Annotated in this window: 54 protein-coding genes (1 of these 54 running past the window's edge); 37 read left to right on the top strand and 17 right to left on the bottom strand. The window is 71.9% G+C overall.

Annotation, left to right across the window (positions count from 1 at the left end; all coding sequences use genetic code 11):
• From OQ02_RS15285 to OQ02_RS15270, 4 genes are all read right to left on the bottom strand, one after another.
• Nucleotides 1-234 carry the 5' end (the start) of an RICIN domain-containing protein gene (locus OQ02_RS15285; RefSeq protein ID WP_081915662.1) on the bottom strand. 297 nt of this gene lie to the left of the window's left edge, so only the first 234 of its 531 coding nucleotides appear in the window; the start codon lies at nt 232-234; the stop codon falls past the left edge of the window.
• Nucleotides 235-492: 258 nt separating this feature from the next.
• Nucleotides 493-1308, bottom strand: a complete 816-nt coding sequence (locus OQ02_RS15280) for an alpha/beta fold hydrolase (protein WP_231500044.1) — start codon at nt 1306-1308, stop codon at nt 493-495.
• Between the two features lie 118 nt (nt 1309-1426).
• Nucleotides 1427-4117 carry a hypothetical protein gene (locus tag OQ02_RS15275; protein ID WP_033439085.1) on the bottom strand — a complete coding sequence of 897 codons (2691 nt, stop codon included), beginning with the start codon at nt 4115-4117 and terminating at the stop codon, nt 1427-1429.
• A 149-nt stretch (nt 4118-4266) separates the two neighbouring features.
• Nucleotides 4267-5211, bottom strand: coding sequence for a GlxA family transcriptional regulator (locus tag OQ02_RS15270; protein WP_033439084.1), 945 nt, complete (start codon nt 5209-5211; stop codon nt 4267-4269).
• Between the two features lie 71 nt (nt 5212-5282).
• Here OQ02_RS15270 and OQ02_RS15265 point away from each other — a divergent pair, with 71 nt between their 5' ends.
• The 3 genes from OQ02_RS15265 (at nt 5283) to OQ02_RS15255 (ending at nt 7440) form a co-directional block, all read left to right on the top strand.
• Nucleotides 5283-6323: a saccharopine dehydrogenase NADP-binding domain-containing protein gene (locus OQ02_RS15265; RefSeq protein WP_051772341.1), complete on the top strand. Its 1041-nt coding sequence runs from the start codon at nt 5283-5285 to the stop codon at nt 6321-6323.
• Nucleotides 6324-6333: 10 nt separating this feature from the next.
• A complete protein-coding gene (locus tag OQ02_RS15260) occupies nt 6334-6693 on the top strand; it encodes an MmcQ/YjbR family DNA-binding protein (RefSeq protein WP_033439258.1) in 360 nt (119 codons plus the stop codon).
• Nucleotides 6694-6807: 114 nt separating this feature from the next.
• Nucleotides 6808-7440, top strand: coding sequence for a dihydrofolate reductase family protein (locus tag OQ02_RS15255; protein ID WP_033439083.1), 633 nt, complete (start codon nt 6808-6810; stop codon nt 7438-7440).
• Between the two features lie 206 nt (nt 7441-7646).
• Here the strand turns inward: OQ02_RS15255 and OQ02_RS46685 are convergent, their stop codons facing one another.
• From OQ02_RS46685 to OQ02_RS40940, 8 genes are all read right to left on the bottom strand, one after another.
• Nucleotides 7647-7769, bottom strand: a complete 123-nt coding sequence (locus OQ02_RS46685; protein ID WP_269321618.1) for a hypothetical protein — start codon at nt 7767-7769, stop codon at nt 7647-7649.
• A 5-nt stretch (nt 7770-7774) separates the two neighbouring features.
• On the bottom strand, nt 7775-9958 hold the full coding sequence (locus OQ02_RS15250) for a peptidase domain-containing ABC transporter (RefSeq protein ID WP_197043349.1): 2184 nt from the start codon (nt 9956-9958) through the stop codon (nt 7775-7777).
• 41 nt (nt 9959-9999) lie between these two features.
• Nucleotides 10000-10212 carry a hypothetical protein gene (locus OQ02_RS15245; RefSeq protein ID WP_033439082.1) on the bottom strand — a complete coding sequence of 71 codons (213 nt, stop codon included), beginning with the start codon at nt 10210-10212 and terminating at the stop codon, nt 10000-10002.
• A complete protein-coding gene (locus OQ02_RS15240; protein ID WP_197043348.1) occupies nt 10212-10691 on the bottom strand; it encodes an ArsR/SmtB family transcription factor in 480 nt (159 codons plus the stop codon). Before OQ02_RS15240 ends, OQ02_RS15245 begins: the two co-directional genes overlap by 1 nt.
• Before the next feature lie 161 nt (nt 10692-10852).
• Nucleotides 10853-11557: a DUF169 domain-containing protein gene (locus tag OQ02_RS15235; RefSeq protein ID WP_033439081.1), complete on the bottom strand. Its 705-nt coding sequence runs from the start codon at nt 11555-11557 to the stop codon at nt 10853-10855.
• Between the two features lie 326 nt (nt 11558-11883).
• Nucleotides 11884-13053 carry an FAD-dependent oxidoreductase gene (locus tag OQ02_RS15230; RefSeq protein ID WP_197043347.1) on the bottom strand — a complete coding sequence of 390 codons (1170 nt, stop codon included), beginning with the start codon at nt 13051-13053 and terminating at the stop codon, nt 11884-11886.
• A gap of 26 nt (nt 13054-13079) precedes the next feature.
• A complete protein-coding gene (locus OQ02_RS40945; protein WP_051772339.1) occupies nt 13080-13631 on the bottom strand; it encodes an ester cyclase in 552 nt (183 codons plus the stop codon).
• On the bottom strand, nt 13628-14242 hold the full coding sequence (locus tag OQ02_RS40940) for an ester cyclase (RefSeq protein WP_197043346.1): 615 nt from the start codon (nt 14240-14242) through the stop codon (nt 13628-13630). The genes OQ02_RS40945 and OQ02_RS40940 overlap by 4 nt, the downstream gene beginning before the upstream one ends.
• Before the next feature lie 196 nt (nt 14243-14438).
• On the opposite strand from OQ02_RS40940, the gene OQ02_RS15215 reads away from it, so the two are divergent.
• From OQ02_RS15215 to OQ02_RS15090, 25 genes are all read left to right on the top strand, one after another.
• The gene (locus OQ02_RS15215) at nt 14439-15392 is read left to right on the top strand and encodes an alpha/beta fold hydrolase (protein WP_033439079.1); all 954 of its coding nucleotides are present in this window, start codon (nt 14439-14441) and stop codon (nt 15390-15392) included.
• Between the two features lie 260 nt (nt 15393-15652).
• Nucleotides 15653-16132 carry a 3-hydroxylacyl-ACP dehydratase gene (locus tag OQ02_RS15210; RefSeq protein WP_033439078.1) on the top strand — a complete coding sequence of 160 codons (480 nt, stop codon included), beginning with the start codon at nt 15653-15655 and terminating at the stop codon, nt 16130-16132.
• A complete protein-coding gene (locus OQ02_RS15205; RefSeq protein WP_033439077.1) occupies nt 16129-17385 on the top strand; it encodes a beta-ketoacyl-[acyl-carrier-protein] synthase family protein in 1257 nt (418 codons plus the stop codon). Before OQ02_RS15210 ends, OQ02_RS15205 begins: the two co-directional genes overlap by 4 nt.
• The gene (locus OQ02_RS15200) at nt 17382-17759 is read left to right on the top strand and encodes a 3-hydroxyacyl-ACP dehydratase FabZ family protein (protein WP_033439076.1); all 378 of its coding nucleotides are present in this window, start codon (nt 17382-17384) and stop codon (nt 17757-17759) included. Before OQ02_RS15205 ends, OQ02_RS15200 begins: the two co-directional genes overlap by 4 nt.
• Nucleotides 17756-19030 (top strand): beta-ketoacyl-[acyl-carrier-protein] synthase family protein, encoded by a 1275-nt coding sequence (locus OQ02_RS15195; RefSeq protein WP_033439075.1) that lies wholly within the window; start codon nt 17756-17758, stop codon nt 19028-19030. Before OQ02_RS15200 ends, OQ02_RS15195 begins: the two co-directional genes overlap by 4 nt.
• A complete protein-coding gene (locus OQ02_RS15190; protein WP_033439074.1) occupies nt 19030-21342 on the top strand; it encodes a beta-ketoacyl-[acyl-carrier-protein] synthase family protein in 2313 nt (770 codons plus the stop codon). Before OQ02_RS15195 ends, OQ02_RS15190 begins: the two co-directional genes overlap by 1 nt.
• Nucleotides 21339-22112, top strand: coding sequence for an SDR family NAD(P)-dependent oxidoreductase (locus OQ02_RS15185; protein ID WP_033439073.1), 774 nt, complete (start codon nt 21339-21341; stop codon nt 22110-22112). Before OQ02_RS15190 ends, OQ02_RS15185 begins: the two co-directional genes overlap by 4 nt.
• Nucleotides 22106-22693: a hypothetical protein gene (locus tag OQ02_RS15180; protein WP_033439072.1), complete on the top strand. Its 588-nt coding sequence runs from the start codon at nt 22106-22108 to the stop codon at nt 22691-22693. Before OQ02_RS15185 ends, OQ02_RS15180 begins: the two co-directional genes overlap by 7 nt.
• 87 nt (nt 22694-22780) lie before the next feature.
• Nucleotides 22781-23332: an ester cyclase gene (locus OQ02_RS40935; RefSeq protein ID WP_051772337.1), complete on the top strand. Its 552-nt coding sequence runs from the start codon at nt 22781-22783 to the stop codon at nt 23330-23332.
• Entirely contained in the window at nt 23329-23886 is a 558-nt protein-coding gene (locus OQ02_RS15165) for an ester cyclase (protein WP_033439071.1), read from the top strand. Before OQ02_RS40935 ends, OQ02_RS15165 begins: the two co-directional genes overlap by 4 nt.
• A gap of 168 nt (nt 23887-24054) precedes the next feature.
• On the top strand, nt 24055-26334 hold the full coding sequence (locus OQ02_RS15160) for an MMPL family transporter (RefSeq protein ID WP_081915657.1): 2280 nt from the start codon (nt 24055-24057) through the stop codon (nt 26332-26334).
• Between the two features lie 74 nt (nt 26335-26408).
• On the top strand, nt 26409-28010 hold the full coding sequence (locus tag OQ02_RS15155) for an MFS transporter (RefSeq protein ID WP_051772335.1): 1602 nt from the start codon (nt 26409-26411) through the stop codon (nt 28008-28010).
• 5 nt (nt 28011-28015) lie between these two features.
• Nucleotides 28016-28951, top strand: coding sequence for an ester cyclase family protein (locus OQ02_RS15150; RefSeq protein WP_156077061.1), 936 nt, complete (start codon nt 28016-28018; stop codon nt 28949-28951).
• Between the two features lie 30 nt (nt 28952-28981).
• Nucleotides 28982-30082: an FAD-dependent oxidoreductase gene (locus OQ02_RS15145; protein ID WP_269321617.1), complete on the top strand. Its 1101-nt coding sequence runs from the start codon at nt 28982-28984 to the stop codon at nt 30080-30082.
• A 131-nt stretch (nt 30083-30213) separates the two neighbouring features.
• Complete coding sequence (locus tag OQ02_RS15140) at nt 30214-31746, top strand: phytoene desaturase family protein (protein WP_033439069.1); 1533 nt, start codon at nt 30214-30216, stop codon at nt 31744-31746.
• 46 nt (nt 31747-31792) lie between these two features.
• A complete protein-coding gene (locus tag OQ02_RS15135; RefSeq protein WP_033439068.1) occupies nt 31793-33175 on the top strand; it encodes a cytochrome P450 in 1383 nt (460 codons plus the stop codon).
• Nucleotides 33172-34629 (top strand): cytochrome P450, encoded by a 1458-nt coding sequence (locus OQ02_RS15130; protein WP_081915656.1) that lies wholly within the window; start codon nt 33172-33174, stop codon nt 34627-34629. Before OQ02_RS15135 ends, OQ02_RS15130 begins: the two co-directional genes overlap by 4 nt.
• Nucleotides 34592-35122 (top strand): ester cyclase, encoded by a 531-nt coding sequence (locus tag OQ02_RS15125; RefSeq protein WP_197043345.1) that lies wholly within the window; start codon nt 34592-34594, stop codon nt 35120-35122. The genes OQ02_RS15130 and OQ02_RS15125 overlap by 38 nt, the downstream gene beginning before the upstream one ends.
• 76 nt (nt 35123-35198) lie before the next feature.
• Complete coding sequence (locus tag OQ02_RS15120) at nt 35199-35618, top strand: acyl carrier protein (protein WP_033439066.1); 420 nt, start codon at nt 35199-35201, stop codon at nt 35616-35618.
• A gap of 7 nt (nt 35619-35625) precedes the next feature.
• Entirely contained in the window at nt 35626-36711 is a 1086-nt protein-coding gene (locus OQ02_RS15115) for a 3-oxoacyl-ACP synthase III family protein (protein ID WP_051772331.1), read from the top strand.
• A 77-nt stretch (nt 36712-36788) separates the two neighbouring features.
• Nucleotides 36789-37118, top strand: a complete 330-nt coding sequence (locus OQ02_RS15110) for a Rieske (2Fe-2S) protein (RefSeq protein ID WP_033439065.1) — start codon at nt 36789-36791, stop codon at nt 37116-37118.
• A 75-nt stretch (nt 37119-37193) separates the two neighbouring features.
• On the top strand, nt 37194-37799 hold the full coding sequence (locus OQ02_RS15105) for a flavin reductase family protein (protein WP_051772330.1): 606 nt from the start codon (nt 37194-37196) through the stop codon (nt 37797-37799).
• A gap of 24 nt (nt 37800-37823) precedes the next feature.
• Entirely contained in the window at nt 37824-38774 is a 951-nt protein-coding gene (fabD, locus tag OQ02_RS15100; RefSeq protein ID WP_033439064.1) for an ACP S-malonyltransferase, read from the top strand.
• 90 nt (nt 38775-38864) lie between these two features.
• A complete protein-coding gene (locus tag OQ02_RS15095) occupies nt 38865-39044 on the top strand; it encodes a hypothetical protein (protein WP_033439063.1) in 180 nt (59 codons plus the stop codon).
• A gap of 330 nt (nt 39045-39374) precedes the next feature.
• Nucleotides 39375-39941 carry an RNA polymerase sigma factor gene (locus OQ02_RS15090; protein WP_033439062.1) on the top strand — a complete coding sequence of 189 codons (567 nt, stop codon included), beginning with the start codon at nt 39375-39377 and terminating at the stop codon, nt 39939-39941.
• On the opposite strand, the gene OQ02_RS15085 is transcribed toward OQ02_RS15090, so the two are convergent.
• Nucleotides 39885-41216, bottom strand: a complete 1332-nt coding sequence (locus OQ02_RS15085; protein ID WP_063747070.1) for an amidohydrolase family protein — start codon at nt 41214-41216, stop codon at nt 39885-39887. The genes OQ02_RS15090 and OQ02_RS15085 overlap by 57 nt on opposite strands.
• Nucleotides 41217-41235: 19 nt before the next feature.
• Between OQ02_RS15085 and OQ02_RS15080 the strand changes: the two genes are divergently transcribed.
• On the top strand, nt 41236-41847 hold the full coding sequence (locus OQ02_RS15080; protein ID WP_033439061.1) for a TetR/AcrR family transcriptional regulator: 612 nt from the start codon (nt 41236-41238) through the stop codon (nt 41845-41847).
• 64 nt (nt 41848-41911) lie between these two features.
• Here the strand turns inward: OQ02_RS15080 and OQ02_RS15075 are convergent, their stop codons facing one another.
• The gene (locus OQ02_RS15075; protein ID WP_051772329.1) at nt 41912-43354 is read right to left on the bottom strand and encodes an aminotransferase class I/II-fold pyridoxal phosphate-dependent enzyme; all 1443 of its coding nucleotides are present in this window, start codon (nt 43352-43354) and stop codon (nt 41912-41914) included.
• Nucleotides 43355-43812: 458 nt separating this feature from the next.
• Between OQ02_RS15075 and OQ02_RS15070 the strand changes: the two genes are divergently transcribed.
• Nucleotides 43813-44649: a response regulator transcription factor gene (locus tag OQ02_RS15070; protein ID WP_033439060.1), complete on the top strand. Its 837-nt coding sequence runs from the start codon at nt 43813-43815 to the stop codon at nt 44647-44649.
• A 203-nt stretch (nt 44650-44852) separates the two neighbouring features.
• Here OQ02_RS15070 and OQ02_RS44790 read toward each other — a convergent pair whose 3' ends face one another.
• Entirely contained in the window at nt 44853-45506 is a 654-nt protein-coding gene (locus OQ02_RS44790) for a PIG-L deacetylase family protein (protein ID WP_051772328.1), read from the bottom strand.
• 475 nt (nt 45507-45981) lie between these two features.
• Between OQ02_RS44790 and OQ02_RS15060 the strand changes: the two genes are divergently transcribed.
• Together OQ02_RS15060 and OQ02_RS15055 are read left to right on the top strand one after the other, a co-directional pair.
• Nucleotides 45982-46629 carry a response regulator transcription factor gene (locus tag OQ02_RS15060; RefSeq protein WP_033439059.1) on the top strand — a complete coding sequence of 216 codons (648 nt, stop codon included), beginning with the start codon at nt 45982-45984 and terminating at the stop codon, nt 46627-46629.
• Nucleotides 46626-47906 (top strand): sensor histidine kinase, encoded by a 1281-nt coding sequence (locus OQ02_RS15055; protein WP_033439058.1) that lies wholly within the window; start codon nt 46626-46628, stop codon nt 47904-47906. The genes OQ02_RS15060 and OQ02_RS15055 overlap by 4 nt, the downstream gene beginning before the upstream one ends.
• Here the strand turns inward: OQ02_RS15055 and OQ02_RS15050 are convergent.
• Nucleotides 47887-49383 (bottom strand): aromatic amino acid ammonia-lyase, encoded by a 1497-nt coding sequence (locus tag OQ02_RS15050; RefSeq protein WP_231500043.1) that lies wholly within the window; start codon nt 49381-49383, stop codon nt 47887-47889. The genes OQ02_RS15055 and OQ02_RS15050 overlap by 20 nt on opposite strands.
• Before the next feature lie 195 nt (nt 49384-49578).
• On the opposite strand from OQ02_RS15050, the gene OQ02_RS15045 reads away from it, so the two are divergent.
• From OQ02_RS15045 to OQ02_RS15025, 5 genes are read left to right on the top strand one after another with little or no spacing between them, the layout of a single operon-like run.
• A complete protein-coding gene (locus OQ02_RS15045; RefSeq protein ID WP_197043343.1) occupies nt 49579-51057 on the top strand; it encodes a class I adenylate-forming enzyme family protein in 1479 nt (492 codons plus the stop codon).
• 11 nt (nt 51058-51068) lie between these two features.
• The gene (locus OQ02_RS15040; protein ID WP_081915652.1) at nt 51069-52655 is read left to right on the top strand and encodes an NAD(P)-binding domain-containing protein; all 1587 of its coding nucleotides are present in this window, start codon (nt 51069-51071) and stop codon (nt 52653-52655) included.
• Nucleotides 52652-53761, top strand: coding sequence for an alpha-hydroxy acid oxidase (locus OQ02_RS15035; protein WP_231500042.1), 1110 nt, complete (start codon nt 52652-52654; stop codon nt 53759-53761). Before OQ02_RS15040 ends, OQ02_RS15035 begins: the two co-directional genes overlap by 4 nt.
• Nucleotides 53758-55143: a cytochrome P450 gene (locus tag OQ02_RS15030; protein ID WP_197043342.1), complete on the top strand. Its 1386-nt coding sequence runs from the start codon at nt 53758-53760 to the stop codon at nt 55141-55143. Before OQ02_RS15035 ends, OQ02_RS15030 begins: the two co-directional genes overlap by 4 nt.
• The gene (locus OQ02_RS15025) at nt 55140-56426 is read left to right on the top strand and encodes a cation:proton antiporter (protein ID WP_051772327.1); all 1287 of its coding nucleotides are present in this window, start codon (nt 55140-55142) and stop codon (nt 56424-56426) included. Before OQ02_RS15030 ends, OQ02_RS15025 begins: the two co-directional genes overlap by 4 nt.
• Nucleotides 56427-56536: 110 nt before the next feature.
• On the opposite strand, the gene OQ02_RS15020 is transcribed toward OQ02_RS15025, so the two are convergent.
• The coding region (locus OQ02_RS15020) for a non-reducing end alpha-L-arabinofuranosidase family hydrolase (RefSeq protein WP_033439056.1) at nt 56537-57671 on the bottom strand (1135 nt) is incomplete at its 5' end.

The raw sequence follows: 57671 nt of genomic DNA, 5'->3' as shown, positions 1-57671 counted from the left end.
GATGCGTGCGCCGTCGTTCATGGCGAGGTTGTAGACGTCCAACGCCTTGCCGCTGTTGCGGTTGACCAGCGCGTACCACGCGTTGGTGTCGACGGTCGCCGCGGACGCGGGTGCCGCGGCGAACGCCGCCATCAGCCCGCCGAGCAGCACGGCGACGACGGCGGTGACACCGACCAAGCGACGCCGGCGGGCGTGGTGGACGGCGGTGGGCGGGTGGTGGCCTGGTCCGGCCATGGGTGTGCTCCTCTTCGTCGAGGTGGGGGCAGACCGCGGCACGGGCAACGTCCGAACGGCCGCTTGCGACGGACGCGATTACGTCCGCGTGGGCAATCCGGGGAATGCCGGTCGCATTCTTCAAACTGTGGTGGACGGATTTCGCGCGGTCAAGACGCGCCGAAAATGTTTCGCATCGGACGTGCGGGTGGGGCGGGCGGTGTGCTTTGTGGATTGCTAAAAGGATGCGCTGATTCTTTTAGCACGGGATGGCGGTCGTCAGCCGCGTCGACCGCCCAGGAACTCCACGACGGCCGAGGTGAAGTCGGGGTTGCCGAGCGTGGTGCCGTGGTCGCCGGCCACCACCAGCAGCCGGGCGTCGGGGAGGGCGTCGGCGAGGACGTGGGGGCGTCGGGCGAGTGGGTCGTCGTCGCCGGTGATCACCAGCGTGCGGGCGGTGACGGCGGTGAGGTCGATGCCGCCCTGGTGGGCGGAGCGGGCCTGCGCGGCCAGGGAGGGCAGGTCCGCTCCGACCACTTCGGCGAACGCGCGCAGACCGGCGACCTCGGGTGGCACGGGTGTCGGGCCGACGGCCAGGAGCGCTTCGGCCAAGACGTCGTTGGGCAGCACGCGGGTGTCGACGCCGCCGACCTCGACGGTCCCGGCGCCGACGCCGCTGACGACGAGCCTGCGCACGTCGGGCCGGGCCGCGGCGGTGAGCAGGGCGATGATCGCTCCCATCGAGTAGCCGACGAGGTCCACCGAGGGCACGTCGAGGGTGTCGATGATCGCGCACAGGTCGCGGACCATGCGGGGTTCGCCGTAACGCGCCGGGTCGGCCGACTTCCCCGACCGCCCGTGACCGCGCGCGTCGACGCCGACGACGCTCCGCCCGTCGGCGGTGAGGGCCGCCACCACGCCGGGATCGACCCACTCGACCATCGCGTGGGCGGCGAAACCGTGCTGCAGCACCACGGGAACGGGGTGCGGCTCGGTCCCGGCGTCCGGTTCCCAGCGGTAGTGGGCGATCTCGGTGCCGTCGTCCGCCACCAGCATGGAGGCCCGTGGTGCGACGGCGGCAGCGAAATCGGCCATGGGGGTTGTCTCCGAGGGTGTGGTGGTGCGGCGGCGGAAGGTGTCGGCGTTGACCGTGTCGAGGGGATCGTGTGGAGGGAACCTTGGGGCGGCGGGTGCGGATCGGTGGGTCCGCCTGTCACCGCCCGCTTGCTGCGGTGTCGGTGATCGTGCCGAAGATCGGGACAGCGATCTGGCCCGGTGTGCGCGTCGCAAGGTCGAAGCGGATGTGCTCGACGGGTTCGGTTTCCGCGTCGGTGACCGTCAGGACGGAGACGTCCTTGTTCACCTCGCCGCGTTGGAAGTACGCGATCACCTCCAACCCGGTGCTCGACAGCGGCCGTGACGGCAGCGGGTCCTCCTGGAAGACGCGCTGGCGGAACCACACCTCGTCGACGTCGGTGGTGGACAGCTCGGCCTCTCCGGGTGCCATGGGCTTGCCCGCGACGGTGATGTTCGAGTCGGCCGGCGAGGACAGCGTCACCCGCCAGGTCAGGGTGCCGCCCTCGGTGACCGCGTCGGTGACGGGGGTGGCGGTGATGGTCGGGAGCGGGTCGTCGTTCGGCACGGTCAACCTGTCGGTGTAGTGGCCGACGACCGCGCCCCGCACGGCTTTGGCCAGCACGACGCGCTTCGCGCCGAGGCTCCAGCGGGTGTTGCCGGTGACCTGCACCGGGATCTCGACGAGGTGCTGTCCGGGTTCGATCGCCACGAGTTCGTGGGTGTACGCGCGGCCGTCCTCGTCCTGGACGAACACCCGCACCGAACCCGCGCCGTCGCCGGTGACCGAGACGGGGAACCGGATGGTCTGCGTGCCGGAGTCGCCTTCCGCGACGGTGAGCGCCCCGACGTCGACGCGCGGCAGGGCCACCGGGCGGGCGAGGGGCAGTCCGGGCGCGCGGCCGTGGGCGTCGATGAGCCACGCCTGTCCGGAGCCGCCGTGGGGTACGAGTTCGAGTTCGGTGATGTGGCGCAGGTCGAGCCCGCGGGGCGGCAGCGGCACGCGGACTTCCTGCGCCCAGTTGGCGGACAGCCGTTCGGTGGCGGGCAGTCCGTCCAGCGTCACCGTGCCCAGCTGCGCGCGTCGCCCGGCCGCGTCGGTGACGGCCACGGTGAAGCGGTTGGCGGTGGTGTTCGGCGGCACGGCCAGCCTCAGCGCCAGGTGTCGTGCCCCGGCCAGGGACATCGGCGTGCCGGGGCGCACGGTGGCGGCCTGCCCGTCGGCGGTCCACCGCAGCGCCACGGCGAACCGGCCGGGTTCCGCGACCATCCGGTTGAACCGGGTGAAGTGCGGCGACGGGCGGCTGACGGCCGGGTCGACACACGCCGCGGCCGGGTCGGCCGAGACCTGCGCGCACACCCGTGCGGACCCGGTCGCCGAGGTCGTCTCGTCGGGTACGACGAGGGGGGAGCGCGCGCCGCCGACGGCGTTGGCGAGCACCCGTGCGGGGTCGGCGGAGGGTGCGCGGACGCCCGATCCGTCCAGCAGCGGCAGCACCCGCTGGTCGCCCGCGACGAACAGGCGTGCCGCGGCGGCGATGTAGGTGGCGCCGGCGGTCTGCTGCTGCACGGCCGTGAGCCGGGTGGCGGTGCCCGGTGAGCACACCGCGTCGACCAAGGTGTCGCGGAAGTCGTCTTGGGCCGGTGCTTCCGCCTGTCCGGGCGTCCACTCGGTGTTGAAGAAGTTGTGGTTGGCGCCGACGAAGTACAGGGCGCTGTGCAGCGCGGTTCCCCGGCCGACCCCGCGGGTCGCGTCCACGAACAGCTGACCTTGCAGGTCGGACACGTCGCCGTCGCAGCCGGGCAGGATCGTCGCGGACGGCACGTCGGGCGCGGGGTTGTGCCCGAAGATCGTCGGGCCGATGAGCAGGGTGCCCTTGACGGTCCAGCGCGCCGGGCCGTCGCCCGGTGCGGGGGAGAGGCTGTCGATCGCGGCGCGGTTGACGCCCTCGCCTCCCCGGGAGTGCCCGACCAGCAGCACCTTCCCCAGGTCGGCGACGGGCGCGGCGCGGACCACGTCGGGTGCGGAATCGCGGCCGGTACCGGCCCAGTTGGCCCACTTGGCCAGGTGGGCGCGGACGAGCGCCGACCGCGCCCCCGCGCCGGATTCGAAGTCGAGCGTGTCGTGGGCGTTGACCGCGTTGGCCGACACCGACACCGTCACGTAGCCCTGGGAGGCGAGCAGCCGCTGGGCCTGGAGGTAGCCGCGGTGGCTCGGCACCGGCTTGGCGTTCACCGGGCAGGGCCACTCCAGCAGCATCACGGTGCCGTCGTAGCAGGTGATGTGCCTGCCGTGCAGGAAGAGCGCGAGGGGGCGCGTGCCCGGTGCGTCGGTCGGCGCGACGACGACGGCCGTCATCTCCAGCGGCACGGGGTAGCCGGGTACGGCGATCGGGTCGAGGTCGTACTCCCCGGTGCGGGTGGCGAACGGGCCGGGGGTGCCGGGGTCGACGTCACCCGCGGGTAGCGGCGCGGTCGGTGTCACGTTGGCCGTGGTCGACGGGGGTTCGGGTTCGGCGGCGTCCAACCGCCGGCCCGAGACCCGCACCTGCAATCCGTCGGCCTCACCGACCCCTGCCGCGTCGAGGGTGTAGGTGCGCAGGTCGGCGGACGGGCGCGGCACGCCCAGCAGCCGGTCGCCGTCCCAGAACTCGACCGCCGCGCCGCCCGGTGGGACCGGCGCGGGCGCCGTCCACGCCAGCCGCTCGCCGGTGATCGCCCATCCCGGCGGCGGCGAGTCCGGCGCTGGTCGGGCCTGTGCGGTGGCCGTGATCGGTGTGGCGAGAGCAGCCGTCAGCAACACGGGTAACAACAGTCCGATCGAGCGCATGTGCGATCCCCTCCCGAATCGAACGGCGACCGACCAGTTCTAGCGGTGTCGAACACCGCGCCACAAGCATCGCGAAACTGTTGCGGGCGGTCGATCGCCGACGACTGTCCGATGTGGACGGTGTGGCGGGCGGTGGTCGCGCGGCGGTGTCACTCCAGGCGGAACGTCGCCCGGTAGGCCGTCGGGGTGACGCCGAGGACGCGGTGGAAGTGGCGGCGCAGGGTGGTGGCGGTCCCCATGCCGCAGCTGGTCGCGACGTGGTCGATCGAGGCGTCGGTGCGTTCGAGGAGTTCCTGGGCGCGGGCGATCCGCTGGTGGTGCAGCCAGTCGAGCGGCCCGGCCTGGAGCTCCGCCCGCATCCGGCGGGCGAGCTGGCGGGTGCTGAGGTTGGCGTGCGCGGCGAGGTCGCGCACGGTCAGGGGCCGGTCGAGGCGGGCGCGCGCCCACTCCAGGGTGGGCGCCAGGCCGTCCGGGTTGCGCGGCTCGGCGGGCGGGGCGATGAACTGCGCTTGGCCGCCGCTGCGGTGGGCGGGCACGACGAGCCGCCTCGCGATGCCGTTGGCGGCGGCGGCGCCGAGGTCGCGGCGCACCAGGTGGAGGCAGAGGTCGAGGGCAGCGGTCTTGCCGGCGGAGGTGAGCACGTCGCCCTCGTCGACGTAGAGCACGTCGGGCCGGACGTCGACCTGCGGGTAGCGGCGGGCGAGGTCGTCGGCGTGCATCCAGTGCGTGGTCGCGGCCCGGCCGTCGAGCACTCCGGCCGCCGCCAGGACGAACGCGCCGGTGCACAGGGAGGCGATGCGGGCGCCGCGGGCGTGGGCGGCGCGCAGCGCGTCGACGAGGGCGGGGTCGGGGTTGTCGTCGAGGTCGTCGGACGATGGCACGACGACGGTGTCGACGTGGGCGATCCCGGCGTACGACGTGGTCGGCAGGTGCGGCAGCCAGGGGTGCGGTGCGCCGTCGGCGGTGCAGACCACGAGGTCGTACCACTTGCCGGTGGGGGACAGCTCCGAGCGGTCGACGCCGAAGACCTCGGAGGCGATCGCGATCTCGTAGAGCATCGCGGAGCCGTGCACGGCGAGGGCGACCCTGGGCACGTCTCATAGTGTACGACCAGCGTCGTTCCAGACACTCGTGCCGGACCGGTGTCGCGCCCGACGATGGTGTCGTGAACGCAACCGATCGAGTCCTCGTCTACGGCGCCACCGGTCACACAGGGCGCTTCGTCGTCGACGAGCTGCTGCGGCGGGACCTCGTTCCCGTGCTGGCCGGCCGCAGCGCCGAGCGCCTGGCCGCCGTCCCGCCCCGACACGCCGCCCTCGAACGCCGGGTGGTGGGCATCGAGGAGCCCGACGTGCTCCGGCGGGCGGTGGCCGGCACCGGCGCGGTCGTCAACTGCGCCGGGCCGTTCCTCGACACCGCGCTCCCGCTCGCCCACGCCGCGGTCGGGGCCGGTGCCCACTACCTCGACGTCACCGCCGAGCAGCCGGTCGTGGCGGCGCTCTACCGCGAGCTCGACGCACCCGCTCGGGCCGCGGGCGTCGCCGTCGTCCCCGCCATGGCCTTCTACGGCGGTCTCGCCGACCTGCTGGTCACGGCCGCGCTCGGCGGTGGTTCGCGAGCAGACGAGGTCGAGGTCGCGATCGGCCTGGACCGCTGGTGGCCGACCGCGGGCACCCGGGCCACCGGGACGCGCAACACCGCGACCCGCCAGGTGATCCGCGGCGGCGCGCTGACCGCGTTGGAGAGCCCCGCACCGTCCCGCACCTGGTCCTACCCGTCGCCGCTCGGTGACCAGCCGGTCGTGCAGCTGCCGTTCTCCGAGGTGATCACGATCGACCGCCACCTCGACGTGGGCGAGCTGCGGTCGTACCTGAACACCGCCGCGCTGGACGACCTGCGTGACGCCGCCACGCCGGCGCCGGCCTCGACCGACGAGCACGGGCGATCGGCACAGCGGTTCGTGGTGGACGTGGTGGTGCGGCGCGGCGGGGACGCGCTGCGGATGACGGCGACCGGGCGAGACATCTACGCCGTCTCCGCGCCGATCGTCGTGGAAGGCGCCGTCCGGCTCCTGGGGGGACGTCACCGGACCGTGGGTGCCGCGGCGCCCGGCGAGGCGTTCGACGCCGCCGACGTCCTTGCCACACTGGAGCGGGACGCCGGTGCCGTCGCGGTCAGGTCCGGGGCGGCGCGCGTCCTCGGGTGAGGGGTGGGTCATGGCGGTGGTGGAGGACGTTCGCGCACTGGGCTCGGAACTGGAGCGCTCCTACCCGGTCTACGTGCGCGGCCGGTTGAAGTTCCGGGTCAAGCAGATCGTCTACGTCGCGTTCTCCCTCGACGAGGCGGTGATGGGGTTCGCGTTCCCGAAGGAGGAGCGCGCCGCGCTCGTCGCCGGCGAGCCGGGGAAGTTCCGGCTGCCGGCGGAGTCGGACATGCGGTTCAACTGGGTCGGCGCGGAACTCGCGGCGCTGGACCCGGCCGAGGCCCGCGAGTTCGTCGTGGACGCGTGGCGGATGGTGGTGCCCCGGAAGCTGTCCCTCGCCTACGACCTCGCCCATCCCGGTGGTCCGGGGTGACGGTGCCCGCACCGGGTCGACATCCGGGCGGCGGTGTCGGATCGGGGCGGTCGTGTTCGTAGCAGTGGTGAGGCCGCCCGCGAGGGGCCGGCACCGAGCAGGGGACGCGCGAACATGAAGCTGACGACCATGACCCAGGTGACCGTCGACGGGGTGATGCAGGGCAACGGTGCCGCGTCGGACGACCGCCGGGGCGGGTTCGAGCGCGGCGGGTGGGCCAGGGGCAAGGGCGACGACGAGACCCGCGCGTCGATCAACGAGACCTACCGGCGTGCCGACGCGTTCCTGTTCGGCCGGCGCACCTACGAGCTGTTCGCCGGTTCGTGGGGGACCTTGGCGGCCCGGGACGTGCCCGGCTGGGAGCCCGTCCTGCAGGCGTTGAACGCGCGGCCCAAGTACGTGGCGTCGACGACGCTCACCGATCCGGCGTGGTCGGGCACGACCGTCCTGTCCGGTGACCTCGTGTCCGCCGTCCGGGAGCTGAAGGCCGAGCCGGGCGGTGAGGTGCAGGTGCACGGCAGCGGCGCCCTGATCCGGTGGCTGCTGGAGCACGACCTGGTCGACGAGCTGACCCTGGTCGTGATCCCGGTGGTCGTCGGCCAGGGGGCGCGGTTGTTCCCGGCGGCCGGCCCGGACCTCGCGCTCGACCTGGTCGGGTCGCGGGTCGACTCGAAGGGCGTGGCGATCCAGGTCTACCGGCCCGCCGGGCGCCCGCGGTACGCGCCGACCGGAGCACCCGTCCGGTGACTGCGGTGCGTTGACGCCACCGGGGACGGGCTCCCGGTGCGGTACCCGGAAATCCGGAGGTCGAGGTGGGGCCGGGTAGCTGGAAGGATGAGCCGAGGGCCGGCCTCGCCGGTCCCGTCAGGGCCGGGGTGTGAGCGGGCCAGGGTCAAGCTGGCCCGCTCACACCCCGGTTGGTGTCCCGACCACCTGCACGGGGTCGGTCCGGGTCACACGGTGGCGCTGCACACGCAGACGCCGTCCGGGGACGACGCGCAGGTGCTGGGGTCGCTGCCCTGGCCGCCGACGACGGTGTCGAGTTCGGCGTCGGTCAGTTCGAGGATCTGCTCCATGGGGTTCACCTCCTTCCGTTGCCGTGTTCGGCCCCCGCGGTCGCGGGGGAGGTCGGGGTGGGCGCGGGCTGGTCGAGCTGGGCGGTGACCAGCGCGGTGTAGTGCCCGTCGCGGGTGATCAGGTCGTCGTGCGTGCCGGTCTCGACCAGGCGTCCGTCGTGCAGGACGAGGATCTGGTCGGCGTCGCGGACCGTGCTCAGCCGGTGGGCGATCACGATCTGGGTGCACCGCTGGTCGGCGAGGTTGCGGTGGACTTCGGCCTCGGTGACGGCGTCGAGGTGGCTGGTGGCCTCGTCCAGCAGCAGCACGGCGGGGCGGCGGACGAGCGCGCGGGCCAGGGCGAGGCGTTGGCGTTGGCCACCGGACAGGCCGGTGCCGCGTTGGGCCAGGCGGGTGCCGTAGGCCCGGGGCATGGCGGCGATCTCGTCGTGCAGGCCGGCCAGGCGCGCGGCGCGGACGATCTCGTCGTCGGGGATCGTCGGGTCGTGCAGGGTGATGTTGTCGCGGATGGTGCCGCTGAACACGAACGGTTCCTGGAGCACCACGCCGACCTGGCCGCGCAACGCGGCGGGATCGACGGTGTCCGCGGCGTGACCGTCGAAGCGGATCGTGCCGGAGGTCGGCGGGTACAGGCCCAGCAGCAGCATGCCCAGCGTGGTCTTGCCCGATCCGGTGGCGCCGACGACGGCGACGCGCTGGCCGGGTCGGACGTGGGCGGTGACCTCGTGCAGGACCGCGGGGGTGTACGGGTCGTACTCGAAGCAGACCCGGTCCAAGTCGATGGCGCCGCGCAGCCGCAGCGCCACGGGTTCGGCGGGCCGCGGCTCGGCGGGGGTGTCCAGGACGTCGGCGAGGCGCTGGAGCTGGGCGCCGGCCAGTTGCAGTCGTTGGCCGTTGACCGCGACGGACGCCAGCGGGGTGAGGATCGCCGAGGCCAGCCAGGTGACCGCGAGCATGGTGCCGGGCGACATGGTGCCGTCGAGGACGCGGGTCAGGCACAGCCACAGCACCACCAGCGGGGTCAGGAAGCGCAGTGCGGCGGTGGTGGCGTCGACCGCGGCGGCGAGGTAGCCGCGCCGCAGGGTGACCGCGGTCCAGTCGAACAGCAGCGTCGCCAGCCGTCCCATGGCGCGGTCCTCGGCGGCGGCGGCTTTGACCGCGGTCATGCCTTCGAGCATCTCCACCAGGTAGCCCTGCGCCTCGGACTGGGTGGCCAGGTCCAGCGCCATGCGCTCGCGGACGGCGCGGGTCGTGGCCCACAGCAGCCCGATCATCGCGACGGCCACCGCCAGCACCGTCAGCGCGACGGTGAGGTCGACGAAGAACAGCAGGCCGAGGTAGGTCAGCACCAGCACGGCGTCCAGCAGCGAGCCGAGGGTCTGCCCGGTCATCAGCTCGCGCAGCAGGGCGATGCTGCCGAAGCGGGTCACCAGGTCGCCGGTGCTGCGCTGTTCGAAGAACCGCAGCGGCAGGCGCAGCAGGTGCGCGCCGAACCCGAGCAGGGCCTGCGCGTCGAGCCTGCCCTGCAACCCGACCAGCAGTGCCGCCCGCAGCAGGCCGGTGAGCAGTTGCGCCACGGCCGCGACGAGCACGCCCACGCCCAGCAGGGTCATCAGCGAGGAGGCGTGCAGCGCGGCGGTCTCGTCCACGACGATCTTGGTGGCCAGCGGCATCGCGACCACCAGGGCCTGCGCGACCAGGCTGACCAGCAGCACCTGCGCCAGCAGCCCGCGCGTGCCCGGCAGTGCGAGCAGCGAGCGCAGGTAGCGGCGCCAGAACGGCTCCCGGCGCTGCCGCACCGGTGTCGTGCCGTCGGCCGGGCGGACGCCGAGCACCACCCGGCCCAGCCCGGCGGTGAACTCCGACAGCGGCAGCCGGCGTCGTCCCAGGCGGGGGTCGACCAGGTCGACGCCGCGATCGGAAACCCGTTCCACCACGACGAAGTGGTCGTCCTGCCAGTGCGCGATCACCGGCAGCGGCACCTGCGCGAACACGGCCGGTGTGGCGCGGTACCCGGTGGCCTGCAGGCCCAACTGCCTGGCGGCGCGGACCAGCCCGCCCGCGCTGGTGCCGTCACGGCCCACCGGGCACAGCCGGCGCACCTCCTGCGGGGAGATGCCGTGGCCGTGGTAATTGAGCACCATCGTCAGGCACGCCACGCCGCACTCGGCCCGGCTCGCCTGCAGCACCACCGGCACCCTGCTCCGTCGACGCCACCCGAGGCCGGCCATCACAGGACCGCCCCGATGGCCACGGCGACGCCCACCAGCGCCGACAGCACCACTGCGAGGGCCAGCCACGTCCAACGCACCACCGCGGGACGAGCCTGCGGGGGAAGCAACTCGCGCTCCCGACCGCCGAACCGGCGGGTGACCTCGTCGCCGAACAACCGCCGCCCGTCGGCGTCGTCCGGTAACGCGGCCGGGTGCCCGGTCGAGGCCATCACAGGTCCTCGGTCGAGTCGACCGGCGGATCGCACTGCGCCTGCGGCGACAGCGGCTGCGGTGGCACCCCGTCGAGGTCGATCACCGTTCCCAGCCGGCGCATCGCGTCGCGGTCCACCGAGTAGTACGCCCAGCTGCCGCGCTGCTGACGGTGCAGCAGGCCGGCGCCGACGAGCTGCTTGAGGTGGTGGCTGATGGTGGACTGGGGCATGCCCATGGCGACCTGGATGTCGTAGACGCAGGCGGCGAACGGGCTGGACACCAGCAGGTTCATCAGCTGCACCCGGGTGGGGTGCGCCAGCGCCTTGAACACCACCGACAGGTCGTGGGCCTGGTCGTGCGACAACCGCGGCGTGGTCAGCGGAACGCTGCAGTGCGGTGCGCCCAGCCCGGCGCTGTCCGCGCCGACGTCCGCGCCGGTTTCCACGCCGCTGTCCGCGCCGCTGCCCACGCCGATGACCCGGCCAGAGGTTGCCACAGCCCGTGACCTCCACATCACATCGAATATCCTCGATCCAGTACGGATCGAACCTTCTCGATGTGACTCAGCGTAGGACGGGGGTGGGGAGCCGCGCAATCCCCTGTCACCGCCGACTGGTCAAGAGCCAGGTGGCAGGGGACCGCGTGGTGCGGCGGTTCCTAGGCGAACTGGGCGAGCTTGCCCTCGTAGAACGACTTCATGCCGGCGTTGGCCGCGACGGTCACCTTCAACGCCTCGACGAACCCGGCCACCTCGGCGCCGGGAACGACCGCGAGCATCCGGTCGGCCGCGATGCCGGTGAACGTGCGCATGCCGATGCACCCCAACGCCATGCGCGGCTGCCCGGTGTCCATCGCCAGCGCCAACGCGCTGCACGCCGGACGCCCGGTGACCCGACCGCCGTCCGAGGTCCAGTTCGCGGTGCCCGCCGCCTCGTTGTAGATCATGGCCTGGGCCGGGGTCAGCCACAGCAGCACCACGTCCGGCTCGACCGGCAGGTCGGCCAGCGGCCCGTAGACCACACCCGCGCCCGCCTTGCCCACCGACGGGATCTTCGCCACCTCCGCCATCTCCAGGTACTGCGCGTCGCACATCGACTGCACCAGACCGCCCAATTCGGCGCCGACGTCCTCCGGCAGGTCGAAGCCCATCACCATGGAGCCGACGGGGCAGTTGAAGTGCTCCGCGGCCTCGGCGTAGAAGACGCCCTTCTCCGCCACGCGCCACAACGCGCAGCTGGACGGCACCGGCCGACCGGTCTCGGCGACCCCGTCCGGACGCGCGTCCACCTTCGACAGCGCGACCGGCGGGAGGTCGAGCGACAGCAGATCGGTCAGGGCGGTGGCCAGTTCGGGATGATTCATGTGGTCGTTCCTTCTTCCTTCTGATTCCACTTCACGACACGGCATTGCGCCGACTGGTAATTGCGCACAAGATGCCCCGATCGGCGCACCCCGGAACCGCAGTCTGGACCAGTTGGATACGCCGACGAACCCCGCAGACGGGTACGATTGCCGGCGCGGCGGATGGACGCGTCGTGGTCACCCAAGGTGGAATCGGACGCGGCGGTGGTACATCGGGGTGAAGAATCCGCGTCCGCCGAAGGTGTGAAGTAGAGGACGTCACGGACCGTGATGCCGCGCGACGCCGATGTCGACCGGGCGGCCCGGAACCGTGGTGGCCAGACCCGTCAGGAGCCCCCGTCCCGCTCCGGAACGCTGTCCCGGACGCGTCGACCCGTCAGGTGTGCTCCGGCGAACTCGGGGATCGGCTTCGCCGAGCCGGTGAAGAAGAACGTGATCGCCCTGTCCGGCATGAGGGACAGCATGCCGTTGCGCAGCGGGTCGGGGATGGAGCGCTGGCGCAGCAGCGTGATCGAACGCTTGAACACCGTGGTGACACGCCGGAACCGGTCGCGCTCGTACTGGCGGAGCGCGGCCACCGGGTCGGTGGCGTCGCGCAGCCGGGCGGCGAGCACCGCGGCGCTCTCGATCGCCATGCACGCGCCCTGCCCGACGGTGGGCAGCAACGGGTGCGCGGCGTCGCCGAGCAGCGTGATCCGACCGGCGCCCCAGCCGCGCACCGGCGCCCGGGTGTAGACCCGGTCCTTGGCCAGTTGGTCCTCCGGGGTCGCGGCGATCATCCGGTTGACGATCTCCGGCCAGCCCTGGGTCTCCGGCCGGGTGTCGATCGGACCGTCCACGAACCAGTAGGTGCGGCCACCGGTGAGCGGCAGCATCCCCGCCGCGCCGCCCATGCCGAACATGAACTCCGGGCCGGTGCCGTCCCAGATGTCGGTCTGGTGGGCCACTCCCTGCCACCCGGTGTGCGGTTTGCCCAGCCGGTCGACCGAACCCGGCGGGCGCAGCGCGCGGCGCACCGCCGAACCGACCCCGTCCGCGCCGACGACGACGTCGGCCCGCAGGGTCTCGCCACCGGCGAGGGTGACCGTCCCGTCGGGCGTCGCGCCGATGACCTCCTGGCCGTAGCGGATGTCCGCTCCGGACAGCTCCACGAGCGCCGACATGAGTTCTGTGCGCACCACGCCCAGGCCGGTGACCCCGTAGTGCTCGGTCAGCGGACGCAGGTCGACCCGCCCGTACCAGCGGCGGTCCAACGAGCCCATCAGCGCGTGGTGCACCGGCCGGCCGAGCGCGAGGACCGCGTCGTACATTTCGGCGTCCCCACTGGCGAGCAGGCCGAGCATGGCGTTGGGCCAGATCGCCAGCGCCGCGCCCCGACCGCGCCCCGGTGGCGTCTTCTCCAGCACGGTGACCCGGGCGCCCTGCCTGGTCAGCATGCCGGCGAGGCTGATACCGCCGACCCCTCCGCCGGCGATGATCACCGAGAGTCCCGTCACGCCGGTCCCCTTCCTCTCGTTCGCGGTCACCTGCCGGTGGCCTTGCGGTGCTTGCGATCGAGCCGGTACAGCCGGACCGCGCCGCGCACCGAGTGCGCGAGCTGGCCGAGCGGGCCGGTGCCGAGCGGTGGCACGACGCCCAGCTGGGTGAGCATGCCGAGGTAGTCGGCCTCCTGCCGGAACTCGACCACGCGCCCCGCGTCGTCGAACGTGACGGTGCCCAGCTCGGTGATCGACACCTTCCGGCCGGTGGGGGGAATGCCGAGCAGCGGGCCGGTCTGGTGGCCGGTGAACGTGGCGTGGACGACGGCCGTGTTGCCGTCCACGAAGATGTCCTTCAGGTCGAGGACGACGTCCGGCTTGGCGTTCATCACCATGGTCACGGTGTCCAGGAACGCGTGCCGGTCCATCACCGGGCGGCCGGGGAGGTAGCACCGGCAGTCCGGGGCGAACCACGGCAGGGCCACCGAGTTGTCCGACAGGAACGTGACCTCGTTGAGCCGCAACGCGTACTCGGCGGTCAGGGTGAACTTCTCCGCGGGGTCGTGCGGGCTCGGCGCGTCGACGGTGGTGGTCATGAGGTCGCCACCTTCCGGCGGTCGAGCTGCGCCCGCACCGCGAGCCGGCCGAATCGCCCGACCGTCCGGACCGTGTGGAGCACCGATCCGAGCGGCCCGACGCCGTCCGGCGGGGTCAGCCCGAGCTGTCCCATCACGCCGAGCAGGTCGGCCTGCTGAACCAGTTCGACGACCGCGTCGCGCTCGAAGCGGAGGTAGACCATCTCGGAGAGGACCACGGTGGTGCCGGTCGGGGGAATGCCGAGAAACGGACCACGGTGCGTCCCGGTCAGCTCCGAACGCACCAGCGCCCGGTCACCGCAGCCGAACACCTGGTGCGTGACGCGACGCAGGTCCGGCAGCGCGGTGAACATTCCTTCGGCGAAGGCCTTGAACCCCGCGGAACCGGTGACGGCGGACCGGGCCGGCACGGCGAGCTGCGACACGGCGTTCCGGTCGACGTGCCGGTCGAGCACGTCGAAGCGGCGCTCGTCCCACAGCGCGCCGAACATGTCCGCGGCGATGCTCTTGACGTCCGCGCACGTCGGATCAGCGGCGCCGGCGCCGTCGTCGTCCGCGATCCGTCTCCGGTCGTCCTGCCTGATGTGACCGGTTCCCTGCCCTGAGCTCATGACCATCCCGTCCGGCGGTTCCGTGAATACACGCAGTAAATGCTACTGGCCGACAACTCCAGGAATCGCGTTCGGCGGTGTTCCGAAATTGACAGGAAGATGTCACCGGTGGTGTACGGCGAACGCTTTGCCGATGCTCCGTTATTTGCAGGAAGATGTCAGTGGGGGCTCGTCCGCCGGTGCTACGTTTTCGGCCGTGACCTCTTTCACCAATCGCGAAGTCGATGCCGGTGGTCTTCGCACGCACATCGCGGAGCAGGGCGTCGGCGAACTGGTGCTGCTCCTGCACGGCTTCCCGGAGACGTCCTACAGCTGGCGCCACCAGTTCGACGAACTCGCCGGCGCGGGCTACCGGGTGGTGGCGCCCGACCTGCGCGGCTTCGGCCGCACCGAGCGACCCGCCGACGTCGGCCGGTACACGATGCTCGAACTGGTCGGCGACGTGGTCGCGCTGATCGACGCGCTCGGCGAGCGGCAGGCCGTGGTCGTCGGTCACGACATGGGCGCCGTTCTCGCCTGGTACACGGCGTTGCTGCGGCCGGACCGGGTTCGCGCGGTGGGCGGGATCGGTGTGCTGCCCTGGCCTGCGGCGGCGCCGTCGCCGCTGACGGTGTTCCGGCAGATGTTCGGCGACGGCTTCTACCACCTGTACTTCCAGCAGCCCGGGGTGGCCGACGCCGAGCTGGCGCACGACCCGACGCGGACGCTGCGGCAGATGCTGTACTCCGGGTCGGCGGACGGCCCGCGCGCACCGCTGGTCGTGCCGCCCGGTGGCGGGTTCCTCGACACCGGGACCGATCCCGAGGTGCTGCCGCCGTGGCTCACCGAGGCCGACGTCGCCGCCTACGTCGCGGACTTCGCCGTCACCGGGTTCACCGGCGGCCTCAACTGGTACCGCAACCTCGACCGCAACCAGGAGCTGCTCAAACCGTGGCGCGGGGCGACGATCACGCCGCCCTCGCTGTACGTCGGCGGCGAGCTGGACCCGGTGGTCGACTTCGCCAGGGCGGCCGATCTGCGCGACCAGCCGGGCGGGATGCTGCCGAACCTCCGCTCGATCGTGAAGATCCCGCACTGCGGTCACTGGACCCAGCAGGAACGGCCGGCCGAGGTCAACGCCGCCCTGATCGAGTTCCTGAAGTCCCTGTAGCACCAGTCAGTCGCCGTTGCCGGACCCGTCGGATGCCATTGGGGCATCCGCGGGTCCGCACGGCTGTTCCCAGGCGGTGACGACCGGGCAGCGGGACCGGGGACTTCTCCGCCGGCGAACTGTATCCGGGCCGTTCGCGACCGGATCTCTACCGGTGAGGGCGCGGTCGCCGAGCGGTGCGGGATGTCGACGCCGGAGTTCCCGCTCTCGCACTCCGGCGTCGCCATCGCGCGGGCCGTACTCGTTCTCGAAGGAGGCCCATGCGTTTCCACCTGATCGACCGGGTCGACGAGCTGGAAGCCAATCGGCACGTCGTGGCCCGCAAGGTGACCTCGCACCGCGAGGACTACTGGCGCGAACTCGGGCGCGGCCCGGAGATGCCCGCGCACCTCGTGCTGGAGTCCCTGTGCCAGGCGGGCACCTGGCTGGTGGTCACCTCCACCGAGGGCAGGCTGCGGGCCGCGTTGCTGTCGATCGACTCGGTCGTCTTCGGCGATCCGGTGCGCCCCGGCGACGTGCTCACCCTGACCGGCGGCGTGGAGTCGATCAGCGACGAGATCGCGGTGCTGTCCGGCACGGCGTCGGTGGACGGCAAGGTCGTCCTGGAGGCCGAGTCCATCATGTGCGCGCTGATCGCGGCCGACCAGCTCGACTCGCCCGAGGAGACCGAGCGCATGCGGCACCAGCTCGCCGGGCACCTGCCCGTGAAGCAGCTCGTCGCCGCGGGCGGTGCCCGGTGAACCGCAGGGTCGCCATCACCGGCATCGGCGCGGTCACCCCGCTCGGCAACGACGCGCCGTCCACGTGGGAGGCGATGCGGGCCGGACGCAGCGGGGTCGGCACCCTGGAGACGTTCGACGCCACCGAGTTCCCGGTCCGGATCGCGGGTCAGGTGCGCGGGTTCGACCCGGCCACCGCGATCCCGGCCGGCCACGACCGCAAGCACCTCTCCCGTGCGGCCACCTACGGCGTGGCGGCGGCCTACGAGGCGCTGCGGGACGCGGGGGAGAGCTGGCAGGACATCGACCCCTACGACCGAGGGGTCTCGATCGGCGCCACCGTGGGCCGGCCGGAGTTGCAGGAACTGGTCGACATGTCGCACCTGATGGAGTCGAGCGGCCGGAGCCGGTACTACCGGCAGGCGCCGGGGGACGTGCTGCTGCGCGACCAGAACGTCGGCGCGGCGTCGATCGCGCGGGCCGCGGGGTGCCGCGGGCCGGTGATCAACGTCAGCACCGCGTGCGCGGGCTCGGCACACGCCCTCGGCGAGGCGTTCCGCCGGGTGCAGGAGGGCGACTGCCGGATGATGCTCGCCGGCGGCTTCGACACCCTCACCACCTGGATGGACGTGCTGGGGTTCTCCCTGCTCGGCGCGCTGGCCACCGAGTTCAACGACGACCCGCAGGCGGCGTCCCGGCCGTTCGACGCGACCCGGTCCGGGTTCGTGCTCGGCGAGGGCGCGGTGGTCGCGGTGCTGGAGGACTGGGACACCGCGGTCGCCCGGGGAGCGCGCATCCACGCCGAACTCGCCGGGTACGGCTCCACCCTCAACGCCTACCGGATCACCGACTCGCCCCCGGACGGCGGCGGTGCGATCTCCGCGATGCGCGACGCGCTGGACGAGTCCGGAGTGGACCCTCCCGGGATCGACTACGTGGTGGCGCACGGCACCGGCACGCCGGGCAACGACCTGAGCGAGACCAGGGCGATCAAGGCGGTGTTCGGGCCGCACGCGGGCGCGCTGTCGATCAGCTCGCCGAAGTCCATGACCGGTCACCTGACCTCGGCCGCGGCGGGGGTGAACCTGGTCGCCGCGCTCGGCGCGCTGCGCACCGGGGTCGTGCCGCCGACGGTGAACCTGCGCACCCCGGACCCCAAGCTGGACCTGGACTACGTGCCGCTGGTCGCGCGTGAGCGCGAGGTGCGCGCCGTGCTCGTGAACGCGTTCGCCTTCGGTGGCACGAACGCCGCATTGGTGGTGCGTCAGCCATGACCCCACTCGACCGGGTCGAGAGCCTGGTGGCGGGCGAGCGTGCCACCGCGGTGCGGCACGTGCCGCACACCCTGCAGGTGTTCGAGTCTCACTTCCCCCGGTTCCCGGTGCTGCCCGGCGTGATGATCATCGAGGACCTGGTGGCGGTGGCGAACCTGGTGCTCGACGACGGTCCGTGGCGGCTCGCCGGCGCCGGTCGCGTCCGCTACCGGCACTTCGTGCGGCCCGGCGACGTGCTGCGGCTGGACGTGGACGTCACCAGCCGGTCCGCGGGCACCGCCACGTGTTCGGCCACCGCGCGGGTGGACGGCCGGACCGTCACCACCGTGCGCACCTTGAGCCTGCACCGCGTCGAGACGGGGGAGTTCCTGTGAACAGTGTCGCGATCACCGGCATCGGGCTGCTGACCGGCCTCGGCACCGGCAGGCAGGAGACCTGGAAGCGGCTGCTCGACGGCGACACCGCGATCCGGCGGGTCACCGGGTACGACCCGTCCTCCTTCCGCACCCGGTTGGCCGCGGAGGTCGACGACTTCCGGCCGGAGCGGTTCGCGCCGCGCCGCAGCCTGCGGATGGCGACCCGCAACGACCAGTTCGCGATCGCGGGCGCGGTGCTCGCGGTCGAGGACTCCGGCATCGACTTCGACACCTGCGACCCCGGCCGGGTCGGTGTGTTCGTCGGCGGCAACAAGGAGATCTCCAACCCCGACCACATGCTGGCCGGTGCGCTGGCGGGCCGCCGCGAGGACGGCGTCGCGGACGTGCGGCAGCTCGGCCGGCGGTACAGCTCGGCCTTCTACCCGCTGTACTACGTGGAAGGGCTGCAGGCCGCCTCGCTGTTCTACATCTCCCAGCGCTACGGCCTGACCGGCCCGAACGCCTACTTCCACGGCACCGCGGACGCGGGCGCCACCGCGATCGGCCGGGCGTTCCGGTCGATCGGCCGGGGCGAGTCGCAGGTCGCCATCGCGGGCGGCTTCGACGACGCGGCCTCGTGGTGGACGGCGTCCAAGATGGACGGTCTCGGGGTGCTCACCACCGACAACGACCGCCTCGCCGAGGCGTTCCGACCCTACGACGTGGAGCGCTCCGGCTCGGTGCTCGGCGACGGCGCCGCGTTCGTGGTGCTGGAGGACGCGGAGCGGGCCCGCCAGCGCGGCGCGCACGTGTACGCCGAGATCACCGGGGTGGCCGCCACCTTCGACGGCCGGTTGCTGACCCCGGAGCCGACCGGCGGGCCACTGGCCGTGGCCATCACCAAGGCCCGCGCGCAGGCGGGCGCCGAGATCGACTTCGTGGCCACGCACGGCTGCGCGACGAAGCTCGGTGATGTGTCCGAGGCCAGGGCGCTGCGCAGCGCCCTGGGCACGGGTGCGTGCGCGAGCAGCGTGAAACCGGCGACCGGGCACCTGGTCGCCGCGGCCGGCGCGCTCAACGTCGCGGTCTGCGCGCTGGCCATCGACGCGGGCGCGGTCCCGCCGACGCTCAACCTGGACCGGCCGGACCCGGACTGCGACTTCGACTGGGTCGCCGGCCAGGCCCGCCCGTTGCGGGTGCGCAACGCCATCGCGATCGGCCGTGGCCTGGAAGGCCAGCAGGTCGCGGTCGCGCTGGGCGCACCGGGCGAAACGAGAGGAACGTCGTGATGACGGAGACGGGGACGGGGACGGTCGGGGTCGCCATCGTCGCGGTCGGCGCGGTCACCGCGCAGGGACCGGCCGCGGCCGACCTCTGGGAGGGCGCGCTGGCCGGACGGGTCGCGATCCGGCCGGTGCAGCACCTGCCCATGGACGGGCTCAGCACCAAGATCGCCGGGGAGGTCGAGTCGGTGCCCGACCCCCGCCGCCGCTACCCGCGACCGGACGGGTTCACCGAGCGCGCGTTGGACCTGGCGCTGGCCGCGGCCGACGAGGCGCTGGCCGGGCCAACCGCCGGGCTGATCGACCGGGACCGGTTCGGGGTGGTGCTCGGCACCTGCAACGCCGGCCTGCTCTCCGGCCGGGAATGGCTCCGCGTCGACGCCGAAGGCGGCACCCCCGACCCGAAGCTGGCCGACCTGGTCACACCACAGGCACTCGCCGAGGCGGTGGCCGCCGACTTCGGGCTGCGCGGCCCGGTGCTGGCGGTCAACACCGCGTGCGCGTCCGGCGCCAACGCCATCGGCCTGGCCGCGGACCTGGTCCGCACCGGCCGCGCGGACGCCATGCTGGCCGGCGGCACCGACGCGTTGTCCGACGTCGTGCTGGCCGGGTTCAACTCGCTGGAGTCGCTTTCGCCCGACCCGGCCGCGCCGTACTCGGGCAACCGGTCCGGGCTGTCCCTCGGTGAGGGGAGCGGGCTGGTCCTGCTGGTCGGCACCGGACTGGCCGAACGGCTCGGCCTGACCTGCCTGGCCGAGGTCGCGGGCTACGGGCTGTCCTCCGACGGCTACCACGCCACCGCGCCCCGGCCGGACGGCTCCGGTGCGGCGAACGCCATCCGCGGCGCGCTGCGGCAGGGCGGCGTCGACCCCGCCGACGTCGGGTACGTCAACGGGCACGGCACCGGCACCCCGAAGAACGACCCGGCCGAGACCAAGGCGATCCGGCTCGCGCTCGGCCCGGCCGCCGACGACGTGCTGGTCAGCAGCACCAAGTCGATGGTCGGGCACCTGCTCGGCGCGGCGGGCGCGGTCGAGGGGATCGTCACCGCGCACGCGGTCGCCCGGCGGCTGGCGCCACCGACCGCCGGCTACCTGACCGCCGACCCGGAGTGCGACCTGGACTACCTGCCCGACGGCGCCCGCCCGTTCGACCGGCCGTTCGCGCTGAGCAACAACTTCGCCTTCGCCGGGGCCAACGCGGCGCTGCTGCTGGCCAGGCCCGGCACCCCGTACACCCGGCCGGTCCGGGACGCCGACGACGTGGTGATCACCGGGGTGTCCGCGCTGACCCCGGCGGGGCACGGCATCGACGCCGCCGCTTCGGCCGTGCTGGCGGGCGTCCCGGTCGGCGCCGCCGAGCACGGGCTGCTGCTCGGCCGGGTCGACGTCGACCCCGAGCCGTACCTCAGCCGCAAGCTGCGCCGCAGGATGGACCGGCTCGGCGTGCTCAGCGTGATCTCGGCCGCGGACGCGCTGCGTGCCGCCGGGATCGAACCGGGTTCACCGCAGGCCGCCGAGGTCGGCGTGCTCTTCGGCACCGGCACCGGGCCGATGGAGGCCATGCGGAAGTTCGTGGTTCCGCTGCTGTCCGACGGACCCGCCGCGGCCGATCCCGCCGTCTTCCCCAACACGGTCTACAACCAGGCCGCGGGCCAGGTCGCGCTGCACCTGGGCCTGTACGGGCCGACCTCGACGCTGTCGGTCGGGCACGCCACCGGCGCGGCGTGCGTCGGCTACGCGGCGGACCTGATCGCGGATCGACACGTTCGGGCCATGGTCGTGACCGTGACGGATACGCTCACCGACGAGGTGGTCCGCGCCTACGACGCCCAGGGAGCCTTGTGTGGGGATGCCGCCTTCGCGCTGGCCGAGGGCAGTGTCGCGCTCGTGCTGGAGAGCCGCGCCTCCGCTGACGCCCGCGGCGCCACCGTGCTCGGCACGGTCCTCGGACACGGCAACGCCTCCGACGCGAGCCGCAGCAGGCGCTGGGACGCCCGTGGCCGCGGCATGGAGCGGGCGATGACCGCCGCGCTGACCGACGCGGGCCTCGCACCGGCCCGGATCGAGCAGGTGTGGCTGGCCGCGGCCGGGCTCACCGCGGCCGACCGGCCGGAATCGCTCGCCGTCGACCGGGTCTTCGGGCCCGCCGGCCCGGTGCGGCACGCACCCAAGCGGGTGCTCGGCGAACCCATGGGGGTCGGACCCGCGCTGTGCCTCGCGCTCGCCGTGCACGGTCGCGGTGGCCCGGTGCTCGTCAACGGCTCGTCGCTGGGCGGCACGCACCATTGCCTGGTAGCAGGGAGGAACAACGGATGAAGCTGGCAGACCGGGTCGCCTTGGTGACCGGTGGTTCGCGAGGTATCGGCGCGGCCATCTGCAAGAGGCTGGCCGCGGACGGCGCCACGGTCGCGGTCAACTACCGCTCGGGGGAGGCCGAGGCGGCCAAGACCGTCGCGCAGATCGAGGAAGCGGGCGGACGCGCGTTCGCGGTGCGCGGCGACGTGTCCGACTACGACGACGCGGGCAGGCTGGTGCAGCAGGTCGTCGACGAGTGCGGCGACCTGCACGTGCTGGTCAACAACGCGGGCATCGCCAAGGACGCGTTGATCTACTCCATGGAGCCGGGCGACTGGGTGGAGGTGATGCGGGTCAACTTCGGCGGCGTGTTCAACTGCACCAAGAACGTCCTGCCGCACTTCATGTCCCGCGGCGACGGCGTCGTGGTGAACGTGTCCTCGGTGATGGGGGAGCGCGGCTGGGTCGGCGAGTCCAACTACGCCGCGTCCAAGGGCGCGGTGAACGCGTTCACCCGCTGCTGCGCGATGGAGACCGCGCGGTTCGGCATCAGGGTCAACGCCGTGCTGCCGGGGTTCTCGCCGACCGAACTGGTCGCCGGGCTCACCGAGGGCGACGCGGGCAAGGGCATCAAGCGGCAGGTGCCGCAGCGCCGCTTCGGCGGCACCGAGGAGGTCGCCGAGGTCGTCCGGTTCCTGGCCGGCCCGGAGTCCAGCTACATGACCGGCTCGTTCGTGACCGTCGACGGTGGCGCGATGACCGCGCTCGGATTGGGCAGGCCCACGTGGTAGCCGACAGCACGGACACCTCCTGCGACACCTGGCTGCCCGAGTACCAGTGGCGCACGCACCACTCGCGGGTGATCGACGCCGACCCCGCCGCCGTGGGCCGCGCGGTCCGCGCGGTGACCCCCGGCGACATGTACGTGTTGCGGCCCTTGGTGTTCGTCCGCAGCATCCCGGCCAGGGTGATGCGCGACGAGAAGCGGTTCCTCGGCGCGGACCTGCCGGTCCTGGAAGGCCTCATCCAGGGCGTCGGCGCGTTCACCCTCGCCGAGGTGCCCGACGGCGACCTGGTGGTGGGCTTCGTCGGTGAGCCCTGGGGGCTGCGGCAGCACTGGCTGACGCTCACCCCGCAGGAGTACCTGGACTTCGACGAGCCGGGGAACATCAAGGGGCTGATGGCCTTCTCGCAGACGACCGACGAGCGCGGCACCAGGTTGCGCACCGAGACCAGGGTGCACGCCACCGACCCGCGCTCGCGCCGCAAGTTCCGGTTCTACTGGGCGATGATCGAGCCGTTCAGCAGCCTGATCCGGCGTGACTGGCTCGCCGCGGCAGCACGTGCCGTGGAGGACAAGACCGGGAAGTAGCACCACCGGACCCAACGGCCGGCGTCTCGTGCGCGACGGCCATGTCGTGCTGCCCGGAAACGGGCGCGGTACTCGGAATGGAGCACTATGCCGAACGACAAGAACTCGACCGATCCGGACATCAGGGCGATCGCCGGCCGGGTCCTCGACGAGCTGTGGAACAACCGCGACCTCGGGGTGATCGACCGGCACTTCAGCAGCGAGATCGTCACGTACGTGCCGTTGCCCGGCCAACCCGTGATCAAGGGCATCCCGGGCCTGAAGGACCTCGCCACCCAGATGTTCGTCGCGCTGCCCGACCTGGCCCGCCGGACGCACGAGGTGATAGGCCAGGGCGACAAGGTCCTGGTGCGCGGCGAGCTGACCGGCACGCACAGAGGCGCGCTGATGGGCATACCGCCGACCGGTCTGCCGACCAGGCTGCCCGAGCACGTGATCCTGCGGTTCGAGCGGGGCGAGATCGTCGAGATGTGGCAGCAGGCCGACTACCTCGGCGTGCTCGCCCAGCTGGGCGTCACGCCCCCGGAGGGCGCGAGCCCGTTGGGCACCATCGCCCACACCGTGAAGACCGTCGGCAGGTTCGGCGCCCTGATCGTCAAGGACAAGCTCGCGCAGCGGAAGAAGGCCCAGGCCCGATGACAACCAACGACTCCCCCGTCAGCGGGACAGCGGCGGTCCGACCCGCGTTCACCCTGACCAGGGAACACATCCTGATGGTCTCGGACCTGTCCTGGTCCGAGGACAACTCGCGTGCCCTGAAGTGGTACGCGCCGGACTACCGGTGCCACCTGCCGGGGCGGCCGGTGCTCGTGGGCGGCCGGCAGTTCCTGGACACCCTGAGCATGGTGCGCAACGCCAAGCCGGACGTGAAGATCGACTGGCACGACATCATGATCGACGGCAACACCGCGGTGCTGCACGTGACCTTCCGCGGGCACCACCTCGGCAACCTGTTCGGCATCCCGCCCACCGGCAGGCTGCTGGAGATCGGCGAGATCATCATCGAGAAGTACGACGACGAGGGCCGCATGGTCGAGTTCCGCCAGGAGGGCGACTACGCGGGCATGCTGTCGCAGATGGGCATCGTGCCGCCACCGGGCACCGGCCCGCTCGGCATGATCGTGCACTCGGTGAAGACCGCGGTCCGGCTCACCGTGCTGGACCGCAGGAACCGCAAGGCCGGCGGCCGGTAGGACGCACCCGACCCCGCCGGCAGCGGGGACCACCCTCGAAGGCCACCGCCCCGACACCACGTCCCGGCGGTGGCCTTCGACGCGTGGTGGGCCGGGTGTATCCGTCGCGGCGCGCACCGGATCAATACCGGTGAGTGGGTGGCAGGCCGACGGGGCGCTGCCGCGGGCATGCGAACCAGAACGGAGCTCCAGGTGCTCGAACGCATCGGCCGGGCGATCGCCGCCGGCCCCAAGACGTTCCTGCTGGTGATCATCGCTTTCGTGGCGATCAGCGGCGCCATCGGCTCGGGCGTGGTGAGCAGGCTCGCCAGTGGCGGCTTCGAGGACCCGGCGGCCGAGTCGTCCATCGCCAAGGACGTCCTCGCCAGGGACCTCGGCATCGCGAGCCCTAACCTGGTGCTGCTGGTGACCGCGCCGGACTCCGTCGACTCCCCGCAGGCGCAGCGGGTGGGCGCCGGGTTGGCCGCCGACCTCGCCGCGGAGCCGGAGATCAGCCAGGTCGTCTCCTACTGGACGGCGGACCGCAACCCCGGCCTGCGCGACGCGGACGGCCGCTCCGCGCTGGTGGTCGCCCACATCGGCGGCGACGAGAACGCTGCGGCCAAGCGCGTGGACGGGCTGCGCGAGCGGTACGCGGGCGTCCGCGACGGCGTCGAGGTCAAGCTCGGCGGCAGCGTGGCCGCCGCGTTCGACACCGAGACCGCGGCACAGGCCGACCTGCAGGCCATGGAGAAGCTCGCCTTCCCGATCCTGTTCCTGGTGCTGGTCCTCGTCTTCGGCAGCCTGGTCGCGGCGCTGCTGCCGATCCTGATGACGATCCCGGTCGTCATCGGCGTGCTGTTGCTGCTGCGGATCATGTCGGAGTTCATGAGCGTGTCGGTGATCGCCATGAACGCGGCCACCATCATCGGACTCGGACTCGCCATCGACTACAGCCTGTTCGTGGTGTCGCGCTACCGCGAGGAGATCCAAGCCCGCGGCGGTGACGTGACCGACCGCGCGGTCCGCTCGGCGGCCATCGCCGCGGCCGTGCGCACCGCCGGCCGCACCGTGCTGTTCTCCGCGCTCACGGTGACCCTCTCGCTCGCCGCGCTGGCGATCTTCCCGCTGTACTTCCTGCGCTCCATCGCGGTGGCCGGCATCGGGGTGGCGTTGTTCGCCGCGCTCGCCGCCGTCATCGTGGTGCCGACGCTGCTCGCGCTGTTCGGGTCGAAGATCGACAGCCTGGACGCCCGCAAGCTGTTCCGGCGCGGCAAGGCGAAGGCGCCGCGGACGCAGGAGAGCGGCTTCTGGTACCGGCTGGCCAGCCTCGTCATGCGCTACCCGGCCCGTATCGCGGTCGGGGTGGTACTGGTGCTGCTGGTCCTCGGCACGCCGTTCCTGCGGGTGGAGTTCAGCCTGCCCGACGACCGGCAGCTGCCGATGAGCTCGCAGAGCAGGCAGGTCGGCGAGGCGGTGCGCACCGGGTTCACCTCCCGTGAGGCGGACACCATCACCGTGGTAGCGGACACCCCGGGCGTCGGCAAGGACGACATCGCCGCGTACGCCAGTGCGCTGTCCCGTGTGCCCGGGGTGGCGGAGGTCGTCTCGGCGGCCGGCACCTACACCGCGGGCTTGGCCGGCAGGCCGTCGCCGGAGAGCGGCAGGATGCTCAACGACAAGGGCACCTTCCTCAAGGTGGTGCCCTCCGTGGAGGCGTTCTCCGACCAGGGCGGGCAACTGGTCGGCGACCTGCGGGCGGTGCCCGCGCCCTGGCCCGCGAAGATGGCCGGCGCCGGTCCCGCGCTCTACGACACCAAGGCCACGCTGGCCGATCGGCTCCCGCTGGTCCTCGGCTTCATCGCGCTGGCGACCTTCGTCCTGCTGTTCCTGTTCAGCGGCAGCGTGGTGCTGCCGATCAAGGCGCTGATCCTCAACGTGCTCAGCCTCAGCGCCACGTTCGGAGCCATGGTGTGGGTCTTCCAGGACGGTCACCTGTCCGGACTGCTGGACTTCACCCCGACCGGGGCGCTGACCGCGGTGTCGCCGATCCTGATGTTCTGCCTGATCTTCGGGCTGTCCATGGACTACGAGGTGTTCATGCTCTCCCGGATCAAGGAGGGCTACGACCGCACCGGCGACCCGGTCGGCTCGGTGGCGAGCGGGCTGCAGCGCACCGGCGGGCTGATCACGGCCGCTGCGGCGCTGATGGGCGTCGTGACCGTCGCCGGCGTGTTCACCAGCTCGATCGCGTTCCAGAAGATGTTCGCGCTCGGGCTGACCCTCGCGTTGCTCGTCGACGCGTTCGTGGTGCGCGGCCTGCTGCTGCCCGCGTTCATGCGGTTGATGGGCCGCGCGAACTGGTGGGCTCCCGCCCCGCTGCGCCGGCTGCACCGCAGGATCGGGATCGCCGAGCACGACGACCCGCCCGTCCCGCAGCCCGTCCTCGCCGGATCGACGTACCGCTGACCGGCCGAGCCGGCTTCACATCTCACCCCCGACCAGGGCACACGCCAGGGTCTGACAGGGCTAGGAGCAACATCATGGACCGTGCCACCGTCCACCAGCGCCGCTGGCGGATCCTGGCCGTGCTGTGCCTGAGTCTGATCATCATCGGGATGGACAACCTGATCCTGAGCCTGGCGCTGCCCAGCGTGCAGCAGGACCTGCAGGCCGACGGCAGCCAGCTGCAGTGGATCGTGGACTCGTACACCTTGGCGTTCGGCGGGCTGCTGCTGCTCGGCGGCGGCCTCGGCGACCGGTTCGGCCGGCGCCTGATGCTGCTCGCCGGGCTGACCGCGGTGCTGGGCTTCTCCATCGGAGCCGCCTACGCCGGCAGCGCCGAGATGCTGATCGCGATGCGCGCCGGCATGGGTGTCGGCGGTGCGTTCGTCATGCCCGCCACGCTGTCCATCATCAAGGACGTGTTCCCCCGCGAGGAGCAGGCCAAGGCGATCAGCGTCTGGGCGGGCTCCGGCGCGATCGGCGTGCCGCTCGGCCCGGTGCTCGGCGGGCTGCTGCTGGAGAACTACTGGTGGGGCTCGGTGTTCCTGCTCGCGGTGCCGGTGGTGCTCGCCGCCATCATCGCGGTGCTGGCCATCGTCCCGGAGTCCCGCAACCCCGGCCGCACCAAGTTCGACCTGGTCGGCGTGCTGTTGTCGGTCGGCGGCCTCGGCGCGCTGGTGTACGGCCTGATCGAGGCGCCGCACTACGGCTGGGACGACCCGCTGCCGCTGTCCATCATGGCCGGTGGCGTGCTCGGGATCGTCCTGTTCGTGCTGTGGGAGAAGAAGAGCTCGGCGCCGATGCTGCCGCCGAGCCTGTTCCGCAGCCCGGCGGTCGGCGGCAGCGCGGTGGCCATGTTCTGCGTCAACTTCTGCCTGTTCGGCCTGCTGTTCGGGGTGAGCCAGTACTTCCAGTTCGTCAACGGGCACGGTCCGCTCGCCTCGGGGCTGCGGCTGCTGCCCGTGCTCACCGCGATCGCCGGCGCGCCGATGGGGCAGAAGCTGGCGGAGAAGTTCGGCCTGCGGTTCGTCGCGGTCGTCGGGCTGATCGTGCTCGCCGCGAGCATGGTCACCATGGCCGCGGCGGACGGGGCCGGCGAGTCGCTGGTGCTGGTCGCGCTGGCGTTGTTCGGCTTCACCATGGGCTTCACCATTCCCGCGTGCGCCAACACGATCCTCGCCTCCGCCCCGGACGAGCAGGGCGGCGCCGCCTCCGGTCTGACCGACGCCACCCTCCAGGTGGGCGGCTCGCTCGGCATCGCGGTCATGGGCAGCGTCCTGGCCACGTCCTACCGCGACGGACTGCCCAACCTGGTCGGCGTGCTGCCGCCGGAGGCGTCCGCGGCCGTGCAGGACTCCCTCGGCGGGGCCAACGAGGTCGCCCGGCGCATCGGCGGTGACAGCGGCCACGGCCTGATGGAACTGGTGTCGCCCGCCTTCGTCTCCGCGTTGACGGACGCGATGCTGGTCGGTGGCGCGGTCGCCGTCGGCGGCGTGCTGGTGGCGGCCCTGCTGCTGCCCTCGCGCAAGGCCCAGGCCGCCGCGAACACCCGGCCGGAGCATGAAATCGAACTCCCGAACAGCCCGACCGTGACGCTGCCCGATCGCCGGCCGGTCGGCTCCGTCAGCGAGGAAAGGTGATGACCGTGCGGAAGAAGACAATCCGACGACTGCTGGTGGTGGCGGTGGTCGCGGTGATCGTCGCCGTGCTCAACTCCGGCGGCGCGGGCGCGCAGCCCGAACTGCCGGGCGGCGGCGTGGCCGGCACCGGCACCGACGCGCAGGGCGAGCAGAGCAAGCAGGTGGTGCTCGGCTTCTACCTCGACGTGCTGGCCGCCAACCGGCTGGACCGGGTGCGCGACTACCTCGCCGAGGACTACGTGCAGCACAGCCCCGGCCTGCCCGGCACGGTCGACGGCTACCTCAAGACCTACGCCCAGCTGCACGACACGTTCCCCGACCTGCTGGCGCGCATCGACAAGATCGTGGCGCACGGTGACAAGGTGATGATGCTCAACACCTTCCGCGGCACGCACAAGCAGAGCGGCAGGCAGCTGGACTTCGAGACCGCCGAGCTCTACCGGGTGGCGGACGGCAAGATCGTGGAGCACTGGGACGCGGTGGACTACGCCGCGATGGACGAGCTGGGCGTGGTGTTCCCCCGGGGGGAGCAGCCTTCCACCGCCACCAACTGGACCGGCACCGAGCAGCAGCGGCAGAACCTCGGCAGGCTGTTCCTGACGATCGACTCGCTCTACGCGCACCCCGAGGCGCCGGTGCGCGGCTTCCTCGCCAAGGACGTCATCCAGCACACCAGGGGCCTGGGTCACGGCCTGCTCGACTTCAAGCAGAACCTGATCGGCTACCGGGAGCGCTTCCCGGACCTCACCATGCAGGTCACGCACACCGTCGCGGACAACGACAACGTGGTGGTCTTCTGGTACTGGAAGGGGCACGAGAAGGACACCGGCGAGGAGCTGGTGCTCAACCGGGCGGACGTCTTCCGGGTCGCGGGCGGTCAGTTCGTGGAGCACTGGAGCCGCATCGACTACCGGGCCGCGAACCCGTTCGGCCTGAAGTAGCCGGCACCGACGAGGGAACGGACGACCACGGTGGCTCCATTGTCAGCGATCATCGTCGGGGGTGGTGTGAGCGGACTCGCCCTGTCCGGCATGCTGACCCGGCAGGGTGCCGACGTCACGGTCCTGGAACGCGCGCAGCGGCGCCGCGACGGACTGGCGATCACGTTGTGGCCCAACGCGTTGCTCGCGCTCCGGCACTCCGGCGGCGAGGACGTGTACGAAGCGGTCACGAAGGTCTGCGAGCCGATCGGCGCGGCCCGGATGTTCACCTCGCGCGGTCAGGTCGCCGGGATCGACCTCGGCTTCCTCGTCGACCGGTTCGGCCTGTCCGGCCAGGGCGTCACACGGGCCGAACTGCTCGACGCGCTGGCCGGCACGGCGGGGGTGGACATCCGCTACGGCTGCGAGGTCACCGGGGTCGACCCGCGGGGCACGGTCACCCTGGCGGGCGGGGAGACGCTGCGCGCCGACGTGGTGATCGGCGCGGACGGCGTCGGTTCCGCGGTGCGCCGGGCGCTGCTCCCACCGGGTACCGGCGACGGCAGGGAGAACCCGCTGCACAGCTGGCAGGGTGTGGTCGACCGGGGCGACTGGGACTCGCCGGGCGCGGACTTCTTCTTCACCGGCAGGGGAACCTACGGGGTGATGCCGCTGACCGGGAACCGGGCCTACTGGTTCGTCGACGGGTCACCGGACGCCCCGCCGACCGGCGCGGGCTGGCCGGCCGTGATCAGCGCGCTGGTGGACGCCACCCCGGCGGACCGGATCTTCCCGGGCGAGGCCTGGGACCGGCGTCCGGCGCGCGGCTGGGGCCAGGGCCGGGTGACGCTGCTCGGCGACGCGGCGCACCCGATGCTGCCCACCATCGGCCAAGGCGCCTGCATGGCGTTGGAGGACGCGGGCGTGCTGGCCGCGAGGCTGGCCGCGATCAGCGATCCGGCCGCCGCGCTGCGTTCCTACGAGCAGGACCGCTACCCCCGCGTGCACAAGACGTTCAAGCGTGCGCGCGGCATGCTCCGGCTGCGCAGCATGCCCACTCCGGTGCGGGACCGGGTGCTCGCGTCCATGCCGGGCCGGGCGATGACCCACCTGTTCACCGCGCCGACCATCCCCATCCCCGAGTTCCGCTGAACTCCGGCAAGCCCTCCCGAGCCCGGCCGTCCCGCGATTCGCCGGGGTGGCCGGGCTCTTCGGTGTATCCGCCCGCGCGCGCACCGGATCTCTAGTGGTGAGAACAGTTTCCGACCGGGACGAGGACCGAGATGGCTGATGCCCTTCCGCAGGCACTGTCCGATCAGTACGACTGCGTCATCGTGGGCAGTGGCCTCGGCGGCCTGGCTGCCGCCGCGTACCTGGCGAAGTTCGGACGCCGGGTGCTCGTGCTCGAACGCGGTGCGGGGATCGGCGGCTACGCACACCCGTTCCAGCGCGACGGCCGCTACTACGACCCGGCGATCCACGTGGTGCCGGGAGCGGCCGAGGGCGGCACCATCGACTCGCTGCTGAAGTACCTCGACGTGCGGGACATGTGCGAGTTCGTCGAGTCGGACTCGCTGTACCGGGTCGTGATCGGCGACACCCGACTCGACGCCCCGTTCGGCGCGGCTTCGTTCATCGACGCGCACGTGCAGGAGTTCCCGCACGAGGCGGAGGGCATCCGCGGGTTCTTCGCGCTGTGCGAGAAGTTCCTGGAGGAGGCGCACCAGGTGCCGGTGCAGCTCTCGGTCAAGGAGCTCGGCGCGGCGGTCGAGCGGTTCCCGACGCTGTTCACCAACCGCACCCGCACGCTGGACGACGTGGTCGGCCAGTTCATCAAGGACCCCCGCTGCAAGGCGTTCTGCACGGCGGGCTGGCCGTACATGGGCCTGCCGCCGTCGCAGCTGTCCTTCGAGCTGTTCGCCCGGTTCCTGTTCACCCAGATGCACGGCCTGTACCACTGCAAGGGCGGGTTCCAGCACCTGGTGAAGGCGTTCGTGACCGCGATCGAGCGGTGCGGCGGGACCATCCTCACCAACACCCCGGTCACCCGGATCGAGGTGCGCGACGGCCGGGCGGTCGGCGTCGAAGTGGCCGGGAGCCCGCTGTTCCCGGCCCCCGTGCTGGTGCGCGCGCCCGTGGTGATCTCCAACGCGGACGCCACCCACACGTTCGAGGACCTGGTCGGCGAAGAGCACCTGCCGACCGCGTACCTGCGGCGGTTGCGCTCGCTGCGGCCGTCCATGTCGATGTTCGTGGTGTACGCGGCCAGCACCGTGGACATCGCCGCGATGGGCGGCGCGCACGAGACGTTCATCTACGAGGACCACGACATGGACGCGAACTTCGCGGGGTTCGCGGAAGGCCGGGCGCCCGGGACGGTGGTCGTCGTGCCGACGCTGCTCGACCCGTCGCTCGGGCCGCCCGGTGAGCACCTGGTGACCTCGACGGCGCTCGCGCCGTACGACTCGCCCAAGCCGTGGGACGAGCTGAAGCCGATCCTCGAGGACCGCTACCTGGACCTCATCGAGAAGCTGTACCCGGGGTTCCGCGCCGGGCTGACCTTCGTCTCCAGCGCCACCCCGCTCACCATGGAGCGCTTCACCCGCAACCGCTCCGGCGCCGCCTACGGCTGGGAGAACACCCCCGCGCAGGCCGGCAGCAAGCGGCTGACCTACACCACGCCGATCGAGGGCCTGTACCTGGCGGGCCACTGGGCGCAGGCGGCGAGCGCGCTGCGCGTGATCGTCTCCGGGACACACGCCGCGCAGCAGATCCTGCAGTCCGAGGGCGTGAGCGCGGTCGGGCCGCAGTGGTGACCAGGCAACCAGTGACCCCGCCGAACCCGCGGAGTGAGGAAGTCGGATGAGCGTGGCAGTTCGTCAGGAAGCACCGGGGCCCAAGGGCTACCCGGTGGTGGGCACCGGGCCGGACCTGGTCCGCGACCTGGTCGGCACCTTCACCGCGGCCTGGCGCGAGCACGGCGACGTGGTGCAGTTCAAGCTGCCGGGCAAGCGCAGGATGTTCCTGATCGTGCACCCCGACCACATCAAGCACGTGCTCGAGGACAGGCAGCCGATCTACCCCAAGGACCCGTTGTCGGTGGGCAAGTTCGAGCCCTTCGTCGGCCAGGGCCTGTTCACCTCCAACGGCGAGTTCCACTTCCGCCAGCGGCGGATGGCCCAGCCCGCGTTCAAGGGTTCCCGGATCTCCGGCTTCGGTCCCGCCATGGTGCAGTCCACGGCGGACCTGATCGAGGGCTGGAGGCCGCTGGCCGAGCGGCGCGAGGTCGTCGACATCACCCCGGAGATGATGCGGCTGGCGCTGACCATCGTGATGCGCACCCTGTTCAGCACCGACGTCAGCGCGCGAGCGGGCGAGATCGCCCAAGCGGTCCGCACCTGCAACTCCTACACCAACACCAGGTTGCAGCGGTTCGTGGAGCTGCCCGAGGCGTGGCCGTCGAAGGCGCGCAGGGACTTCCTCGCCGCGCGGGCGCTGCTGGACGAGTTCGTCTACGGCCTGATCGCCGACCGCCGGCGCAGCCAGGAGCGGCACGACGACCTGCTGTCGAGGTTCCTGCACGCCAAGGACGACGGCAGCGGCGCGGGGATGACCGACAAGCAGCTGCGCGACGAGGTGGTGACCATCTTCCTCGGCGGCTACGAGACCACCGCGCTGTCCCTGGTCTGGGCGTTCTCGCTGACCTCGCGCCACCCGTCGGTCGAGCAGCGGATCAGGGCCGAGGTCGCCGAGGTGTGCGGCGACCGCGAGCCGCTGGCCTCGGACCTGCCGAAGCTGAAGTACCTGCGCCAGGTGTTCGCCGAGGTGCTGCGCCTCTACCCGTCGGTGTGGACGCTCTCGCGCACGCCGCTGGAGGACGACGTCATCGGCGGCTACCACGTCCCACGTGGCTCGCAGGTGTTCATCAGCCCGTACCTGATGCACCGGCACCCCGCGTTCTGGACCAACCCGGAGGGCTTCGACCCCGGTCGGTTCGCCACCAGCGCCACCGGCGGCGCGCCGCTGTACGCCTACATCCCGTTCTCCCGGGGTCCGCGGCTGTGCCCGGGGTCGTCGGTGGCGGTGCTGGAGGCGCCCCTGGTGATCGCCAGGATGTTCCAGGACTACAAGCTGACCCTCGCGCCCGGTCACGTGTGCGAGCCGACGTCCAACGTGTTCCTGTACCCGCGCGGTGGCATGCCGATGCGGATCGAGCGGGCCGACGCGGTGGTGGGTGCGCGATGAGCGGGTTGCGCCCACTGCCGCCGGGACCGGCGGGCCATCCGGTGCTGGGGTCGGCCATGGGGTTCCGGTCCGATCCGATCACCACGTTCCGGGAGGCCTGGCGCGAGCACGGTGACCTGGTCCGCTTCCGCGGGCCGGTGACGGTGTTCCTGGTGGCCAACGCCGAGTACCTCAAGCACATCCTGGTCGACAACGTCGACATGTACCCGCACCCGGACGACTTCAACCGCAAGATCAGCGTGTCGGTCGGCAAGGGCCTGGTCACCTCGGAGGGCGACGTCTGGCGCACGCAGCGCCGGATGGTCGCGCCGTCGTTCCGCCGGGAGCCGCTGGAGCGGTTCGCGGGCGTGATGGCCGACGCGGCGGAACGCATGCTGGACCGCTGGGAGGCTCGGGCCGCGCGGGGCGAGGGGATCGACGCCCGGTCGGAGACCCAGGAGCTGACCCTGGAGATCCTGGCCCGCTGTCTGTTCCGGGCGGACTGGTCGGCGCAGGCCGCCGAGATGGGTGACGCGGTCGCGGTCCAGCTCGAACACCTCAACCGCAAGCTGATCGCGGTGGTCGACCTGCCCGAGTCGGTGCCGACCCCGGCCAACCGGCGGTTCGTCAAGGCCAGGAACCTGCTGGACAGGACGGTGTACGGCCTCATCGCGGAACGGCGTGCCGACCGGGTCGACTCCGAGGTGCCGGACCTGCTGTCCATGCTGATGGCGTCGGCCGACCCGGAGACCGGTCAGCTGATGACCGACCAGCAGCTCCGCGACCAGGTGATGACGCTGTTCGTGGCGGGCCACGAGACCGTCGCGACCACGCTGTCCTGGATCTGCTACCTGATGTCGAAGTACCCGGAGGAGACCGAACGGGCCAGGGCCGAGGTCTTCGAGGTCGTCGGCGACCGCAAACCGACGAAGGACGACCTGCCGCAGCTGAAGTACCTCAAGCTGTTCATCGCCGAGGCGCTGCGGCTGTACCCGCCGCTGTGGCAGGTGGCCAGGATGCCGCTGCTGGACGACGTGATCGGCGGCTACCGGGTGCCCGCCGGCTCGTTCATGCTGCTGAGCACCTACCTCACGCACCGGCACCCGGACTACTGGGACAACCCGGAGGGCTTCGACCCGGAGCGGTTCGACAAGGAGCGGTCCGCGGGCCGGCCCAGGTTCGCCTACGTGCCCTACGTCGGCGGTCCCCGCAACTGCGTCGGCCTGGCCTTCGCCAACATGGAGCTGACGATCGTCACCGCGTCGATCCTGCAGCGGTTCCACCTGGACCTGGTGCCCGGCCACCCGATCGTGATGCAGCCGGACATCTCGTTGCGCGCCAAGCACGGCATCAGGATGACGCTGCGGAAGACCACCCCGCCGAGCACCGCCACCCGGGTGTCCACTGTGGATGAGAAGGAACAGGAGAAGAGTGAGCATGTCTGTGAGCACGCACGCCGACTCGGCCAAGGCTGACACCTACCGGGAGATGGCCCGGCGCTACATCGAAGAGGTGTGGGACAAGAACAACGTGGAGACCGAGGAGGAGCTGCTGGCGGTCGACTGGACCGACCACATGCCGCTGCCCGGCTGCGCGAACGGCCGGGCCGGGCACCGGCAGGCCGTGCAGCTGATGCACGACATGGCTCCGGACATGCGGTTCTACCTCAACGAGATCGTCATCGAGGGCGACCTGGTGATCGACCGGTGGACCGCGCACGGCACGTTCACCGGCAAGCCGATGTACGGGTTCCCGCCCACCGGCAAGAAGTGGACGATGACCGGGCTCGACCTGCACCGGGTGCGGGACGGCAAGTTCGTCGACCTGTGGCACGAGGAGAGCACCGCGGCGCTGGTCGAGCAGCTGGGCATGGCGCCGGAGCCCGGCACCGGCGGTCTCGGCATCATCAAGCTGACCGCCCGCAACGTGTTGCACGTGGCCAAGTACAAGATGCGCGGCGGACGCTGACGCCGACCTGTATCCGGCGCCGGTCAGGCCGGATCTAGTGACGTAGAAGGCAAAGAGTCACATCGGAGGGAACGCAATGATCAGTCGTGACCAGGTGACCGAGGCCGTGCACTCCTCGGTCGAATCGGCCCTCGGCGTCGAGGCCGACGAGGTGACCCCCGGCGCCACGCTGCTCGACGACCTCGGCGCCGAGTCGATCGACCTGCTGGACATCCTGTTCCGCATCGAGCGCGCGATCGGCGTCAAGATCCAGGCCGCGGAGCTGGCCGCGTACGTGCAGGGCGGTATCCCGGACGACGAGTTCGGCGACGCGAACGAGATCGTGACGGCCACCGGGCTCGCCCAGCTCAAGAAGATCATGCCGCAGATCGACCAGGACGCCCTGGCCGGCAAGCTGGCCGCGGACAAGGTGATGAGCCTGTTCACCGTGGACAACCTGGTCGAGCTGGTCGCCACCCGGACGGAAGCGACGGACACCGTGTCCGTCGGCGCGTAGACCCGCGATGGGCGTGCACATCGTCGGCACCGGCGGGTACCAGCCCGGCGAGCCGATTCCCACCAGCGAGATCGAACGCCTGGTCGGCCCGCTGCCCGACGACGTCCGCGAGGGCCTGTCGATCGACCAGCGGTTCTGGATGATCGACCCCCGCACCGGGGAACACCGGGAGAACAACTCGGACATGGCCTACAAGGCCACCGTCCGGGCCCTGGAGTCGGCGGGGATCGAGCCCGCCGACGTCGAGCTGCTGATCCTGTCCACCGGCACCCCGGACTACCCGCTGCCGCCGGTGGTGAACCTGCTGCAGGAGCGGTTGGGCATCCCGGAGTGCGAGACCATGGAGATCCGGTCCGGCGGCGCGGGCGCCGTGCAGGGGATGGAGATCGCCAGGATGAAGCTGGAGCGCGGTGACTGCGCCAACGCGGTCGTCATCGGCTCCGAGGCGATCTCGCCGGTGCTCGCACCGATCTTCCTCGGCAAGGACCCGTACTCGATCCGGATGCGGGACCGGATGCCGGTCTACATGTTCGGCGACGGCGCGGGTGCCGTGGTGCTCAAGGAGTCCGGCCTGCCGGGCGGTCTCCTCGGCGGTGCCAGCCGCTGCATCGGCGGCCTGCGCAAACCGGGGATCCACTCGGTCGGCGGCGGCACCCACGCGCCGATCCACGAGCAGCTGGCGGCCAAGCGGCTGGTCGACCTGAAGGTGGACGTGGTCGGCGCGGGTGACTTCACGCCGGTCATGGTCACCAGGGCGATCAGCGACACCGCGCGGCAGGCGGCGATCGACATCGAGTCGGTCGACCTGTGCCTCGTTCCCGAGGGCAACGTCGGCTGGATGCTGGAGTCCCTCAAGGAGTCCGGCCTGGACACCGCGGAGTGGAAGGCGCTGGACGGGCGCATCATCGACAGCCTCTCGGTGATGGGTGCGGTCGGCAGCGCCGCGGTGCCGCTGTTCCTCGACGACGCCTGGCGCGACGGTCGGGTGGTGCCCGGTCAGCGCGTGATGCTGGTCGGGGTGGAGAGCACGAAGTGGATCTACGCGGGTGCGGTCGTCGACTGGACCGCGCCTTCACCCGTCGCCGCACCCTGACGGCGATCGGACCGCCGGCCGGCTCGGCGACCCCCGCGAGCCGGCCGTCATCCGTCACGACGAAACGAGTGACCGCTATGACGGTGCCACAGGTGCGCGTCGCGCACATCGACGACCTACCGCCGGGGAAGCTGCTGACCAGGGAAGTGGACGGTGGCAAGGTGCTGCTGGCCAACGTGGGTGGTGAGATCTGCGCCGTCCGCGCCGAGTGCAGCCACGAAGGCGCGCCGCTCGGCGAGGGCGAGGTGGACGGTGCCACGATCGAGTGCCCGTGGCACTTCAGCCGGTTCTGCCTGCGCACCGGAGAGGCGCTGGACCCGCCCGCCATGGACCCGGTCGAGGCGTTCTCGGTGGACGTGCGTGCGGGCGAGATCTTCGTCAGCAGGCGGGAAATGGCCCCGGAGTGAGCGCGCAGGACGTCGGCGGCAGGTCGGCGTCCACGCTCCGGCGGTAAGTCGGCGACACGAACGGGGTGGGCGTAGATGACTGGCTGGTTCGACGGCACCGCCGGGGTGGGAACCGTCCCGCCCGACGCGACGATGATCCTCGGCCACCGGTTCGTGGCCGCTCCGGCGGCGCCACCGGAGCCGGTGCCCGCGCCCGCACCGGGGTTCACGTCACGGCAGCTGCGTGATGTCATGGGGCAGTTCGCCACCGGCGTCACCGTGGTGACCATGCCGGGCGTCGACGGCCCGAGCGCCGTCACCGTCAACTCGTTCACCTCGTTGTCGCTGGACCCGGCGCTGGCCATGGTGTGCCTGCGCACCCGGTCTCGCGGCGCGGCCGACCTGCGCGCGGCAGCCCGGTTCGCGGTGAACATCCTGGGTGCGGGCCAGGGCGACCTGTGCGCCCTGTTCGCCTCGTCGGACCGGCCGTCCGGACACCAGGCGTTCGCCGCGTTCCCGCACCGGACGGGCAGGACCGGGGCGCCGTTGCTCGACGGCACGGTCGGCCACGTCGAGTGCGTGCTGGAGAGCCAGGTGCCGGTCGGCGACCACACCCTCTTCGTCGGCGCGGTGCTCGCCGTCGAGACCGGCTCCGCCGACGGCCCACTGGTCTTCCACGGCGGCCGGTACTTCACCACCTGAGCACGGATCGAGGATCGGAAGGTCATGACTGGTACCGCTTTGCTGTTCCCCGGCCAGGGTTCCCAACGCGTCGGGATGGGGTTCGACCTCGTCGAGCGGCACGACGACCTGGTGCGCGAGCTGTACCGCACGGCGGACGACGTGCTCGGGTTCGGGCTGTCCGAGCTGTGCTGGCACGGCACCGCGGAGCAGTTGCGGCCGACCGAGATCACCCAGCCCGCGGTGTTCCTGACGAGCATGGCGTTGCTGCGAATCGCGCAGGCGCGCGGTCTGGCCGCCGACGCGGTCGCCGGGCACAGCCTGGGGGAGTACACCGCGCTGGTCTGCGCCGGCGCGCTGGACTGGGTGGACGCGCTGCGCCTGGTGCGCAGGCGGGGTGAGCTGATGGCCGAGGTGAACAGCCGCACGCCGGGCCGGATGGCCGCGGTCGTCGGCCTCGACGCCGACCGGGTGGACGAGCTGTGCGCGCTGGCGAAGGTCGGGCACGGGCTGGTCGAGGTGGCCAACTACAACGAGCCGGGGCAGACCGTGGTGTCCGGCGTCGAGGCGGCGGTGCACGCGGTCGTCGCGGAGGCCAAGCGTTCCGGTGCGACGAAGGTGGTGCTGCTCGACGTGGGCGCACCGTTCCACTGCTCGCTCATGCGCGACGTCGAGGACGAGTTCGCCGCGGAGCTGGAGCGGGTCGTCGTGCGGGACCCGGTGGTGCCGATCGTGGCCAACGTGATCGCGGACTACGCCCGCACCGCGGCGGACGTGCTGGGCAACCTGCGCCGCCAGCTCACCGGCGCGGTCCGCTGGACCGAGACCATGTCCCGGCTGGCGGACGCGGGGATGACCCGGTTCGTCGAGGTCGGTCCCGGGCGGGTGCTGACCGGGTTCGTCCGGGCCGCGCTGCCGGGTTCCGAGGTGCTGCCGACCGGCGACGTGCGCAGGCTGGAGCGGGCGCTGGACTCGGCGGCGGTCACGGCGGTGTGATCGTCGGCCTTGGTCGAGAACCCCTGCCGGTGCCACGATGGTCGTGGTGGTGGCCTCGCTGCCCGACGAACGCAGAGAGTCTGGTGTGGTATGACGGACCGACCCGAACCCGGTGACCCCCTGCTCGACCGGCTCAAGCACGCCGTCGGTTCGATGCCCGATTCCGTGCTGCAGGACGCGTTCGACGTGTTCGAGCACCGGCCGCAGCCCACGTCGAGCCGCCCGCGTGCCTTCACCGCGTGGCTGCGGGCGTGCCTGCGCCGCTCCTGAAATCCGCCGGGACAAGGCGATAGCACACTGCGTCGCGCTTGTCCCGGCATTCGCGCTGATCGGCATGACGTGGGCCCCGGGCCGTCGCCGTCAGAGCTCGAACGTGACCACTTTATGAAAGGCCGGAGGCCGCGCGCGGCCCACAAATGGTGATCCGGTCCCTGTAGTGTCGCTCTTCGAAGCGGGACGTGGAGTTGCAGACCGCAGGGAGTCGTCGGTGTTGCGCCGCTTCGCGTCAGCAGTGGGTGGGTCGATTTCTTCGGGTTGAGGAAATCATGTGAACCTTGCCATGCGTGCGTATGTCCGGATGGCAGAGAGAAGCGGGTAACAATGCCCAATTCGACAGTTGATCAACTTGTTGAAGAATGCCTCGTCGGTAGCCAGGCGGCCTGGAACGAGTTAGTCCGCCGATACGCCCCGTTGGTGTGGGCGATCGCCCGCTCGCACCGCTTGTCGCGGACGGATTGCGAGGACGTCAGCCAGGCGACGTGGATGCAGGTGGTGAAGCACCTGACCAAGCTCCGCGCGCCGGACCGGTTCGCCGAGTGGCTGGCCGTGACCGCGAAGCGGGAAAGCCTCAAGCACCTGCCGAGGGTGGCGCGGCACGTGCCCTCCGGGGACTCGACCGCGTTCGACCGGCGCGACGAGTCGGCGCCGGACCCGGAGGCGGCTGCGGTCGGCCGGGACCGCGACACGCTGATGCTGCGCGCGTTGCGGGACCTGCCTCCCCGGGACCAGGCGCTGCTCGGCCTGCTGATGTGCGACCCGCCGCGCAGCTACGACGAGATCAGCGTCGAGCTGGGCATCCCGCGCGGGTCGATCGGCCCGTTCCGGGCCCGCTCACTGGTTCGGCTGGAGCGCAGGCTCCGGGAGCTCGGCGAGGACGTCCCCGGTTGACGCGCCGCGGTCGACGCCGGCCAGCGGCACGCCCGCTCGCCAGATCGCCGCGATCGAGCGGGTCGCGGTGATGTCCGCGGTCGGATCACCGTCCACCAGCACGAGGTCCGCCCTGAGCCCGGGTGCGATCCGGCCCCGGTCGGTGAGCCCGAAGTGCGCGGCGGGCAGGCTGGTCGCGGCGGCCAGCGCCTCGACCGGGCGCAGTCCCGCGTCCACCAGGCAGACCAGCTCGCGGTGCAGGCTCGCGCCGTGCACCACCGGGAACGGCCCGTGCGGCCCGTCGTTGGCGTCGGTGCCCGCCAGCAGCGGCACCCCGGCCTCGTGCAAGGCGGTCGCCGCCCGCAGGGCGTTGCGATAGGTGTGCGGCACGGCGGGCATCATCGGCAGCTTCCTGCCGACCACCTGGCGGACCGGGTCCGGCAGGTAGGGGCCGATCCGCGGGTCGGCGGCCAGTTCGGCGCCGACGTCCGATCCGCTCGTCGTCTCCACGAGGGCCAGCGTGCCGACCACGAAGACGCCCGCGGCGGCGGCCACCTCGGCCAACCGCGTGCTGTTGCGCTCCACCACGTCCACGTCGGTGCTCGAATCGACGAACATGTGCGCCAGGCCGTCCACGCCCGCGTCGATCGCCATCTCGGCGCACCGCAACGTGGTGGCGTGCGCGATGACCTTGATCCCCGCTGTGCGCGCGGCGGCGACCAAGGCCCGCACGGTCGGCTCGTCGAGCGCGGGGACGTCCATCCCGAAGTGCGTGCCGTCCTCGATGACGACCTTCAGGTAGTCCACGCCGTCGGCCAGCCTGGCGTGCACGAACGCCTCGGCCTCGCCGGGGCCCGCCACCGTCGGGAACGGGCCGAAGACCGAGCCCATGATCTGGGTGGGGTGCCCGTTCGGCGCGGTCGCGCCCACCCCGGCGCTGCGGAGGTCCGCCACGTCGTCGCGCCCGCCCGCCTGCGCCTTGGCGTCGGCGGCCGTCCTGGTCATGGCGAACATGTCGAGCTCGGTGGTCACGCCGAACCGCAGCGCCTGGCCGAGGCTGTCGGGGAAGGTGTGCGTGTGCGCGTCGATGAACCCCGGTAACAGGGTTCGGCCGGCGCCGTCCACGATCGCGGCGGCCCCGTCGGGCGTGGCGGCCGAGGTGACCTGTTCGATCAGTCCATTTCGGACGACCACCGTCATCGCCGGGAGCGCGTGGGCGCCGTCGAACACCCGGACGTCGCGGATGACCGTCGGTCGGTGGCCCGGCTTTATGGTACTGACGGTTCCGAAACTCATGGTTCCGTATAATGGCACCGTGCCGCGTGAACAGCAAGCCCTCGGCAGGCCGCGGGACGGCCGGGTCGACCGCGCCATCACCGGCGCGACGCAATCGCTGCTGGCCGAGGTGGGGTACGCCGGGCTCACCGTGGACGCGGTCGCCACCAGGGCGGGCACCAGCAAGGCGGCCATCTACCGCCGCTACGGCAGCCGACCGGAGATGATCTTCGCGTCGGTCATGCACGGGCTCGACCTGTCGCCGCCGCCGGACTCCGGGTCGCTGCTCGGCGACCTGCGCGCGCTCACGGCGGAGATCGCGCAGAGCCTGTCCACCCCGCCGCCGGACGTGCTGCCGGGGCTGCTCGCGGACAAGCACAACGACGCGACGATGGCGGCCGGCTTCGTCAGCAAGTACGTCGACGTCGAGCAGCGCTGCATCGCCGAACTGCTCGACCGGGCCGTGCGCCGGGGAGAACTGGGCCGCCGTCCCGATCCGACCGCGGTGCACGCCCTCGTGCTCGGCCCGATCTTCGCCCGGTTGTTCCTGCTGTCCGACGGGGACGACGAGGCCAGGGGCGGCATCGCCGCGTTCGCGTTGCTGGTGGCCGAGCACGCCGCGGCGTCGTTGGGCGCGCTGTTCGGGCCGTGACGCCGTGGTGCGCAACGGCCGCCGCGACGGCAGGTCGCGGCGGCCGTCGAAGCCGGTGCCGCGCTCAGAAGCCCAGTTTGGGTCGCAGCTCCTGGAGGGCCGCGACGATGCCGTGCAGGTGCTCGTCGCTGTGCGCGGCGTTCATGGTCAGCCGCAGGGTCGCGTGCTTGCGGGCGGCGTTCGGGAAGACGTCGACGGGCGCCCGGTAGCCCCGGTCGAACAGCGCGTCGCGCAGCGCCGCCGCGGTGGACTCCCGGCCGATGTCGACCGAGGTCATCAGGGACGGGGTCGCGTTGACCCGGAGGCCGGCGCCGGTGAGCTCGGCGCGGAACGCCGTCACCCGCTCCAGGTAGCGGTCGACCAGTGTCGGTTCGGTCGCGGTGAGCAGCCGCATCGAAAAGGTCGCGGTGGCGGCGGTGGCCGGCGACAGCTGCCCGCCGAACATCGGGCTCGGGTCGAGCGCTTCCAGCGCGGTGATCGCCTCACCCGGACCGGCCACCACGCAGCCGGTCAGCCCGAGGGTGCGGTCGAGGGACGCCAGCACGAAGCTCGCCTGAGGCAGGCCCGCGTACTCGGCGGCGAACGGCCGGTGCTCGGGGCCGTAGACCAGGAAACCGGCGGAGTCGTCCACGCAGCTCAGCGCGCCGTGCCGCTCGCACACCCCGATCAGGTCGGACAACGGCGCCACCGAACCGTCTCCGGCGTACACGCTCTCCATCACCACGACGATCCGCTTGCCGCGCAGCCCGTGCAGCACTGAGTCCAGGTGGTCGGCGTCGTTGTGCCGGAAGGAGAACAGCCGCTTGCCGTAGTCGAGCGCTTCGGCGGCCTTCCACCAGCCGCGGTGCACGTCCCGGTCCAGCACCACGACGACCTCGGTGTGGTCCAGGGTCAGGTCGGACGGCCAGGACTGCCGGATGGTCATCGCGTGCACGAAGCTCTGCGCCGCGTCGGCGCCGCTCGCGTAGCTGACCGCGCGTTCCTTGCCGACGATCCGGGAGAACTCGGTCTCCAGGTCGGTGTGCGCCCGCGTGATGCCGGTGCCGAACCGCGATCCGCCCGCGGCCAGGCCGAACCGCCTGGCCGCGGTGGTGAAGCAGTTCATCACGTCCGGCCGGCTCTGCAGGTTGAGCACGTTGTGCGGGGTGAAGTTGACCAGGTGCCTGCCGTCCATCGCGACCTCGGGCGCGCAGGACATCCCCTCGGCGAACGCGACCCGGAAACCCTGCCGGGTCAGGCCGTCGGCCAGGGTGCGGAACTGCCACTTGAGGCTGCTGCCGAACCGCAGCAGGTCCTCCACCCGGTCCTCGCCCAGTTCTTCGAGCAGTCGCAGCAGCTTGTCGCGGGCGCCCTCGTCCGGATCGGCCCGGACCCCGGCCGGTGCGGGCAGGTCCGGCGCCGGCTCGGCCGGCCGTGCCGCGACTTCGTCGGCGGGCGCGACCTCCGCGATCGGGGTGAGCCGGGCCGGTGGTGGTGCCGTGGGCGTGCCCACTCCGTTGATCGTCATGATCCTCGTCCTCTCGTGACGCCCGCGAACCTATCGGCGTCGTGATCGCATTCCCGGGGTTTCGAAGGATGTGTCAACTTGCTGTAGTGGGCACGGTCGCCCGGCGACGGAACGTGATTTCGCGGTCGCGCTTCGCGGCTCTCGAATATCGCGGCGGTGGCAGCTTCCGGACATGATCGGCCCGGCCGTCACCGGCCGGTTTCACCCCGTCCGCCTCGCACGATGGCGGTCCGAACCACTCGGCGTGGGTGGCGACGCTGCCCGCACCGCATCGGAACTCCCGGCCGTCACGGCTCGACCGGTTGACACACATACAGTGTAAGTGCATAGTGAGCGAGGTGACTTACACCGTATGTCTCAGCGTGGCGGCGGTTTCCGGGCGGACGCCGCCCGGAGGTCGAGCCGCGCTGAACACGGCAATCCGAAATTCCTGACGAACAGATCCCTGGGGGACCCGGATGTCGAGCTCCATCTTCCTGCTCGCGCAGAGCGAGGCGCACCAAGCCGTGAACGGCCGCTACCACGGCCGGTCGGTACGCGCGTCGGGTCCGTTGCACCGGGAAGCGCTGCCGGCGGCGGGCTTGACGGAGGGATTCCTGGAGCAGACGCTGCAACTGGCCCAGAAACTGATCGACTCCGCGATCTGCACCTATCGCGACGAACCGCGTTCCGGGACGGCGGATCGCGGCGCCGTGCGCGAGGTGATCCGAACGCTGCTCGCCCGCCCGGAGAACACCTTGCGCTGCGTGGTGACCACCGAATGGCTGGCCGGGGAGATCGTCGAGGCGGCCGGCGAATCGTCGGACCGGGGGCGCATCGAGATCCTGTGCGATCGGGCCTTGGCGGACGCGTGCGTGGTGGTCGCCAAGCTCCACCGGGTCGACCGGTGCGAGGTCCGGATCGCGCCGAAGTCCATCCCGGAGATGATCCTGGTCGAGGACGCCGCGGCGATGTGCAGGCCGAAGTCCGGCGGCGAGGAGGTGCCGTTCCTCGACTGCCCCGAGCTGAAGGACGTGCTCGGCAACTTCTACCTCAACGCCTGGCGGGTCGCGCCTGCTCTCGGCGCTTACCGGGACTACGCCCTGATGTACGGCTGCGACCAGACCCGGCAGATCCTGACCCTGTTGTCCAAGGGCTACAAGGACGACGTCGCGGCCAGGCAGGTGGGGGTCTCGGTGCGCACCTACCGCCGGTACGTCGCGGACCTGGCCCGCACCCTCGGGGTGCGCTCGCGCTTCCAGATCGCCGTGCGGGCCGTCGAACTCGGTCTGATGGATCGCTGCGAGCACGAATGAGGTGGTCGGGACGGGACCGGCCGGCGGGCTGACGGCGAACTGGCCTGGCGGTGAACTGGCCTGGCGGTGAACTGGCCTGACGGTGAACTGGGTTGAGGGCCACGCCGGTGCCGCGGATCGGGTGACGCGCGCACCGCGCAGGGATCGGTGACCTCGTCGGTAGTGGTGGCGTCGGCGTGGCACGCGCCGGGCCGGCGCTGCGGTCAACCCGGTCTGCCCGTGGCGACCGCTCGCACCGGTGGCGCGGTGAGTCTCTGCCTGACGACCTCGAACGGCTCGGCGGCGGGGTGCCCGCTCAGCCAACCGAACCACGCGTCCTTGAGGGCCAGATGATCCCGTTGCAGGTAGATGCGATCGGCCTGCGTGCGGTGCATGTCGATGGCCCGCTGCCGCACCCGCGCCAGGTGCTCGGTGACCGGGTGGAACGCCGTCGGCGCGAACGCCTGACCGCTGCTGGGCGTGCGGTACCAGCTCAGGCTCACCCCGGACCGGCGCAGCGCGGCGCTGACGATGGCGCTCGTGGCGCGGTGGTCCTGGTGGGTGTCGTCGGGGTGCGGCGCGAGGACGACGTCCGCCCTCCCGGTCTGCTCCTCCAGCCAGCGCACGCGAGCCCCCGTGACGTCCAGGCAGCCGTCGTGGCCGGTCGGGTCGGTGACGAGGTCGGCGCCCAGGACCGCGGCGGCGGCCTTGGCCTCGGCGGACCGGACCTCGTCCACGCCGGTCATCAGGACGATGGACACCCGGTGCCCGGCCGCGGCGTAAGCGGCGAGCAGGCAGCCGGCGCCGTACTCGGCGTCGTCCGCGTGCGGCGACACACCGACGACGTTCAGCGGTTCGGACGGGTGCGGCTGGTGCAATGCGATCCCTTTCGGGTGAGGACGTTCCGACATTCCAGAATTCCGCTCGCCTTCTGGTCGGGATTGCCATGAGATCGGGAGGTACCGTACTCCTGCTTCGCAGGTCACTGATTCACCGATTCGGGCGATAAATCCGGTCACGTCAGTACGGCGGTCCCTCGTGCGCGCAGTACGTCGCCGCGAGTCGCCTTGCGCGGACGGTGTTATCGGCGAGTGCGAATCGCCGGTGCCGCCGGCCGCCCTGCGGTGTCCGCCGGGTGCCGGCGGCCGACGCGGTGGACAGCGCTTGCCGCCGGCGGCTCGCAAAGTTGCGCAACACCTGTCCCCGATCGGCGCGCGGCGTGGAACCGCCATCTGGGACGTGTCGGCGGAACCCCGATGGTCCGAGCTCTCATCACGTTGACCGAACACCCGGAAGTGGGATTCTGGTCGCGTGCAGGACAACTCCAGATCATGGCCGGCCAACTGCTTCCGATTGCTGCTGGTGGAGGATGACTGCGAGCTCGTGGAGTTGCTCGCCACCGTGCTGCGCGACGAGGGGTACACCGTCGACGTCGCCTCGGACGGGCAGCGCGGGCTGCACCTCGCCCTCACCCGGCCGTACGACGTCGTGGTCATCGACCGCGGCCTGCCCGCCCTCGACGGGCTCGACCTCCTGGTGCGGCTGAGGTCGAAGTCGGTGCGGGCGCGCGCGTTGATCCTCACCGCGATGGCCACCGTCCACGACCGGATCGACGGCCTCGACGCGGGTGCGGACGACTACCTCGTGAAGCCGTTCGACCTGGACGAGCTGAGCGCGCGGCTGCGCGCGCTGTGCCGTCGGTCCCAGGAACTGGCCGAGGTGCTGCCGATCGGCGCCGCGCGCCTCGACGTCGGGCAGCGGGAGGTGGTGCTGCACGACGGCGGACGGGTGCCGCTCACGGCGCGGGAGTTCGGCCTGCTGAGGGTGCTCGCCACGCACCCGGACACGGTGCACACGCGGGCGTCGTTGCGGCGGGTGGTGTTCCCCGACGCGTCGGCTACGTCCATTGTGGACACTTACGTGTACTACCTGCGAACCAAGATCGACCGTTCGGTGGTGCACACCGTGCAAGGGCTCGGCTATCGCTTGGGGGCGTTGTGAGTCGTTCGTGGGCCGAGGCGGAACGCGCGGTGGTCCGGCGGGCGCGCCTGCGGGTCAGCGTGCTGGTGGGGCTGGCGATCACCGTGCTGGTCGCGTTCGTGGGCGGTATCGCCTACGCCGTGATGGTGCACGCGCAGGAAGCGCAGGTGACCCGCGAGCTGCGGTACAACGCCCAGTTCGGCACGCCGTCGACCCCTCCGGGGTGCACGTGGCTGTTCGTCCTCGACGACGGCGTGCTGAACGACGGCGTGCTGAAGGTGCCGCCGGGCTTCCCCCGGCAGGACGACCTCGACGTGGTCGAGGCGTCCGGCGGGACGATCGAGCGCGAGCTGGAGCTCAACGGCACGGAGTACCTGGTGCTGACCCAGCGGGGCGCGGACGACACCACGGTGCAGGCGGTGTTCGACACCCGCTACCAGCTCGCCGACCGGCGGCACCTGCTGCTGGCGCTGGCGATCGCGGAGGTCGGCGGGCTGCTCGCGGCGGCGTTCATGGGGCTCGGCGTCGGCCGCGGCACGGTCGCGCCGCTGGCCGAGGCCCTGGCCAGGCAGCGGCGGTTCGTCACGGACGCCAGCCACGAGCTGCGGACGCCGATCGCGCGGGCGCACACGCGGGCGCAGCTCCTCGCCCGCTGGGCGAAGGCGGCGGACCTCCCCGATCACCACCGCGACGGCCTCGACAAGCTCGTCAGCTCGATCCGCGGGCTCGGCGACGTGGTGGACGACCTGCTGCTGTCGGCGCGGTTGAGCCGCCAGCCCGACGGGTTGGCGGGCCGGGCGGTCGACCTGGCCGCTTTGGCGGAGTCCGCGGTGGCGACCGAGAACGACCGGGCCGACGAACGGCGGATCACGCTGACCGTCGAACGCCCCACCGGCCCGCTGGTCGTCGTCGGCGTGGAGACCGCGTTGCGGCGCGCGGTGGACGAGCTGCTGGCGAACGCGATGCGCCACACGCCCGAAGGAGGCCGAATCGACGTGCGACTCGGGCTGCGGGGCGGGTGCGTCGAGCTGACGGTCGCGGACACCGGCGAAGGCTTCGACCCGATCGAGGCGGACCGGCTCTTCGACCGGTTCCACCGCGGCCAGGACGGGCCGGAGCGGCGGTTCGGGTTGGGGCTCGCGCTGTTGCGCGAGGTCGTGACGAGCCACGGTGGCACCGTGGACGCGTTCAGCCACCCGGGCAAGGGCGCCCGGTTCACCCTGCGCTTACCGGTGGCCGACCCCTCAACGGCCACCGGTGTCGTGCCCGGCAAGGCGATCAGTACCGGGCCGCGGTGACCAGGTCGGCGGCCACTCGCACGTCCACGTCGAGCGAGCGGTCCGGGTCGACGGGCGCGATCACGTCGGCCAGGGCGTCGAGCAGCGCCGCGCACCGGGGCGAGGTCGGCCGCCTGCCGCCCACGTGGACGGCCTGCCGCAGGCCGAGCGCGAGCGAACCGCACAGCAGCTTGAGCAGCTCGGCGACGTCGTAGGCGCGCAGCGCCGCCTGGGTGCCGAACGGCACGACGTCCTGGTTGCGCAGGTTGGTCGGCAGGCTCTGGGTGCTCGCCGGCAGGACCGCGCGGCGGATCTCGACGAGGAACGCGGTGGTGGCCAGCTGCACGCCCTGCAACCCGTGCTGGAGCCCGGGACCGGCGGCCAGCATCGGCGGCAGGCCGGTGTTGCGGACGGGGTCGACCAGCAGGTCCAGCTGCCGTTCCGCGAGGTTGCCCAGCGACGCGGTGACCATGGCGAGGACGTCCGCGGCGAACGCGGCCGGCTGGCCGAAGAAGTTGCCGCCGTGCGCGATGACGTCGTCGCCCGGGAAGAACAGCGGGTTGTCGCTGACACCGCGCAGGTCGGACGCCACGACGCCGTCGACGTAGCGCAACGCGTCCTCGGCCGCGCCGAGCAGCTGCGGTGAGCACCGGATGCTGTAGGGCTCCTGGAGAGCACGCTCGCCACTCGGGACCAACCCGACGAGGGTGTCGCGCATCCGCTCGCCGACGGTGGCCGCACCGGGATGTCCGTAGGCGGAGATCAGGCGTGGGTCGAGGAAGCCGGGGTCGGCGCCGACGACGTCCACGAGCAGGCAGGTCAAATCCTGGATGGCCCGGTGCGAGGCGCGAACGCTGTCCAGCGCGAGGGCGGCGGCTGCGGTCGTGACCGACGTTCCGTTGACGAGCGCCAGCGCGTCACGGCCGTCGAGGGTGAGCGGGGTGAGCCCGGTGCGGCGCAGTGCCTCTGCCGCGGGCATCCGCACGCCGTCGACGTACGCGTGCCCGCGGCCACGCAGCGCCTGGGTCGCGTAGGCGAGCGGGATGAGGTCGCCGCTCGCGCCGACCGAGCCGAAGCGCGGGATCGCCGGGACGAACGTGGTCGCGAACATGGCCGCGAGCCCGTCGACGACGTGCGCGGAAACCCCCGACACCCCTTGGGCCAGCGACCACGCCCGCACGAGCAGCGCGGCACGGGCGATGTCGGCGGGCAGGTCCGGCCCCTGGCCGGCGCCGAGGTGCGCGAGGGTGTTGTCGCACTGGTCGGCTTCGTCCTGCCGGCCCGCGAAGCCGATGAGGGCGCCGAACCCGGTCTTGGCTCCGTAGACCGGGCGGTCGTCGTCGGCGAGCACGGTGCGCAGGTACTCGCGGCCACGGTCGATCCGGTCCCGGACGACGGGGCTGACGTGCAGGGGGAGCGGTGCTGCCGCACGGTGGAGGTGGTCGCTCGTCAGCGGTGCGCCGAGGTCCACGGGAGTGCCGGTCACGGTCGTGGTCACCGCACAGATCGTAGGCATCCGATCTCAGAGAGTTCTGAGATCGGATGCGTAGCTTTCCGCTCATGGCGCACCACTACCTGATCATCGGGGCGGGACCGGCGGGTTTGCCGCCCACCGCACCGGACATCGGTCTCCGGTCGGGAGCTTCGGCTTTCGACGTCGAGCGACCGTCGACCGCGTTCGCGGGGGAGTGCCTTGTCCGCGCGTGACGTCGAGGCGTTCCCGCGCGCGGTGCTCGACGTGCTCGAGACCGCCGCGGACCGGCCGGTGTTCGAGCACGGCCCGCGCGTCGTGACCGGTGCGGAGTTGCTGGACCTGGTCACGCGGATCGCGGCGGGGTTGCGCGACCGGGGACTCGGTCCGGGGGACGGCGTGGCGCTCCTGCTCGGCGTCAACGCGGAGGCGTTCGCCACGGTCCTCGCCGCGCACGCGGTGGGTGCCAGGGTGATGGGCGTGCGGCCTGGCCTGTCCGACGAGCAGGTGCGGCACCTGCTCGGCCTCGACGTCGCCGCCGTCATCACAGACCCGGGCGGAGTCGGTGCGGCGGGCGTCGACTTGGCGGGCATCGCCTCGGTGGGCGTCGACGCGTTGAGCGACGCCCGCGCCGACGGACGGCTGGTGTGCGGCGGCAGGCCCGCGGACGTCGCCCGGCTGATCCACACCAGCGGCAGCACGGGCGCGCCCAAGGCGTGCGCGCAGACCTACGCCGCCATGACGGCGGCGTGGACCGCGCGACCGGACGCGTGGCCGCCCGCGATCCGAGACCTGGCGTCCCGGTTGGGCCGCTACCTGGTGTTCGGGTCGCTGTCGAGCCAGGTGATGTTCGAGTACGCGGTGCTGGCGATCACCGCGGGCGGCACCGCGGTCGTCGCCGACCAGCCCGCGTTCCCGGACGCGATCACCCGCTACCGAGCCTCGGCGAGCGTGATCACGGTGCCGCGGTTGACGAAGCTCGTCGCCGCGCAGCGCCGCGCACCGGCCGACCTGTCGACGTTGCGGGCGCTGATGGTGTCCGGGTCACCGCTGACCGCCGACCGGCACCGGGAGGCGTTGGACGTGCTCGGACCGGTCCTGTTCCACGGCTACGGCCAGACCGAGACGGGCATGATCGCGATGGCGACACCGGCCGACCCGCCCGGCACGGTGGGCACGCCGCCCGCCGCGGTGCGCGTCGAGGCCCGTGACGCGAACGGCGTGCCGGTTCCGGACGGTGTCGACGGCGAGCTGTTCGTCCGCACCCCGGGGCAGGCCGGCGCGTACTGGGGCGACCCCGAGCGCTCGGCCGAGGTGTTCACCGAAGGCTGGGTGCGCACCCGCGACCTGGGCCACCTCGACGCCGACGGTCGCCTGCACCTGACCGGTCGCACCCGGGACGTGGTCATCGTCAACGCGAACCTGCACTACGCGGGACCGATCGAGCAGGTCATCGCCGAGCACGCGGACGTCGCCGAGGCGTACGTGGTCGCCGTGCCCGACGAGGACACCGGCGAGGCGGTGCACGCGTTCGTGGTGCCGAGCGGTGGTCGCACGCCCGACCTCGCGGCACTGCGCGCGCTGGTGACCGCCCGGCTCGGTGCGGCGTGCGCGCCGGCGCGCATGACCGTGATCGCAGAACCGCCGCTCGCGCCGAGCGGCAAGCCGGACAAGCGCCTTTTGACCCGAATCCTGACGTGAGGAGAAAAGACGTGTCCAGCGAGGTTTCGACGGAATGTCTCGTCATCGGTGCCGGCCCGGCAGGGCTCCAGGCTTCGTACCTGCTCACCAGGGCCGGGCGGGACCACCTGGTGCTGGAGGCCGGTGACGTGCCCGGCACCTTCTTCACCCGCTTCCCCCGGCACCGCACCCTGATTTCGAGCAACAAGGTGCACACGGGGTGGGACGACCCCGAGATGAACCTGCGCGTCGACTGGAACTCGTTGTTGTCCGACGACCCGTCGCTGCTGTTCACCGGCTACACGCCGCGGTACTTCCCGGGCGCCGACGACATGGTCCGCTACCTGGCGGACTTCGCGGCGAAGCACGACCTGCCGGTCCGCTACGGCACGTCGGTGGTGGAGGTGACCCGGCCGGACGACTTCGTGGTGCGCGACCAGCGCGGCGTCACCTACCGGGCGCGCAGGCTGATCGTGGCGACCGGCGTGTCCAAGCCGTACGTGCCGCCGATCGACGGTGTGGAGCACGCCGAGCGGTACGACGAGGTGTCGGTCGACCCGGCCGACTTCACCGGGAAGAAGGTGCTGATCATCGGGCGCGGCAACTCGGCGTTCGAGACCGCGGACAACCTGATCGAGACCGCGGCGGTCATCCACGTCGCCGGGCCCGGGTCGCTGAAGCTGGCGTGGCAGACGCACTTCGTCGGCCACCTGCGTGCGGTCAACAACAACTTCCTCGACACCTACCAGCTCAAGTCGCAGAACGCGCTGCTGGACGGGCAGGTGCTCGACATCCGGCGCGACGGGGACTCCTACCTGGTACGGGTCAGCTTCGTGCGGGTGGAGGAGCGGGTGAAGGAGATCCGCTACGACCGGGTCATCCTGGCGACCGGGTTCCGGTTCGACGCGTCGATCTTCGCGCCCGAGTGCCGGCCCCAGCTGACGATCAAGGACCGCTTCCCGGACCAGACCGCGGCCTGGGAGTCGGTGAACGTGCCCGACATGTTCTTCGCGGGCACCATCACGCAGGCCCGCGACTTCAAGAAGTCGACCAGCGGCTTCATCCACGGCTTCCGGTACGGGGTGGTGGCGCTGCACCACATCATGGAGCACCGCTACCACGGCGTGGCGTGGCCGAGCCGGGAGCTGGCGGCCACCCCCGAGGCCGTGGCCGACGCCGTGATCGACCGGGTGAACCGCACCTCGGCGTTGTGGCAGCTGTTCGCTTTCCTGGCGGACGCGGTGCTGATCGGGCCGGACGGCACCCTCAGCTACGCCGACGAGGTGCCGGTGGCCCACCTGCACGAGGCGGTGGCGCGGGGTGACTTCGGCGACGTCGAGTCCTACCTGGCGGTGACGCTGGAGTACGGCGCGGACCACGACAAGGTCAACCCGTTCGACGTGACCGCGGGCCGGGTCTCCCAGGAGGACACCAGCGGGCTCGACGGCCGTTACCTGCACCCGGTGGTCCGGCACTTCCGCGCCGGCGAGCTGCTCGGCGAGCACCACCTCACCGAGAACCTGGAGAACGAGTGGGACAGCGAGGACGTGCACCGGGCGCCGCTGCTGGCGTTCCTGCACGCGCGGCTGGCCCGGACGGCAGCGGTGGGCTCCCCGTGAGCGCTGGGCTCGCCCCGTGCACCGTGCTCGCCGAGTTGCACGAGAAAGCCCGCGCGGTGCTGGACCCCGTGCACTACGACTACTACGCGGGCGGTGTCGGCGACGAGGTCGTGCTCGGGGAGAACGAGGCGGCGTTCCGGCGGCTGGCGCTGCTGCCGCGGGTGTTGCGCGGCCGGGCGACCCGCGACCTCGGCGTCGACCTGCCCGGCGGTCGGCTCGACCTGCCGGTGCTGATCGCGCCGACCGCGTTCCACCGGCTCGCCCACCCCGTGGGCGAGCCGGCCACGGCGCGGGCCGCCGCCGCGGCGCGGACGGTCCTGGTGTCCGGCATGGCCTCGACGGTGGCGATCGGCGACGTGGTGGCGGCGGCGCGGTCGGTGGACGCGGACGCGTCCGTGTGGTTCCAGCTCTACCTCCAACCGGACGAGGACGTGACGGAATGCCTGGTGCGGCGGGCGGAACGGGCCGGCTGCACGGCGCTGGTGGTGACCGCCGACTCCCCGGTGTTCGGCCGGCACCGCCGTGACGCCCGGCACGGCTTCCACGACCTGCCGGCGGGGCTCGCGGCGGAGAACATGCGGGACCTGCCCGGTGCTCCGCCGGGAGGTCTGCGGGACATCGAGATGTCGCCGGCCGTGTCCTGGGCGCACCTGGACCGGCTGCGGGAGCTGACGTCGCTGCCGTTGTGGCTCAAGGGGGTGCTGCACCCGCGTGACGCGGTGCTGGCGGTCGAGCGCGGCGTGGCCGGGATCGTGGTGTCCAACCACGGTGGCCGCCAGTCCGACCTGGCGCCGGCGGCGATCGAGGCGCTGCCCGCGGTGGTCGACGCGGTCGCCGGTCGGGTGCCGGTGGTGCTGGACGGAGGCGTGCGCAGCGGTGGCGACGTGGCCGTGGCGCTCGCGCTCGGTGCGGCGGCCGTCGGTGTCGGCAGGCCGGTGCTGTGGGGCCTGGCCGCCGACGGCGAGGCCGGGGTGGCGAAGGTGCTCGACGTGCTGCGCGACGAGTTCGACCACGCCCTCGCGCTGTGCGGCGGCCGTGACCCGGCCGACCTGACCCGGGACATGGTCGTCAGCCGCGGTGCGGGGGTGATCGCGCGGTGTGGGTGACCGGGTTGCTCGCCGCGGCGGTGGTGCTGACCGCGCCGCGCTGGCTGCCGGCGCGGGTGGTCGCCCTGCGCGTCAAGGTGTTCGAGAAGGTCAACGGGGACAACGTGGTCATGTTCCCGAACGCCGATGTCGGACCGGACCGGTTCGAGGAGGTCTACAGCCACCCCGCGGCGAACGGCCGCAGCCGGGGCGCCGGGCTGTCCGACCTGTTCTGGTACTGGCTCTCGCCCGGACCCGAGGTGCACCAGGAGCACCTTGAGGCCGGTCCGCGCTACGACGACGTGGCGCGCACGACGCGTGCGTTCCTGTCCGGACCGGGTGACGAGCTGTCGGAGGTGGCCGCCCGCTGCACCGGGCGGGTGTTCGACGAGGTGGTCACCCGGCCGGTCACGCTGGTGCGGCTGCGCGACCTGATGATGCCGGTGTGGGCGGAGTACTTCTACGAGCTGGTGTTCGGCGAGCCGTGCCCCCGCGAGGCGCGCGACCTGATCGTCGGGCACGCCGACGACGTGGTGAAGGCGTTGAAGTGCACCGGCCTGCGGCACCCCGCCCGGCGGGCGCGGCTGACCCGCTACCTGACCCGGCGGGTCGCGGCGGGCGGCCTGCGGCAGCCGTTGCCGGCGACCCTGTCGCCGACCGAGCAGGTGCACTACCTGCAGGGGACGTTCTTCGGCACGGCCGTGGTCCAGATGTCCGACGCGATGGTGCACGTGCTGCTCGCACTGGCACAGCACCCGGACGTGGCGGCCAGGCTGGCCGGTGACGACCGCTACTTCGCCCACGTGCTGGACGAGACGATGCGGCTCTACCCGCTGTTCGGCATCGCGCACCGCATCACCACCGGCGAGATCCCGCTGGACGAGCGGACCACGCTGCCCGCCGGATCGGTGCTGTGCTTCAGCTACCCCGACTACCACGGCACCGGCCACGCGCGCCCGGACGTGTTCGACCCGGACCGCTGGGCGCAACCCGGTGTCCGCCGGTCGCACCACATCCCGTTCGGCGTCGCCGCCAACCGGCCGTGCCCGGCGTGGCGGCTGTCCCCGATCGCGCTGCGCGCGGCGACCGGTGAGGTGCTGCGCCGCGTCACCCTCCACTCCACGGTCACGCACACCCGCTCGTTGCCGAGCCGCGGCCCGTGCGTGCTCGTCCGCGTCGACGAGCCGCTGCCGTCGCGTCGGCTCGCCGCGCTCGGCGCGTACCTGCGCGTGCGTGACCGGTGGGAGGACGTGTGGCGCAGCGTGGTCCAGCTCGTGCTCGGCACGGTCATGGTCCTGCACGCCAACCGGTTGCGGCTGGCGGGGCGCTACTTCGACACGCATGACAACCACGGTCGTCCGGTGCGGCAGGAGCCGCCTTCCAACCAGGAGATCACCGAGTGAACCAGATCCAGTTCGCGTTGCGGGTGTTCGCCGCGCTGGCAGTGGTGCTGGCGGCCACGACGTTGTGCGGCCGCATCGCCATGGCGGTCAAACAGCCCAGGGTGGTCGGCGAGATGGTCGCCGGCGTCCTGCTCGGGCCGGCCCTGCTCGGTGCCGTGGCACCCGGTGTGCAGGCGCAGATCTTCCCGACGGACGTCAAGGACACCCTGTACGTGCTGAGCACGATCGGGTTGACGTTCTACATGTTCCTCGTCGGGTCGTCGCTCGACCACAAGCTGGCGAGCGGGCAGCGCATGCGGCACGCCTCGGCGCTCGCGGTGTCCGGCATCCTGCCGACGTTCGCGCTCGGCGCGGGCGCGGCGGCGCTGTTCTTCAGCTCGCTGAGCCCGGCGGGCACGACCCGGTGGGAGTTCATGCTCTTCGTCGGCGGCGCGCTGTCGATCACCGCGTTCCCGATGCTGGCGCGCATCCTCCAGGAGCGCGGCATCGCGAACACGCCCATCGGCGGCCTCACGCTGGTCGCGGCGGCGATCGACGACGCGGCGGCGTGGGTCATCCTCGCGGTGATCATCGCGGTCGCGGCGGCGGGCAGCCCGTTCGACGCGGCGGGCACGGTGGCGGGCGCGGCGGTGTTCGCGGCGTTCATGCTCACGGTGGGGCGCAAGCTGTTCGGCAAGCTGGGCGACCGGGTGGAGCGCGAGGGCCGGATGAGCCGCGACGTGATGGCCCTCGTGCTGTTCGTCGTGCTCGCGGCGGGCTGGTTCACCGACTACATCGGCGTGTTCTCGGTGTTCGGCGGGTTCATCACGGGCCTGGCGATGCCGCAGTCGGCGATCGTGCGGCGGGAGCTGGAGACGCGGCTCACCGACCTGAACTCGATCCTGCTGCTGCCGGTGTTCTTCGCGTTCAGCGGGCTGAACACGCAGGTGTCCGGCTTCGGCGCGGGCGGCGCCCTGTGGCTGCCACTCGCGGTGATCATGCTGGTGGCGTTCGCCGGCAAGTACCTCGGGTGCGCGGCGGTGGTGCGCGCCCAGGGCTTCTCGTGGCGCTACGCGTCGGCGGTCGGCGGGCTGATGAACGCACGCGGCCTGATGATCCTCATCTTCATCAACATCGGCCTCGCGCACGACATGGTGACCCCGGAGCTGTTCGCGATCCTCGTCGCGGTGGCGATCGTGACCACGGCCGCCGCCATGCCGATCTACCGGGCGTCCCTGCCCGAGAGCATGGAGCAGAGCACCACGGACTTCATCCCGCCCAAGGTGCCCGCGTCGAACAAGTGAGACCGGTCCGGACGCCACCGCGGCGTCCGGGCACGCGAAAGGGGCCGGCGCCCTCACCCGATGGAGGGGTGAGGGCGCCGGCCTTGTGCGGGTAAAACTGCGTCAGGCGATCAGCGTTGCAGGGTCAGCACGCCCGGTCGGTAGGGCAGGAGACCGTAGTCGCCGCCGGAGTTGGGGCTGCGGCCCTGGTAGAGGAGCTGCAGGTTGCAGGGGTCGATGGTCTTGGTCTGGTCGGCGTTGCTGCGGACCAGGTCGCCGTGGCTGATGTCGTTGGTCCAGGTCGCGCCGCTGTTGGCCTTGCCCGCGAACGGGTTGCTCTCGGTGGCGGCCTGTGGAGTCCACGAACCGCTGAGGCTGCTGGACGTGAACGAGCGGAAGTAGCGGCCGTTCGAGCCGATCGCCTCGACGATCATCAGGTACTGGTTCTGGTTCTGGACCTTGTACACCTCGACCGCTTCGAAGAGGTTGTTCGTCGTGTCGCTCATGATCGTGGTGTAGGACGAGCCGAAGCTGCCCGGGAAGTTCCCGATCGGCATGACCTGGCGGTAGATCTTGCCGTTGTCACCGGCGAAGAACAGGTACATGTTCTGGCTGTCACCGATGATGGTCTGGTCGATCGGGCCGGTGCCGGAGCCGGTGATGGAGGCCGTGGAGAGCACCTGCTGCGCCGACCACCCGTTCGGGTTGGTGGGGTCGGTCGACGTCCGGTAGCTGAACGCGGTCCCGCCCCACTGGTAGGCGAGCACCCAGATGTTCTTCGGGGCGAAGTAGAACAGCGTGGGCGCGACGGTGCTGATGTTCATGGCCTGCTGCGGTGCCGAGGCCATGTCGGACCAGTTGGTGAACAGCCCGAAGTTCATCGACCCCCAGCGCGTGCCGGTGTCGTGCGTGGTCGAGTAGACCAGGTGCTTGCCGTTGTAGGGCACGTAGGTGAAGTCCTTGAGCGACACCCAGCCCGACCGCGGGTTCGCCAGCGACCCCGTCGAGGTCCAGCGGTAGGTCGACGGGAGGGAGCACGTGCCGGGGTTCGAGGTCGTCGTCGTGGTGGTGGGGTTGGTCCCGCCGCCGACGCGGACGAGCTGCCACTGCTGGTTGGCGCCGCCCCAGTCGCTGTACTGGACGATGTTGCCGCCGTCGTTGGTGGCAGCGCCCTGGACTTCGACCGCCTTGTTGCTGTTGCGGTTGATCAGGCGGACGTGGCCGTTGTCGGAGTCGGCCAACCGGAACTGCTGGTTGGTGCCGTTG

The sequence above is a fragment of the Saccharothrix sp. NRRL B-16314 genome (genome assembly GCF_000716595.1).
Taxonomy (GTDB): domain Bacteria; phylum Actinomycetota; class Actinomycetes; order Mycobacteriales; family Pseudonocardiaceae; genus Actinosynnema.
This window is presented reverse-complemented; position numbering and strand designations above follow the sequence as displayed.

Excerpts from the sequence above, each read along its gene's own strand:
- OQ02_RS15260 (WP_033439258.1), top strand. The coding sequence starts at position 6,334 with ATGGCGGTGGTGGAGGACGTTCGCGCACTGGGCTCGGAACTGGAGCGC.
- OQ02_RS15160 (WP_081915657.1), top strand. The coding sequence starts at position 24,055 with ATGCGAACCAGAACGGAGCTCCAGGTGCTCGAACGCATCGGCCGGGCG.
- OQ02_RS15280 (WP_231500044.1), bottom strand. The coding sequence starts at position 1,308 with ATGGCCGATTTCGCTGCCGCCGTCGCACCACGGGCCTCCATGCTGGTG.
- OQ02_RS15125 (WP_197043345.1), top strand. The coding sequence starts at position 34,592 with ATGTCTGTGAGCACGCACGCCGACTCGGCCAAGGCTGACACCTACCGG.
- OQ02_RS15245 (WP_033439082.1), bottom strand. The coding sequence starts at position 10,212 with ATGGCCTCGACCGGGCACCCGGCCGCGTTACCGGACGACGCCGACGGG.
- OQ02_RS15070 (WP_033439060.1), top strand. The coding sequence starts at position 43,813 with ATGTCGAGCTCCATCTTCCTGCTCGCGCAGAGCGAGGCGCACCAAGCC.
- OQ02_RS15075 (WP_051772329.1), bottom strand. The coding sequence starts at position 43,354 with ATGACGATCAACGGAGTGGGCACGCCCACGGCACCACCACCGGCCCGG.
- OQ02_RS15105 (WP_051772330.1), top strand. The coding sequence starts at position 37,194 with ATGACTGGCTGGTTCGACGGCACCGCCGGGGTGGGAACCGTCCCGCCC.
- OQ02_RS15155 (WP_051772335.1), top strand. The coding sequence starts at position 26,409 with ATGGACCGTGCCACCGTCCACCAGCGCCGCTGGCGGATCCTGGCCGTG.
- OQ02_RS15110 (WP_033439065.1), top strand. The coding sequence starts at position 36,789 with ATGACGGTGCCACAGGTGCGCGTCGCGCACATCGACGACCTACCGCCG.
- fabD (WP_033439064.1), top strand. The coding sequence starts at position 37,824 with ATGACTGGTACCGCTTTGCTGTTCCCCGGCCAGGGTTCCCAACGCGTC.
- OQ02_RS15185 (WP_033439073.1), top strand. The coding sequence starts at position 21,339 with ATGAAGCTGGCAGACCGGGTCGCCTTGGTGACCGGTGGTTCGCGAGGT.
- OQ02_RS40940 (WP_197043346.1), bottom strand. The coding sequence starts at position 14,242 with ATGAGCTCAGGGCAGGGAACCGGTCACATCAGGCAGGACGACCGGAGA.
- OQ02_RS15255 (WP_033439083.1), top strand. The coding sequence starts at position 6,808 with ATGAAGCTGACGACCATGACCCAGGTGACCGTCGACGGGGTGATGCAG.
- OQ02_RS15115 (WP_051772331.1), top strand. The coding sequence starts at position 35,626 with ATGGGCGTGCACATCGTCGGCACCGGCGGGTACCAGCCCGGCGAGCCG.
- OQ02_RS40945 (WP_051772339.1), bottom strand. The coding sequence starts at position 13,631 with ATGACCACCACCGTCGACGCGCCGAGCCCGCACGACCCCGCGGAGAAG.
- OQ02_RS15135 (WP_033439068.1), top strand. The coding sequence starts at position 31,793 with ATGAGCGTGGCAGTTCGTCAGGAAGCACCGGGGCCCAAGGGCTACCCG.
- OQ02_RS15085 (WP_063747070.1), bottom strand. The coding sequence starts at position 41,216 with ATGAGTTTCGGAACCGTCAGTACCATAAAGCCGGGCCACCGACCGACG.
- OQ02_RS15275 (WP_033439085.1), bottom strand. The coding sequence starts at position 4,117 with ATGCGCTCGATCGGACTGTTGTTACCCGTGTTGCTGACGGCTGCTCTC.
- OQ02_RS40935 (WP_051772337.1), top strand. The coding sequence starts at position 22,781 with ATGCCGAACGACAAGAACTCGACCGATCCGGACATCAGGGCGATCGCC.
- OQ02_RS15165 (WP_033439071.1), top strand. The coding sequence starts at position 23,329 with ATGACAACCAACGACTCCCCCGTCAGCGGGACAGCGGCGGTCCGACCC.
- OQ02_RS15120 (WP_033439066.1), top strand. The coding sequence starts at position 35,199 with ATGATCAGTCGTGACCAGGTGACCGAGGCCGTGCACTCCTCGGTCGAA.
- OQ02_RS15190 (WP_033439074.1), top strand. The coding sequence starts at position 19,030 with ATGACGGAGACGGGGACGGGGACGGTCGGGGTCGCCATCGTCGCGGTC.
- OQ02_RS15095 (WP_033439063.1), top strand. The coding sequence starts at position 38,865 with ATGACGGACCGACCCGAACCCGGTGACCCCCTGCTCGACCGGCTCAAG.
- OQ02_RS15130 (WP_081915656.1), top strand. The coding sequence starts at position 33,172 with ATGAGCGGGTTGCGCCCACTGCCGCCGGGACCGGCGGGCCATCCGGTG.
- OQ02_RS15210 (WP_033439078.1), top strand. The coding sequence starts at position 15,653 with ATGCGTTTCCACCTGATCGACCGGGTCGACGAGCTGGAAGCCAATCGG.
- OQ02_RS15140 (WP_033439069.1), top strand. The coding sequence starts at position 30,214 with ATGGCTGATGCCCTTCCGCAGGCACTGTCCGATCAGTACGACTGCGTC.
- OQ02_RS15090 (WP_033439062.1), top strand. The coding sequence starts at position 39,375 with ATGCCCAATTCGACAGTTGATCAACTTGTTGAAGAATGCCTCGTCGGT.
- OQ02_RS15235 (WP_033439081.1), bottom strand. The coding sequence starts at position 11,557 with ATGAATCATCCCGAACTGGCCACCGCCCTGACCGATCTGCTGTCGCTC.
- OQ02_RS46685 (WP_269321618.1), bottom strand. The coding sequence starts at position 7,769 with ATGGAGCAGATCCTCGAACTGACCGACGCCGAACTCGACACCGTCGTC.
- OQ02_RS15200 (WP_033439076.1), top strand. The coding sequence starts at position 17,382 with ATGACCCCACTCGACCGGGTCGAGAGCCTGGTGGCGGGCGAGCGTGCC.